A 57,671-nucleotide genomic window follows, 5' to 3' on the forward strand; every position below is an offset into this window, starting at 1 on the left:
TCAGACTGTAGACAAAGTCCACGACAAATGTCGTGGATTTTTCTCGTATTAAAGCACTGAAAAGTGCGATTTTTTAGCGACTTTTCGGTGCTTTTTTGGTATAATAGAAGTATAAAATACTAGGTGGTGATTTCATATGATGACTGAAAATGCTGATAAAAAGAGAGAACAAATTCATTTGTTATGTATGGATGAAATGGTTCCTAAGGATCATCTTCTTCGAATTATCGATAAAGCAATCGATTGGACTTTCATTTATGATTTAGTGAAAGACAAATATTCGCACGATACCGGTCGGCCCAGCATGGATCCTGTGACATTGATTAAAATACCTCTCATTCAGTATCTGTATGGAATCAAGAGCATGCGTCAGACAGTAAAAGAAATTGAAGTAAACGTTGCATATCGATGGTTTCTTGGTCTTGATATGACAGATAAAGTTCCACACTTTTCAACCTTTGGAAAGAATTATACAAGACGATTCAAAGATACCGACTTATTTGAGCAGATTTTTGCTCATATTTTAGAAGAATGCTACAAGTTTAAATTGGTTGACCCAACAGAGATTTTTGTAGATGCTACTCATGTAAAAGCCCGTGCAAACAGTAGAAAAATGCAAAAACGAATTGCTAAGGAAGAAGCTCTTTTTTATGAAGATATGTTAAAAACTGAAATTAATAAAGATCGACAAGAGCATCACAAAAAACCATTAAAAGATAAAGACGATAATAATCACCCTCCTTTGTCTGGCGGAGGAACTTCAAATGAAAAAACAATAAAATCTAGTACCACTGATCCGGAAAGTGGTTGGTTTCGTAAAGGTGAACATAAACATGTTTTTGCATACGCCGTTGAAACCGCTTGTGATAAAAATGGGTGGATTCTAGGTTATACAGTCAGCCCTGGAAACTTACATGACAGCAGAACATTTAAAGGATTATATGATAAAATTAAAAATATTGGAATAAAAACACTTGTTGCAGATGCCGGATATAAAACTCCAGCAATAGCAAAGCTTCTTATAGATGATGGAGTTACACCACTTTTTCCGTACAAGCGTCCAATGACCAAAGAGGGATTCTTTAAAAAATACGAATACGCTTATGACGAATACTATGATTGCTATATTTGCCCAAACAACCAAGTCTTGAAATATAGTACAACCAATCGTGATGGATATCGTGAATATAAAAGCTGTGGAAATGTATGCGAAAATTGTTCATATTTATCTCAATGTACAGAAAGCAAAAATCATGTGAAACTGATAACACGACATATATGGGAAAATTATATGGAGCAATGTGAAGATGTTCGTCATACTTTGGGAATGAAAAAATTATATGAGCAAAGAAAAGAAACCATTGAACGAATCTTTGGAACAGCAAAGGAGAATCATGGTTTTCGTTATACACAAATGTATGGTAAGGCTCGAATGGAAATGAAGGTCGGGCTTACCTTTGCCTGCATGAATCTAAAAAAACTAGCAATGATGCTTCAAAAAAGCGGTAGGAAAGGCTGCTTAATATCGACTTTTTTATCATTTTGGGCGAACGATTGCTGCAAACAGAGAAAAATGGTGCTAGGACAACAGTCCTAGCACCACTTTGTCTACAGTCTGAAATCCTCACCGTTTTGGTGGGGATTTTCTTTTGAGTTCCATGATAGGATTTTTTTACAGGTATCTGAAAACTTACGCAGAGTAATCAAAAAGTAATTTGAAATGTACTTGTAGAATTTATATAGTTATATTATGAAAGGGGGCATAGGTTTATGGGGGTGAAAATTAGTCTCGGAAGGTTTATTTCAACGAGACGCAAACAGAAGTTTATGACACAGGAAGAACTGGCCAATAAGATGCATGTATCAAAATCGGCAATTGCCAAATGGGAAACCGATGGTGGAGTTCCAGACCGGGATAATTTGTACCGGCTGGCGGAAATTATTGGTGTCTCCGTGGATTCCATGCATCAGATTATAGCCGGGAATGTTTGTGTGAATGAAGAACAATCAGTCAAGCCGAATATAACGCAGGATGTGATTCAATTGTTGGAATCCTATGGGTATCTAGTGGTTCGGCCGGAGGAAAATGAAGGGAACATTGTAGTGGAGATTAAGGAGGAAGAAAGATGACAGAGACAGTTCAAATGAATCAAACCGGACATAGGAGTAAAATATTTATAGGTGCATTTATAGCAATGCTGATAGGGTCAGCTATATTGTTATTAACATTATTTATGCCATTTGCATCTGCGACAGATGAGTATAAGGAGGCGTTAGAAAAATTTTCGGATTCGATGTATATAGAAGAATTGAATATGACGAATGAAGAAGCAATTAATATCTCGTTGTTTGAGTTTATAAGAATTTATTCATCTGAAACAGGGAAGGAAATATCAAATGATTTAAGTATTGTATATGTAGTTGTGATTGCAGCATTTGCTGTTTTTGCATTATTAACATTATTATTTTCAATATTAAGAAAATCAATACCGGTGATTGTTTTTAACATACTCACCTTTGCAGTATTAAGGCTCATAATATGGGATTTTGAAGATAGGGGTGTGATTTCAAACAGTAGATATGATTGGGGGATAGCACAGTACATCGGCTATATTGGTATTGCCATTGTTATGGTAGGTGCCGTGGCACTTTTAGTTGTAAAAATGAAAGATAAAAAGCAACAGAAAACATTAGCACAATAATATGGAGGACATTTCAATGAAAAAATTATTATCTTTTATACTTGTTTTTGGCATGACATTTTCCTTAACTGCATGTGGCAGTAAGACAGATTCTGGAAAGACAGCAGCTTCCGCACCTACACAGGGCAACAACACAGTAACAGAGAGTAGTACACAAGAACCGACAGAAGAACCTACGGAAGATACCAAAATAGAGATTCAGGCAGACTCTTTAGATGCACTGGAAGAAATGGTGAACAAAGATGTTGATAATACAGTAGAAGCTTTGACAAAATCGTATGAAAAGTTGAAAACTGAGATTAACACATATAACAAATACAAAGCGAATACCAAAAAAGTGAAAGCATTTTATGATGAAGTGCTTTTATCACAACAAAAGTTAACGACTAAATTAAGAGAATACGCTCTTGCATATGCGAAAATGATTCTCGCTTCAGGTGATGATATGTATGATAAAATGGATGATTTGTATGACGTTATTTACGATAAAGCCGGGGATAAGGTATATAAGAAAATCTATGATGGAATTTTAGAAGATATGTATGATGATTTCTATGATGGAATTCTGGATGACGCATATGATAATGCTAAATATTCGGAGTGGTCAGATTTGCGTTCAGATGAATATAAATGGTGGTCACATACCCGCTCTGATATTTATGATGACTGGTCCGATTTTCGCTCTGAAGTATATGATTTTTGGGATGATACAAAAAGCGACATATGGGATAGTGATATTGCAAAAGCAACAGAAAATTTAAATGATTTTGCAAAAGATATTGAAAAATATATTCCTTGAGTTTAGAATCTTTAAGAAGGGCACTTACCATCAGGTAGGTGCCCTTTGGCTGTGTTTATTACATAAAATAGTAATAAGTATTGAAAGAAAGGGGGATTAGTGGAAAAATTACATTACTAAATTTTGTGCAATGCACAAAAATAAGGAGCGAGAAGCATGGAAATTAAGAGAGACCTATATCTTGAATAGCTAAAAATAAGAAAAAATAATGGAATGATAAAGATTATTACTGGTATACGAAGATGTGGAAAATCATTCTTATTGTTTGTTTTGTAAAAGAAATATTTGTTGGAGAATGGCGTAGACAAGGATCATATTATTGAGATTGCATTAGATGGTATTGAATATGAGGAACTTAGGGATCCTAAAAAGTGTTTTCAATATATAAAAAATGAAATAAAAGATGAGCAGATGTACTATCTGCTTTTGGACGAGGTACAATTTATGCCTCGGTTTGAGGAGGTGCTGAACAGCCTGCTTCGTATTCACAACATTGACATGTATGTAACGGGAAGTAATTCAAAATTTTTATCAAGTGATATTGTAACCGAATTTAGAGGAAGGGGAGATGAAATTAGAATCTATCCTTTATCTTTTGCGGAGTTTTATGCGGCTTTTGGGGGAGATTATGATGACGCATGGAATGAGTATATGATATAAAAGGAAGAAAGTATGTGGGGGCGAATTTAAAATATTATTTTTCTGATGTTGGGCTCAGAAATGCCAGATTGAATTTTAGACAACAGGAACCGACGCATATTATGGAAAACATTGTGTATAATGAGCTGCTTGTTCGTGGATACAATGTGGATGTTGGCATTGTGGATGTAATGGCAAAAAATGTGGATAGTAAGAGAGTTCGTAAACAGTTAGAAGTTGATTTTGTGGTAAACCAAGGAAGTCAGAGATATTACATCCAAGTGGCTTACGATATGGATACTGAGGAAAAGCAAACGCAGGAACTCAATTCATTAAGGAATATTCCTGATTCATTTAAGAAAATAATTATAATAAATGGAATAAAGAAGCCTTGGAGAAATGATGAAGGATTTGTAATTATGGGAATGAAATATTTTCTTCTTAATGCAGACAGTCTGGAATTTTAAGTCGAAAGTAAGTTATGCAAGGTGGAGCTACCGCCCCACCTTGCCATTTTTTTTGAAATGAACATTAAAAGGTTTACAATAGCGATTCATTTTCGCAAGAATTCTTTTTTTTGCTTTTCCTTTTGCCGGAGTTGGCTGATAGTTATTAATGCTGTTGGTTGAAGAAACCTTGCATGGAATGATTTTTACATCATTGGATTTCTGTAATTTGTTCTTTTTGAAAGTAAAGGTCTGCTGGTAAATCATGGTGTCTTTGTCCGGTGGATTTGTGTTGCCGCCAAAGCAGAAATTTGCAAGGCTGTAAACGATATAGGCACCTTTGTATTTTTCGATTCCCTGCAGGACATGCGGGTGGTGGCCGAGGACAAGATTGGCACCTTGTTTTACGGCATAGTGGGCAATACTTTTCTGAACGGCATCCAGAGAACTTGTCTTTTCAATACCGGCGTGCATGCTGACAATAATAAGGTCCGCTTTTTTCTTTTTCAGTTTTTGAATACCGCTTTTTATGTAGTGTTTGCTGGAGGATACACCTTCGAGGCCGTTGACCGCAATCATACCAATTTTTTTACCGTTCGTTTTGTAAATCGAAACTTTACTATAGGAAGCAAAAGGCATCTTGTTTTTCTTGAAAACAGAGATTGTGTCATGGTAACTTCCATTTCCAAAGTCACGGCAGTGGTTGTTGGCAAAAGAGATAGCATCTACATTTCCCTTTTGTAAAATTTTCAGATAAGAAGGATTTCCCTTAAACGCAAATGTTTTGTCGGCACGTGTACTTCTTGTTGTTAGAGTGCCTTCAAAATTGACAAGTGTTAAATCGTCTTTTTTGAAAATGTTCTTAACATTTTTAAAGAAATAAGAAGGTGTTTTTTGTTTGTATTTTGCATAAAAATTAACGCTTGCCGGAGATTTATAATCGGAACCAAGTGTACAGTCACCGGCTGCGCTTATCGTGATTTTAGTTACTGACTTTTTCTTTTTTTGTTTCTTTTTTGGGGCAGCAGTTGGCTGATTTGTAGCTGCCGGTGTCTGCGTGGCAGAAGGTGTTGTGGTGGCAGAAGGTGTTGTGGTGGCTGACGGCATTTGTGTTGCCGTGTTTTGCGCATAAGCAGAAACCGGTGATAATATAGTTGTGAATAAAAGGGCGGCAAAAACCGTCATAACTGTTATGTTCTTGTTCATTTGGAATCCCCCTGTGTTAAAGTTATGATATAATTATAGTTCCAATTTTTTTTAGCATACAACAAAAGGGAATAAACTGTCAATTATTTATAAGGGTGTTTTCCAATTTGAAAAATAAAAAAGGTTTCGACGTTTTGCGTGCGTCAATCGTATCTATAGTGAAAGGAGGAGAGAAAAGAATGAATACTTTGGATGGTACCGGCCAAAAAAATAATTTTACACAGACTTATGAAGCCTATGTGAATGACATATATCGTTTATGCTTTTCTTTTATGAAAAATCATATGGATGCGGAGGATATTGTGCATGAGACATTTTTGAAATATTATCATCTTGACCGCACCTTTGATTCGGAACAGCATAAAAAAGCGTGGTTGATCGTTACGGCGTCAAATGCGTGCAAGGATATGTTGAAGCATTGGTGGAATCGTAGAAATCGGTTGGAGGATTTTACGGAAATAGCGGAGGATTCACATTCCGAAATAGATGGGATGATGAGTTTGATTTTGGAACTGCCGTATCAGTATAAAATGGTAGTTTACCTATATTATTATGAAGGGTATAACAGCAGGGAAATTGCGGACTTGCTACATAAGTCAGAATCAACAATCCGGACGCGCCTGCAAAAAGCAAAAAAATTATTAAGAAAGGAATTGGAAAAAGATGGATATTAGACAATCATACGAAAAAATAAATATTTCGGAACAAGCTAAGAATCAAATTAAAAATGATATTCTTGCTGGGGAAAAAACGGTCAGGAAAGAAAATGGCAGTGGTGCATATAAAAAATATGGGAAAATTGCGGTGGCTGCCGCATTGGCGTTGGTTCTTATTGTGCCTTCGGGGGTAATGGCAGCCGGAAAGTTGTACCGATATTTTACGACATCCATTCAGAAGGACAAATATTCGGTTACTGCTGAAATGAATCAGACCAAAGGGAAGAAAATGAAGTATATAAAAGTTTCAGCGGACTTTGGCGAAAGTTATCACAAGACAGAAAGAAATAAAGAATTTCAATGTTATGAGAATCGTGAGGGAGGTCAAAGGGGTAAAGATTTTTGGTATTCTTTGCAGTATTTAGAAGGAAAACAGAAGGAGATACTTTCAACTTATGATGTGAAGGAAAATGAAACGATGAAAATTAACGGCCGCTGTGCGGTTTACTGCCGTTATAATCCGGTTGTGGGAAGTAAGTATCTGAAGAGCAAAAAGACTGATTATGGACAGACACTTTATATTTTTGTGGAGGATTATGGTTATCTGATTGAGATGGCAGCACAAACAGGACTTTCAAAAAAAGATTTTGTTCATTTGGCAGAAAAAATTCAGATAACTAAAGCAGAATCAAAAGCTGAGGCGGCTGATTATATTCTTTACAGTAAGAGAAGCGGGGGTGCATGGAATGTGCAGCAAAACCTGACGGCGGATGAAAAAATTGATGCAAAGCATTACTCAACAAATGGAACGGCTCAGGTTAAAAATGCAATTTATGAAGTAAAAGATGTTAAGGTTTTGGATTCGGCAAACCAGCTGAAAACGGACGCATTTATTAAAAAACGGGCTTCATTTTTAAAGCATGTGAATAACGATGGAAAATTAAAGACGTATGAAAGAGAGCAGATTAGATATGGAAATGGAATCACGGCACCGGAGAGAAGTGTAATAGAAACAAAGACGGTTCAGCCAAAACTGGTTTATGTTACACTTGCGATTAAGAATTCGGCATCCGTTTTAAAAAGCGGCAAGTTTCCGGTTCCTTCTTTGCAGCTTGTGACGAAAAAAGGCAAGCAGATTTTTCAGAAAACATATGATGACTATGGCAGACCAAATTATATTTCAAAATCTTTTACGGATGGTATGCCATGTTATTTGGAAGAAAAATTAACCGGGAAAAGCGAGTGGTTTGTAGAAGGTTCTAAGGGAACCATTCAATTGCACTTTGCGTATCTTGTGGATGAAGATGAACTGGATGGTATGGCACTGAATTTGAATGATTGGTCAAAAGACTGTGAGTATTTGGACATCTCGCAGAGGTAAAAAACATAATTCGTATAAATCAATACTTGACAAATAAACGGATGGAGCAAAGTGATACAGAGCAGGCACAAGACCATGATATGCCGGAGGGCGAGGAAGTGGATATGCCGGAAAAATATGATGAGATATCGTTAAAGGACTTTGCAGGGTATAGTAAGTCGATGTTTTTGTACTGGACGGAAGATGATTTTGCATCTTCTTTTCGTAAGATGCTTACATTAGAGCAGTTTCGAAGTGAGGAGATGCAGCAGTTATATCAGCAGTATCTAGTGAGTGGACCATCGGAATATGTAAAAGATTTATTTGAACATATGGGGATTTCACCTGCAAAGGAATTAGCGGCACAATTTTATGCTGTCATGTTTTTCTTTTACAGTTTGTATGATGGGGCAAAGGACAAGGATGAAGTAAAGAAACAGTTTGAAACAACATTGGATGAATTTACGAAAAAATTATTAGTTGGAGAGAGGATGACGCATTTGTTCCGGAACTTGATTTTGTTATGGAGAAAGACGGGCAGCTGATTGGTCAGAATGTGTTTGTAAAGGCTGTAATCGAAGCAGATGATGGAAGAGAAATTCCGATTATGACGATGGGGCCAATCTGTATTACACCAGAGTTGAAACGGAGAGGATACGGAAAAATATTATTAGATGCGTCCATTGAAAAAGCAAAAGAACTTGGCTGTGGGGCACTTTGTTTTGAGGGAGATATTGATTTCTATGGGAAAAGCGGATTTCGACCTGCCAGTGAATTTGGTATTCGGTATCACGGGCTGGGAGAAGATGAGGATGCATCGTTCTTTTTGTGTAAAGAATTAATACCGAGCTATTTGTCGGATGTTACCGGAGAATATGCAACACCGTCGGGATATTTTGTAGACGAAGAGAAAGCCGAAGAGTTTGATAAGACATTTCCAAAGAAGGAAAAGAAAAAACTTCCGGGACAAATTTTTTAGAGATGTATCCTTTTTACTTGACAAGTTACCAGTCGGTAACTATAATAAAGGTGACCGATTGGTAACTAGTAAGTGAAAGGAAGAATTTTATGGAGGAAAAGAGCACGAAGGAACGGATTTTAGAAGAGGCATTACGGTTGTTTGCAAAAAATGGATATCTGGGGACTTCGATGAATGATATTGCCAGACAGTTAGGAGTTACGAAGGCAGCGTTATATAAACACTACACGAGTAAGCAGGAAATCCTTGACAGCATTGTGAACCGGATGGATTCGCTGGATTATGAGCGCGGGAAAAAGTATGAAATGCCACAAGGAGACAGCGAAACAGTCATAAGAGGATATCGGGAGGCGGACATAGACAAGATTAAGCAGATTACGAAGGTACAGTTTTTGCATTGGACAGAGGAAGAATTTTCAAATTGTTTTCGCAAGATGCTGATGCTTGAGCAGTACCGGGATGAAACGATGGCAGCATTGTTTCAGAAGTATCTTGTTTCCGGGCCGGTATCTTACATGGAAATAATTTTTAAGGGATTAACCGGAAAAGAAGCCGACGCAAGGCAGTTAGCACTGGATTTTTATGGTCCGATTTTTCTCATGTACAGTTTGTACGATGCAGCAGATGAGAAAGAGGAAATTATAACAATGCTCGAGCTGCATGTAGAACGTTTTGCTAAAATACTGAAAGGAGGAAGAAGAAAATGAAACTTTATTTTGGAAATACAACGCCAACGATAACTACGCTGATGATTCTATGTCTGCTTGGATTTATCGGTTATACGATTTTTCAGAGAGCAAATATTCTTTACTGGGGAAGACGGACTTTATTTGTACTCGTATTTGGCTTGGTTATCTGCTGTTTTGCGGCAGCCAGAGACGGGCTGGATAAGACAATTCAACACACAATCGATGGAAGCTGTGCACCGGGAATTTTTCCACTTCTAAGTATTCCTAATTTAATCGGGTGCATTGGTGCTGCTATCATTATTATTGCTGCCATTGCTACACCGATTGCTAAATCGCAGGCGGCACGTGAAGTTTGGTTTTATTTTATGTCGGGTGGTGCTCTTTTGAAGATTGTTGTTATGGAGGTATCAAGGATTCGGTTGTGATGTTTTTTTCTAGTTTTCCGTAATTGACCAAGAAAAGATTTGCATCTCGTGGCGCTTTCGCTCAGACAAATCCGCAGAAGTATCGGCATGTAAAAGACACATGCCTGATACTTGCGCATTTGTATCCACGAGATGCAAATCTTTTCTTGGTCAATTACTGGAATCTAGAAAAGATCACAACCGAATCCTTTACATAAGCGATAGATAGTTAGTTAGGAAGTGGAGTGGACAATGTGCATACGTTTGGAAACAAATCAGCGGAAAAGTATGCCTTGATTCCCCAATTACGTTTCAAGTAACTGGTTCAAATGCTCGGCTGCCAATTTGTTTGGTTTCCGGTAATCCGGCAGAAAGACTTGGTGATGAGTGGGTACAAACACGCGGGTATCAGGCATGTGTCGTTTACATGCCGATACCCTTACGCGTTTGTTTAGCGGGAGCGCCCACGAATTACAAAGCCTTTCTGCTGGATTACCGGAAACCAACTAAATTGCCCCCACACTATCATTGACAACAAATACATAAAATGTTTATAATCTATATGGATATATGAAAAAAAAGATGGGGTGGAGAAGAAAGATAATACTAAAGGGAAGGTTAAGGGATATTTTATGTATGAAAAGGAAAAGCAGAGGGAGAACCATCTGATTGTGTTGTTAGTGTACACATTTTTCTCACTTATTTTGACGGGAGAATCACTTTTGCTTGGCTGGGAAGTGGGAGCAATTGTGCTTTTGCTGACGGCATTGATTGGAAGCTGGGTAATTTATATTACCGATATGGTTTCAGGAGGAATGCGGCTGTGGCTGTATTTTGCGCTGACGATGATATCTTGTTTTTTTTATGGAATTCATCAGACAAGTGTGTTTGATTTGGCACCACTTATGATTTTGATTATGATTCTATTTTCAGTAACGGAAAAATCAAGTATTATCAGACTTTGTGTGATTACATATTATTTGACAATGTGTTATGATTTTATCTTTGTTCTGAAACATGCCATTGAACTTACAACACTTACAGTGACTAGGACGCTTTTGCATCTTGGTCTTGTTTTGGTGTCTGGATGTCTTGTGAATCTTGTATTGAAAAGGAGGAAATCAGAGCGTGTATATTCGGATAAAAAAATTGAAAAATTAGAAGAAACAAATCGCCGTGTCGAAGATTTTCTTGCCAATGTTTCTCATGAATTGCGTACACCGATTAATGCGGTTACAGGTATTTCTACCGTCATGCTGCAAAAAGAAGAAGAGCAAGAAAAAAGAGAGCAGTTATCCTCGGTACAAATGGCTGGAAAACGATTATTTGGTCAAATTGAAGATATTTTAGATTACACAGAAATTGATACGAACAAAATCCGGCTGAGCGAAGAAAATTATACACCGTCTCTGGTTGTAAGTGATTTGGTTTCGGAGCATTGGGAAAAAGAAGAAAAACAGCCCGAACTGCTTTTTGACTATGATACAAAAATTCCACCGGTTCTTTTGGGCGATGAGCGGAAAATAAGAAAGATATTAAAACATCTAGTGGATAATGCGATGAAATTTACGCAAGAGGGCGGTGTTTATGTCAGAATTTTTTCATTAAAAAAATCTTATGGAATCAATTTGTGTATTGAAGTAAGTGATACAGGTGTCGGCATTGCAAAAGATGAACTGGAAAGAATTACGGAGCGGTTCTACCAAACAAGTACAGGAAGAAACCGAAAGGTGGGGGGACTTGGGTTAGGTTTGTCTATTGTGTACGGAATGGTTCGTGTGATGAATGGGTTTATGCGGATTGAAAGTGAAGAGGGCAGGGGAACTACGGTTACGGTTAGTATTCCACAGCAGGTGGCAGAAGAAAATCCGGAAAAGCCTTTAATTAATAATAAAAACTTGTGTGTTGCATGTTTCTTGATGACGGAAAAATATAAAGTGCCTCAAGTAAGAGAGTATTATAATAAAATGATTGCGCATATGGTAAAACAGTTTGACATCCTATTGCACCGTGTTACGAACCGGGACGAATTGGAACAGTTATTAGAAGTGACACCGGTGACGCATTTGTTTGTGGGTGAGGAGGAGTATCGCGTAAATAAGAATTATTTGGAAATGATAGATTCAAAAGTGCGGATTGTTGTTGTGGCAGGAAAAAATATTATTCTGCCGCAGGAAAAGCGGATAGAAATAATTCGGAAGCCCCTTTGTACACAGTCTGTATTAAATATTTTAAAGGAAAAGGAAAGTGATTTGTCAAAAAGAAAGAAACGAAAAATGATATGCCCGGGAATTAAGGTGTTGGTTGTGGATGATGAGCCGATGAATCTGACCGTTGCAAAGGGGATTTTTGAAAATTATCAGATGATAGTAAAAACTGTAATCAGCGGAAAAGAGGCAATTGCGGCTTGTGAAAAGGAAAGATTTGATATTATTTTCCTTGATCATATGATGCCGGAAATGGATGGTATCGAAACGTTAAAACAACTTCGTAAAATGCAAAAAGAGAGTGGTCAGGAATATATTATTGTTGCATTTACGGCAAATGCAGTCAGTGGGGCAAAGAAAATGTTTATGGAGGAAGGTTTTGATGAGTTTGTTTCAAAACCGATTGAGACAATGACACTGGAACGAGTTCTTTGCAAGGTGCTTCCGAAATCGTCGATTACCTATGTCAGTGAGGAAAAAGAGGCTGTAAAAGCGGACGAGAGGAAAACGAATTTTGACAGGAATGCCGGGCTGCAATACTGCCGTGGAGATGAAATGTTTTACAGAGAATTGTTAGCGCAGTTTCACAGTGAGTCGGTGAAAAAGAGACAAATGATAGAAGCGGATTATGAGCAGAAAAATATGGAAGATTATCGGATTCGTGTGCACGCCTTAAAGAGTACGGCGAAGATGATAGGAGCAGAGAATTTGTCTGATCTGGCAAAAGATTTGGAAATGGCAGCGAAAGAAAAAGACTGGGATTTCATTGAGAAGAATCACAAAGAAGTTCTAGACCAGTATGCAGCGGCGGTTGTGGAAATCGGCAGCCTGCTTGGTACTGTGTTGGAAGAAGAGGAGTTTTCTGTAACGCAAATAAATAGCGAAAAATTATTGGAAGAATTAATGCTTTTGATGGAAAAATTGCGTGCTTACGAAATAGATGAGGCAGAAAAAATTATTCAAAAACTGCAGCATATAAAGTGCGCAAACTTGTTGGGGAAAGAATTGATTGAGGATATCAAACAAGATGTAACGGATTTTGAATTTGACCGGGCACTTAATAAAACAGAGAAGCTATACAAACGTGTGGAAAGAGGTGAATGCGAATGAATCCAAAACGATTGATACAAGTGTTTAACAATCATGAATTAGGGCTTCAGGAACGATTGTTCCGTCTTCTGGTCACGATTGGCTTAATGGGACTGGCAATGGGAATTCTTGTTGGTCTTGTGTTAGGAGAAAGTATGGCAAACACCCTTTCACTTCTTGTGGTATTTGCGCTTGCGGTTGCGATAACGTATTTTTCCATCCATTTTCATAAAATTCAAATAGGAGCAGTGCTGATTTCCGTTTTGCTGATTTATTTTGCGCTTCCTTTTAACTTTTTGACAAGTGGAGGGATTTATGGAGGCGGCCCGATTTGGCTGATGTTTGGCGTTGTTTTTGCCTGTCTGGTAGTTGAGAAGAAGGCAAAGTACATATTGATTGCCAGCAGTTTCTGCCTGTATGGTGTTTGTTATCTGATTGCTTATTTAAATCCTCAGATTATGGGGTCCCATACAATTCATGCTGCTTATGCGGATTCCTTTTTTACATTGGCAGCAGTGACGGTTCTTGTGTGCAGCATGATTTTATTTCAAAATGCGATGTACCGGAAAGAAAATAAGATTGCGAAGGAGCAAAAAAAAGAAATTGAAGAATTAAACCGGATGCAGAATCATTTTTTCTCAAGTATGAGCCATGAAATCAGGACACCGATAAATACTATTATTGGACTGAATGAGATGATTTTGCGAGAAGAAATTTCGGATGAAGCAGCCGGCGATGCCAAGAGTATTCAGGGGGCAAGCAAGATGCTTTTGACGCTGATTAATGATATATTGGATATGTCAAAAATTGAATCGGGCAAAATGCAGATTGTTCCAGCCGTTTACGAAACAGGAGATATGTTATCCGATGTTGTGAATATGCTCTGGATACGGGCAAAGGAAAAAGGGCTTGAATTTCATATCAATGTGGACCCTTTGCTGCCATCCCAGCTGTTTGGTGATGAAGTGAGGATCAAACAGATTCTTATTAATGTATTAAATAATGCGGTTAAATATACAAAAGAGGGGGCTGTTACTTTATCCATTCAGTGCAAAGAGCAGGAGAACGGAAATGCATTAATTTCTTATTCGGTGACGGATACCGGAATGGGAATTAAAAAAGAAAGTATTCCGTATTTATTTCAAGCATTCAAACGCATTGACGAGAGTGAAAACCGCTATATAGAAGGAACCGGACTGGGACTTTCGATTGTGAAGCAGTTAGTTGAACTTATGGGTGGTGATATTTCCGTAAACAGCGTATATACAAAAGGCTCCACATTTATCATTACAATTCCACAAAAAGTGGTAAGCAATGAAGAGATCGGTGAACTGGATTTGGAGACAAGACATGGTACAAATCAAAGAGAATCGTACAAGCAAAGTTTTGTGGCGGAAAAGGCACGCGTCTTAATTGTAGATGATAATGAAATGAACCGGATGGTGGCAAAAAAATTGCTTCGTGACACAAAAGTTATGGTGGATACGGCAGAAAGCGGAGAAAAGTGTTTAAAGAAAAGTCTTCAGACAAGATATGATGTTATTTTTATGGATCACTTGATGCCGGAAATGGATGGTATTGAATGTCTGCATGCGATTCGGATCCAGACGGGTGGCTTTAATCAAAATACGCCGGTTGTGGCACTGACAGCAAATGCCGGAAGTGAAAATAAAGCACTTTATTTTCGTGAAGGATTTGACGGGTATTTGTTAAAGCCGGTCAGTGGTGCGCAATTAGAGGAAGAACTTCTAAGACTTCTTCCTAAAAATCTTATCAGGCAATTCAATGCAGAAGGAACCGTGGGAATGATAGAGGCACCGATTTTAGAGCACAGGAAAAAAGTGCCGGTTATGATATCGACGGACACGACATCGGATTTGCCCGATCATCTCATAGATAAAAATTTAGCTGCCGTAATGCCTTATCGCGTGAAAACAGAAGGTGGTGAGTTTTTAGATGGTGTCGAAACGGAGACAGACGGAATCCTTGCTTATATGAAAGAACGCGATGAAATAGTGCAGTCAGTGGCACCAAAAGTAAGTGATTACGAAGAGTTTTTTGCCGAACAGCTTACGAAAGCGCAGTCTGTTGTCCATATTTCCATGGCAGAAAGTGTTAGTCCCGGATTTGCGAATGCACTGGAAGCGTCAAAGGCGTTTGATAATGTTATGGTTATAGATTCCGGACAATTGTCAAGCGGTATGGGACTTATGGTTTTGTATGCCCTATCTTGTGCTACCGGCGGAATGGGAGCCGGGGATATTGCGCAGAAACTTAAGGCTTATAAAAAACAGATTCAGACAAGTTTTATTGTAAGCGAGACGGGATATCTGATGCAGGCAGGAAAAATTTCGGAAAAGGTTCATAAACTATGTCAGGCATTTATGCTCCATCCTGTAGTTGTTCTAAAAAATGGCAGGATGAAAATAAAGAAAATTTATGTTGGCAGAAAAAAAACGGCATGGAAGAAATACATTACTTCCACGTTTAATAAAGAGCTTCATATGGATAAAAAGATGCTGTTTATTACCTATGCAGGACTAACGAATGATGAGTTAAAGGAAATTACAAAAGAAGTAAGAGAAAAAGATGCAATCGAGAACATTATTTATCAAAAGGCATCTCCGGCGGTTGCCATTAACTGCGGACCGGGTACCTTTGGACTGTTATTTGCAAAGATGGATGATGAATAAAACGTATGAGGTGATAGCAAGATGAAAACAATATTAGTTGTAGATGATGATAAACTAAATCTTTCGGCAGCGCGGAAAGTGTTAAGTGGCGAATATAAGGTAATCCCTGTTGTGAGGGGAACACAGGTATTGTCTTATTTGGAAAATGAGGAATGTGACATGATTCTTTTGGATATCAGTATGCCGGAAATGGATGGCTTTGAACTGCTTAGAAAAATTCGGACGATGGAGAACGGTAAGGACATTCCCGTGATTTTTCTTACGGCTGATAATGATACCGAGACGGAGACCCGCTGTTTTAAAGAGGGGGCCATTGATTTTATTGTAAAACCTTTTGTGCCGGCTGTTATGCAGTCAAGGATTGGAAGAGCACTTGAACTAGAAGAACTTCGGCGTGGTCTTGCAGATAAATTAGAGAAGAAAACTCGTGAAGTATCGGATATTAAAAGTAAATCTTATCAGGATGCCCTGACCGGGCTTTGGAATCGTGCCTATACAGAAAATGCTGTGAATGCAATGATTTCACAGGGGAAAAAAGGTGCTCTTTTTATGCTTGATATGGATAATTTTAAAGCAGTTAATGACAATTACGGTCACATTGCCGGGGATGAAACACTTAAAATATTTGCCGGCACTTTAAAGAAATTTGCAGGAGAAGGGGATGTTCTTTGTCGGATTGGCGGTGACGAGTTTATGATTTTTGTAAAGGATGTTACAGAAAAAAGTGAACTGGGCAGCCGTGCAGCAGAGATTATTTCCGGTTTTCAAAAGAAATTTGCCGAATTTGATTTTGAAACCGAGTGTTCCGTTTCGATTGGCATTGCGCAGACACCGGAAGACGGAATGGAATTTAATAAACTTTACAACTCAGCAGATAAAGCGTTATACTATGTGAAGCAGAACGGAAAAAACGCATATCATTTTTTCAGTGATAAGTTACAGAAGGAAAAAAGCCGTGCCGGAAAAATTGTTGATCTGAAGTATATTAACAGTTTAATGAGCCGTGCAGATGATGGACAGGGCGCGTATTTTCTTGATATAGACAGTTTTCATCATGTTTATAATTTTATCTGCCGTTTTGTAAAGAGAAACGAAAAGGATGTTCAAACCGTGTTATTTACGGTGAATGAGGAAAATCAGGAAATTGATGTGACAGAGATGGAACTGATTTTGGAGACCTTGGAGAAAGCAATTTATACGTCCTTGCGCAGGTCGGATGTATCGACGAGATATTCCAGTAAACAGATTGTGGTAATTCTTATGGATACGGACGAAGTAAATGGAAGTATGGTTGCGGATCGTATTTTGGATTGTTTTTATAAAATGTATTCGCATCAGGAGGTGCAGATCGATTATGACATCGCGTGCATCAGTCGATAGAACTTATATTGCAATTGATTTAAAATCGTTTTATGCTTCTGTGGAATGTAAAGAACGAAATCGCGACCCACTTACTACAAATCTTGTGGTGGCAGATCAAACAAGGACAGAAAAAACAATTTGTCTTGCTGTTTCACCTGCTCTTAAAAGTTATGGAATACCGGGGCGGCCACGGCTTTTTGAGGTCGTTCAAAAGGTGAAAGAAGCAAATTATAAACGCCGGTATCAGGCACCGAATCGAACATTTCTAGGTGCCTCGGATGACAGTGTGGAACTAAAAAAAAATAAAACTCTTGCCATTGATTATATTGTGGCACCACCCAGAATGGCATATTATATGGAGTACAGCACAAAAATTTACGATATTTATTTGAAGTACATTGCACCGGAGGATATGCATATTTACTCAGTGGATGAGGTGTTTGTGGATGTGACCGATTACCTTTCTACCTATGAAATGACGGCAAGAGAACTTGCCATGACAATGATACAGGATGTTCTCAAAACAACTGGGATTACAGCGACAGCAGGAATTGGTACCAACATGTATCTTTGTAAAATTGCGATGGATGTGGTGGCAAAACATATGGATCCGGATAAAAACGGGGTGCGGATTGCAGCGTTAAATGAGATGTCGTATCGGAAGCTCCTCTGGAATCACAGGCCGCTTACCGATTTTTGGCGTGTAGGTCCCGGCTATGCAAAAAAATTAGAAGCGAATGGGCTTTATACGATGGGCGATATTGCCAGATGTTCCATTGGAAAACCGGATGAGCTATACAATGAAGAACTTTTGTACCAGTTGTTTGGTGTGAATGCGGAACTTTTGATTGACCATGCATGGGGGTATGAGCCGTGCACAATTCAGGATGTTAAGGCGTATAAGCCGGAGACGAACAGTGTGAGTTCCGGTCAGGTTTTGCAGTGTCCCTATGATTTTGATAAAGCGAAACTGGTGGTAAAGGAAATGACGGATTTGATGGTGCTTGATTTGGTCGACAAAAGACTTGTTACAGATCAGATTGTACTCACGATAGGGTATGATATTGTAAACTTGACAGACCCATCAAGAAATCGAAGCTACAAAGGAGTTGTAACAACGGACCGTTATGGAAGAAAGGTGCCAAAACATGCACACGGGACAACTAATTTAAAAAGGCAGACATCATCCACTGCTATAATTATGGATGCAGTAATGGAATTATATGACCGGATTGTAGATAAAAAGTTATTGGTTCGCCGGATTACCATTACAGCGAATAAGTTAGTGAGTGAGGATTTGGTGCAGGAGAAAGAAAGCTATGAGCAGCTACAGCTTTTTACGGATTATGAAGAAGTAAAACGGGGGCGCGAGAAAGAAGAGGCTGCTCTTGAAAAAGAAAAACGAATCCAGCATGCGATGCTTGATATTAAGAAAAAGTTTGGAAAAAATGCAATTTTAAAAGGAATGAATCTGGAGGAAGGTGCAACTGCCAAAGATAGAAATTCACAGATTGGCGGACACAAGGCATAATCGGATCAGAAAAAGGAGGTCAGGAAATGCTGAATAATGAAATTAGTCATAAATACGATGACATTCTTTCTATGCCGCATCCCAATTCCAAAAATCATCCCCGCATGGCAAGAAGAGACCGGGCGGCGCAGTTTTCCTCATTTGCAGCACTGACCGGACATGAGGAGGCAATTTCCGAGACGGCTCGTTTGACGGATGAAAAAGCAGCACTTGGTGAAGATGTGATGGAGCGGCTTGATTGGATTTTTATGCAGATAAAAGCCAAAATGAGTGAAAATCCTGAGGTGACGATCACATATTTTCTGCCGGATGAGAAGAAGGCAGGCGGGAGATATGAAAGTTATGCCGGTGTGGTAAAGAAAATGGATGAATATAAACGCGAATTGGTTTTTAACGACCATACGGTCATACCAATGCACCAAATTGTAAATATTGAGGCCGACTGGCTGGAAAGGAGTTCAAATGAAGACATTACTTGTGATTGACATGCAGAATGATTTTATTAATGGAGCGCTGGGAACAAAAGAGGCGGAGGCAATTGTGCCATTTGTAAAGGATAAAATTAAAGAATACCGGGAGGCAGGGAATCCGGTTTTTTTCACCCGTGATACGCATGGAGAGGATTATCTGGATACGCAGGAGGGAAAAAATCTGCCGGTGAAGCATTGTATCGAAGGAACTTTTGGGTGGCAGATTTCAGATGAGATTGGTTTTAGTGAGGACGATATGGTGTTTGATAAAAATACATTTGGATATGATTGGTCGCAGGCGGTTTTGGCACAACCGGAATTGTTTTTTGGTGATGAAATCGAATTGATTGGGTTATGTACGGATATCTGTGTAATTTCAAATGCAATGGGATTAAAAACTGTATTTCCGGAAACTGTTATTTCCGTGGACGCAGCGTGCTGCGCGGGAGTGACAAAAGAGTCCCACGAAAACGCGCTGGCGTCCATGAAAATGTGTCAGATTCAGATAAAAAATTCACACTAAGTGATTATGAAAGAATCTGTTTTAAGTCTTCCTCCGGGGTTGATACTTTGGAAATGTGATACTCATCAATCAGATATTGCAGCACATTTTTTGAGAGGAAGGCTGGCAGTGTTGGTCCCAGATAAATATTTTTGATACCAAGGTGTAACAGGGTCAGCAGAATGCAGACAGCTTTTTGCTCGTACCAGGACAGAACCATCGACAAAGGAAGTTCATTGACATCACAATCGAATGCCTTTGCCAGTGCGATAGCAACCTGAATGGCAGAGTAGGCATCGTTGCATTGTCCCATGTCCATGATGCGGGGAAGTCCGCCAATTTCACCAAGGTCTAAGTCATTGAAACGGTATTTTCCACAGGCAAGTGTCAAAATAACGGTGTCTTTTGGTGTCTGTTTTACAAATTCGGTATAATAATTTCTTCCCGGTCTTGCACCGTCACATCCGCCGACTAAGAAAAAGTGTCGGATGTCGCCGTTTTTTACAGCATCAATCACCTGGTCTGCAACACCAAGGACGGTTCCGTGTCCGAATCCGGTCATGACATAGTGGCCGCCATTAATTCCGGTATTTTCTTTGTCTTTTGAATAGCCGCCAAGTGCCAGTGCTTTTTCGATAACCGGTGTAAAATCTTTGTCTTCACCAATGTGTGTGACATTTGGGTAAGAAACGACTTCGGTTGTGAAAACGCGGTCAGCGTAACCAGGTTTCACAGGCATTAAGCAGTTGGTTGTAAATAAAAAGGCTGCCGGAACATTGTCAAATTCTTTTTGCTGGTTCTGCCATGCTGTTCCAAAATTTCCTTTCAAATGAGGATATTTTTTTAATTCCGGATAAGCGTGGGCAGGGAGCATTTCTCCGTGGGTATAGATGTTAATTCCTTTTCCTTCCGTTTGTTTAAGAAGCAATTCCAAATCTTTCAAATCGTGACCGCTTACAACGATAAAAGGTCCTTTTTCAACAGTCAGAGAAACCTTTGTCGGAACCGGAGTGCCATACGAGGTTGTGTTCGCACGGTCTAACAGTGCCATACATGCGAGGTTTACCTCACCCGTTTCCATAACAACTGGGAGAAGATGCTCCATATCAAAATCATAGCTAATTACACAAAGTGCTTTATAAAAGAACTGATTGACGGTTTCATCTGTATAGCCAAGCATTTTTGCGTGGTATGCATAGGCTGACATGCCACGGATGCCAAAAAGGATAAGGGATTTTAATGAGCGGATATCTTCATCTGCTTCCCAAATTCGTTTCATGTCATAATTGTCGGTGTTTCCACATGGATTTTTGCATACGCTGCAATCCGGTACAATGATGTGTTTTTCTTCATTTACCCGCTGAATCATTTCGCGCAGCGTATCATCGTTAAAGTTTACATTTGTAATGGTTGTAAAAAGACCTTCTATAATAATCTGATCCGTATTTTCCGTTTTTTTATTGTTTTCGCAGGCACGTGCCAAGCCAATCAGTGCTCCGGTTAATTCATCCTGAAGATTGGCAGTTTCGGCAGTTTTACCACATACGCCTGCACAACCGGTGCATCCGGCACATCCTGCGGTCTGTTCACATTGAAAACAAAACATTGAATTTGTCATGCGTTTTCGCTCCTTTGATTTGTTATTGTGAGCTTATTATAAAAAAATTTAATTAAGAAATATGTTGTTATAACCACGTTTTTTTGACGCTTAACAGGAAATATTTGGTTGTATGCATTTGTTAAAACTATAAAATAAACACGTTTTTCTACAAAAGAGTAGTCGAAAGACTCTGTCTTTCCTTGCTATTGCCATTGCAAATCTTTATTTTTTAAGAAAATTAAATATTTTGATTGCACTGGCAGCTATCTTTACGATGCTCTGTAAACGTACGGCAGGAATGCTTTCAAATTTCAGCACAAACACATCGGAAATTGATGGCATGAATGAAAGCACACAAGATGGTAGCACGTATCCGTACCTTGGCAAAGCAATTGCAGGATGGGCTTGCCATGTAAGTAAGGTAAGAGGAAAAGAAACTGCCGGTTCTAAGAACAAGAATTCTAAGAATCGGCAGTTTTTTGAGGGTATTAGAAAATATCGTATTTATATTTCATCACGCGGTAGGCGTAACGTTTGGACTGGTAAGTGAAGGTACGAATCATTTTTCCATTTTTGTCATACTCGCCGTAGGTGTGGTTCATGCCGCTGCTGAATGTGATGTTTTCATCAAAATGCTGGACACTGCTGACAACACTGGAATAAGGAACAGCAAATTTTTTTACAAGCCGGTAGGTCTTTTTCTTCTCATCCACCAGATATTTGTAGTAATAAGAAGCCTTTCCTTTTTTGTAGGAGCCGACGCCTTTATAACTTTTCCAACTGAATTTTGGAAGTGTTTTTGCACTGCCGAAATTGTTGTTGTACAGGTAGAGGTAATACTGCCCATTTGGGAGGGTATCATCTTTTTCTACAGTAATCGTATGCTGACCGGCATGTCCGACAAATTTGACACCGGTCCGCTTGAGAAGATACTTTGCAAGCGATGTCTTTTTGTAGAGGGAGCCGGAGTGGATGATGTACTTGATTTTCGGCTTTTTGTAAATATTGCTGACCTTTACCAAAGAACTTTCTTCCCGGCTGCTCACAATTAGTTCTCCATCATTAATTAAATCTAAGGAATTTAAATGGAGCCAGTCAAGTTCAGTTCCTCCGTAGGTGTTTTTACCACCCTTTCGCTGAACATGTTTTTTTCTGGAAGCCGACATAAGTTTTGCAAAATCAACTAATTTTTTTGTTTTTTTAGTTTTAATATCAACAGAAATAACAACGTCTTCAATTGTTTTTTTCTTCTTATCATTTACAAGACACAGTAATTTTTTATGAGCCGCATCATACATAAAATCGTGGTGGAGTTCGTAACCTTTGAGAGAGATTTGTCTCACGATATGCCCTAAGCGGTTCATGACGGCAAGTTTGTCAATATCATAAGAGAAAATCCAGTTGCCGTCTACGGTGAGAATTCGGTCGGTGCGGTAGCCATTCAGTGGTGTCAAGCCGCGGCTTGCACCGTTGTTATCGTAATAGTAAATGTTGGTGGCATCTGATTTATCGTGTCCAAACATGGCATAGAAGCCGAGCGAGACGGCAGTTTTGCTTTTTCCGTTTTTCACTTTTTTGATTTTCGGAATCGCTTTTTCCTTTTTTGGTGTCGTTGAAAAGCGAACAGTCTTTTTCCGCTCATTTGCTGCATTATAGAAATTAATTTCTACTGTATTTTTTCTGCCGGCAGCGAGTCCCGGAATCAGATATTCGTGAGTTAGGCGCACATTTGCTTCCGATCCGCCTGCTAAAGTGCCAGAAACCGTTTCCGCACCTTTGGCTGTAATGGTGTACTTGGCGTAAAGTGGTTCTGTAGAAACCGCATAAAAGTAAATAGAGGTACTCAGTGTGCCATATGGATTTTTTACTAACAGAGGGGCATCCAAAGTTCTTTTCCCCTTTTTCCATTTGGTCAGATAAGAAGTTGCTTCTCTTTGGTATTTGGTTGTATAAACGTTTTTCGTACTGTGTTTGATAGTAAGTATTTTTGCCTGAGATTTTGTGGCACAAACGAGGGTGCCGCAAAACAGAAGGAAAAACATACTTACCAGTAGTTTCTTTTGTTTCATTGGATGGTCTCCTTTTCATAGTATACATCAGTAAAATCATATTTTATTACGCGGTAAGCGTATCGTTTTGCGGCATAAGTATATGTACAAATCATGTTTCCTTGTTTATCGTATTCGCCATAAGTGTGATCCATGCCGCTGCTGAATGTGATGTTATTTCCAATATAATTCACTCCGCTGACCACACTGGAATACGGAACAGAGAACTGCTGAACCAATTCGTATGTTTTTTGGTTTTCATCGACTAAATATTTGCAAAAATAGGAGGCAGTTCCTTTGCGGTAAGTGCCGACGCCCGGATAGAGGCTCCAGTCAAATTGAGGGAGTGTTTTGGCACTGCCAAAGTTATTATTGTACATAAACAAATAATATTGTCCGTTTGGCAGTGAAGCATCGTGTTCTACTGTAATCGTGTGCTGACCGGCATGTCCGACAAAGTTCCCTTTTTGTTTTAATAGCAGTTTTTCATATTTGGTTCCTTTATAAAGAGAGCCGCTGTGGATTAAGTAGTCAATGGAAGGATTCTCGTAAATATTATTGATTTTAATAATTACGCTTTCTTCCCGGCTGCTGAATACGGCATCTTTATCATTAATCATATCCAGAGAATTCAAATGAAGCCAGTCAAGCTCGGTTCCGCCATATGTATTTTTTCCGCCTTTGCGTTGTACGGAGCGCTTTCTCATGGACTTCATCATTTTCTCAAAATCGACCAGTTTTTTTATTTTTCCGGTTTCAATATTGACAGAAATCAAAACATCTTCAATTGTGTCTTTGTCGGTATCGTTGACAAGACATAAAAGCTCATTTCGTTTTTCATCGTACATAAAGTCATGATGAAGTTCGTATTTGCCAAGAGAAAGTGTCTTTTCGACTTTTCCCAGTCGGTTGACAAATGCAATGTCTGTGAGGCTGTAGGAGTAGACAAGTTTACCATCAATCGTTAAAATACGGTCGGTGCGGTAGTCATTCAATGGTGTTTTTCCCCGGCAGATACCGTTATTGTCATAATAATAAATATTTTTTGCCTTAGATTTATCATGTCCCAAAACAGCAAAAAGTCCATCGGTCAAAGAAGATTTGCTATTCCCCTTTTCCACTTTGGTAATGGCAGGAATCTGTTTATCCTTTTTGAGTGTGACAGTATATTGATAGGTATGAATCAAATTGTTTCCTGCGTCATAAAAAGCAAGGGAAAAATGATTTTCAAGTCCCGGTGCCAGTCCGGTAATTAAGTATTCATGTGTTTTTGTTACGCCAGAATCGGAATCATTTTTCAAGCGGTGTTTTATCACGCTGCCATTGTTACAGGTCACTTCACAGACGACATAACTATCCTGTTCCGATACGCCGTAATAATAAAAGGAACCGGTATTTGTCCCATATGGATTCCAGACAACAAGTGGATCTTCGATTGTGTAGGAATTATTGTTTCTCATATTTTGAAGCTGGTTGTCTGCTTCTGTCTGGTAAGCATCCTCATAAATATTTTTGCTTTGGTGTTTGATATCCTGAATCGGAAAATCTTCACTGACTAAACCGGTATGTTTTTTTTGCTCGATTTGTTTTTGTCTTATATAATGCCGATAGCAGAATAGGCAGACAAAACCGATTAAAAGAATACCAATGATGCTTATCCAAAGTGCTTTTCTTTTCATGCGTGTACTCCTTTTTATGTAATGATAGATTTAGTGTAAAAAATAATTATGTCAAAACAATTTCAGGTAGGTGTTAGGGGGGACTTTATTAGTTTCCGTAATTCTGCCGAATTACTGGAATCAAAATAGAGTACCAGCGAACACTTGACACAAATCAATTGCGTCATATTGTATAAAACAACGGAGAACAACATTAAGGAGTAAAAATTTTGTATTGAATGTTTACTTTTCTTTATTAGAATTCCAGAAATTTAAGTAGAAAAACTTTGTGACTCGCGGGTTTTGAGTACGTTGGTATGTGGCACTGGTAGTTTCAGTGTCCATACCGCTACGCACTCAACGAGCGGGAGCGCCTGCGAGACGCAAAGTTTTTCTACTTAAATTACGGAAACTAAAAATACCAGCAACCACTTGATACAAACTTTTTCATTAAATATCTTGCATGTCACCCATTTTTTGTCTACAATTAGTTCTATTACAAAAAAGATAGAAAGAAGGAAATATAACAATATGAAACAGGACAAAACTTTTCTTGGAACGGAGCCGGTGGGAAAACTGCTTTTTAAACTGGCAGTGCCAACGGTTATTGCACAGCTTGTGAATATGCTCTATAACATTGTTGACCGCATTTATATTGGACATATGCCGGGAGACGGAAGCCTTGCACTGACCGGGGTTGGTGTGTGCATGCCATTGATTATGATTGTGTCAGCGTTTGCAGCGTTAATCAGTTCCGGTGGTGCACCGCGTGCTTCGATTGCGATGGGAAAGGGAGAGCATGAGTCGGCAGAGAAGATTCTTGGCGGCTGCGTTACGGTGCAGGTAGTGATTTCTCTTATTTTGACGGTAGTTATTCTGGTTTGGAATAAAGATTTGCTTCTTGCTTTTGGAGCAAGTGAAAATACAATTTCGTATGCAAATTCATATATGAGTTTGTATGCATTTGGCACACTTTTTGTACAGCTGACCTTGGGAATGAATGCATTTATTACGGCACAGGGATTTGCAAAGACCGGTATGTTTACGGTAATGATAGGTGCAGTGGCTAATATTATATTGGATCCTGTTTTTATTTATGGGTTTCATATGGGAGTAAGAGGAGCTGCACTTGCTACTATTTTATCGCAGGGAATTTCCTGTGTGTGGGTAATTCATTTTCTATGTGGTGAGAAAACGATTCTCCGCCTCAAAAGAAAAAATCTTCGAGTGGATTTTGGTTTGGTGCTTCCGTGCCTGGCATTGGGACTTTCTGCGTTTATCATGCAGGCAAGTGAGAGTGTCATTTCGGTCTGTTTTAATTCGTCGTTACTTGCTTACGGAGGGGATTTGGCGGTCGGCGCGATGACAATTTTAACAAGTGTGATGCAGTTTGCGATGCTTCCGCTGCAAGGGCTTGGCCAAGGGGCACAGCCAATTACCAGTTATAATTACGGAGCGAAAAATCGTGAGCGTGTGAAAAAAAGTTTTTGTTTGCTGTTAACAATTAGTTTGGTATACTCTGTTGTTTTGTGGGCATTTATTTTAATCATTCCGCGTCTTTTTGTGGGCATGTTTACAAGCGATGCCACTTTGCTTGATTTTACTTCCCAGGCATTACGTGTATACTGTGGGGCACTGTTTATTTTCGGTATCCAGATTGCCTGCCAGATGACATTTGTCTCAATTGGAAGTGCTGTTTGTTCAATTATTGTAGCGGTGTTGAGAAAATTTGTTTTGTTAATTCCACTCATTTATATTCTGCCGCAGTTACTTGTGGACCAGACCTTTGCGGTGTATCTGGCAGAACCGGTTGCGGACGTGTTTGCCGTTACCTTTACGGCTATTTTGTTTACGATTCAATTTAAGAAAATACTTGCAAAGTTAAATTAAAGGATTTTACAAAAGGAAAGCCTCGGATTGCCTTGAAAAAGAATTTTTAGGCAGTTTAGGGGCTTTTTTTGATGTACTTTTTTTGCGTTGGCAGCATTGATTCCGGTAAAATTGTATTGACACCGGGTGCAACAGAGAAAGATTTGAATTTTTGCTGGTATTCCAAAACAAAAGGATTAGCAAAAGTAAAATTAGGAAAGAAAGAAGACTTATCCGACGCCAAAGTATATGACGGCACAGTTACCGAATCAACCGTTCCAATAGTGTGGAGACTTACAAAGCTTCCAACAAAGTATCCATAAAAGGCGCATTGGAGAAAAACACTACTTATTACTACAGCTATTCCAATGATGGAACGACATGGAGTAAGGCTGAAAAATATCAGACAAAAGATTTTTCTTCTTACAAAATCTGGCTGGTAGGTGACCAGATTGATTATGCTGCAGCAGATGAAGCAGATACAAAGAATGTAAGAGAGAGCGAGTATGCCGGTTTCTTATATCCGTCGGTACTTCGTAATCTGCCGCTTGCTTCTTCCATCGGAAACCATGAGAGCAAAGGAACGGATTACAAGTATCATTATAACAACCCAAATACAGAGGATAATTTGTAATTTGGGAGCAACGAACTCCGGAAGTGATTACTACTTCAGCTATGGCGATGTACTATACATTGTTTTGAATAGTAATAACCGTAATGCGGCAGAGCACAGCAAACTGATGGAAAAGGCAATTAAAAGCGCACCAAATGCGAAATGGAAAGTGGTAGCCTTCCACCATGATATTTATGGTTCCGGACAGCCACACTCCGATTTTGATGGAGCAAATTTGCGAACAATTTTTGCACCGCTTATGGATAAGTGTGATATTGATGTCTGCCTGACCGGTCATGACCATAGTTATGCAAGAACCTAAAGTAGACGCTGCTGCATTGCGAAAAAAAGTCGGTATGGTGTTCCAAAAAGCAAACCCGTTTCCAGCAAGCATTTATGATAATATTGCTTATGCGCCAAAATACCACGGAGTGCACGGACGCAGAAAACGGAAGAACTTATGGTAGAACTGAAAAAGAATTATACGGTAATTATTGTGACACATAATATGCAGCAGGCTGCGCGTGTGGCAGATAAAACAGCATTCTTTTTCATGGGTGATTTGATTGAATATGGACAGACGGAGCAGATTTTGAATAATCCGCAGAGGGAGAAAACAAAAGCATATGTCAGCGGACAGTTTGGTTGACATCAAAAAAATACCTGTGTAAAAAAATGAAATATTTGTTGCTATAATAGGGGAAATATGGTAATATTATGTTATTAAATTTTATGGGAGGTAAAATTATGATGAAGATGAAAAAAAGGGTAGCTATTGTTTTATTATTTGCGTTATGTCTGGCGCAGATTCCTGTTGCTCCGAAAGCAAAAACGAAAAAAGTTAAGTTAAATCTAACAAAGGTTTCTCTTTTGCAGGGGGCAACTGTACAACTTAAACTGTTAAACAAAAAGGCAGGGGCTGTAAAGTGGTATTCAAAAAATAAGAAAAAAGCAACGGTTAACAAAAAGGGAAAAGTGACCGCAAAGAAAACAGGCAGTGTAGTTGTTTATGCAAAATATAAGAAAAAACAATACAAATGCAAGGTGACAGTGAAAGCACCGGTAAAGGTTGCAAACATGAAAGAAAATAACGCAATATTTACGAGGAATGTATATCAAAAGATAAGCAAAATTCAGAGACTTGTGGTGAAGCAGGAGGTCATCTCGCCAAAGGGAATTTATGAGATTTATCAGTTGCTGGCAGCGATGGATGTTCAGAAAATAACGGATGGAAGCCAGCCATTTGTGGGAGGAATTACTCTTAAACTATTATTTAATGATGGAACGAATATGGAATTTACGATTGGAAAGAATCTTGTGATTGATGGAAAACAATATAAGATTTCATCGGATATTTCAGAAAAGCTGGGACAGTTATTAAAACAGTATCAATGATAAGGAGTTGTGATACGCTTAAAAAAGTTGGAAAACGCCCGACATTTGCAAGAAAATATATTGACATTTGAAAGACGGTGTGCTAGTCTTTGGTAAAAGAATCGATTCTTTCCTATACAGAAAAAGGGAGAGGATACTATGGGAAAAGCAGATTTGACAGAAAAGAATCTTTTGCGTTATAAGGATGTTTTTTCGGATGTTGCAAATGTTAATTTGTTTCATGGTGAGAAGGTACTTGCAGAAGAAGATATTGTGGAAGAACAGACTGAACTTATTTTTAAATCACCGGTAGATGGAAATTTAGGACAGTTGTTCCTTGATGTACCAATGAAATGTAAAAAAGCAGGTACGGATTTTGTATTTATATGTATGGAAAACCAAAGTGATATATGTAATATTATGCCGGTTAGAGACATGGGGTATCAGTATGTGAAATATACGGATCAGATAAAGTTGTGGCAGAAGAAAAATAAAAAGAACAATAATTATCCAAGTCCTATTACAAAAGTAATTCACGATAATCAGAAGCTAAAGCCAGTAATTACACTTGTTTTAAACTATGGAAATGAATCATGGAGTAATCCGATATGCTTATATGACTTATTGGATATTCCAAATGAATATAAAAAATATTTAGAACCGTGGATAACAAATCATCAAATTAATGTTATTAATTTGGCTGAACAGGGAGAAGAAGAATGTAAACAATATTGTTCTGATTTTCGGTATATTGTGAAATATTTGGCATGTAAAGGTGACAAGGTTAAATTAGACCGTTTTTTTCATGAAACAGAGTTCAAGTTAAATCATCCTAATGCTTTTTTAGATTGGATGTCAGTCATGACGCATGATACTGGTTATAAAATGGCAAAAAAACTGATAAAATGGGATGAAGAAGATGAAGGAGGTACGATTTCTATGTGTGTATTATTGGATATGTATGAAGAACGAGGTATGGAAAAGGGAATGGAACATGGACTGGACGTAGCATTCAATATTCTAAAATTATCCAGAATAGGGATGACAGAAAATGAAATCGCAGAAGAACTATGTGTTTCTGAAGAGGTTGTACACAAGTTTTCACATATTTATTCTTAATTAAAGAAATGAGGCTAAAGATTTTGAAAGAAAAGGAGGAATATGTTATGGTGAAGCATATTATTTTATGGACACTTAAAGATGAATTCTCAGATGAGGAGAAGAACACAATCAAACAGGGAATTAAGGAAGGACTAGAGAGCCTTTCCGGACAAATACCGGGGCTTATGGAAATTTCAGTCCGCACGGATTGCTTGGCAAGCTCAACGGTAGATGTTATGCTGGATTCAACTTTTGAAAGTGTTGAGGCACTGAAAAATTATAGTACACATCCGAAACATGTGGCGGTAGCGGATGGCAAAGTGAGACCTTATACAGCGACAAGGGCATGTATGGATTTCGAAGTGTAACAAGGTAATGCAAAATGGATGGAAGAGGGATTGACACCGTGTCAGTTTTGATTTATAGTAATCATTGTGACACGGTGTCAGTTTATATATTTGATTGGCTGAAAATCCAGGAGGTGATCTTACGATGGAGTATGTAAAGGTAGGGGATACCGATATTCGGGTATCAAAACTTTGTGTAGGGTGTATGAGTTTTGGCAAGGCAGGTACGATGCATGATTGGACTTTAGATGAGAAGCAGAGTGAGAAGCTGGTGAATAAAGCATTAGAGCTTGGTATCAACTTTTTTGATACAGCGAACTGCTATTCTTTGGGAACTAGTGAAGAGTATCTTGGACGTGCGATTCGAAAGTACGCAAAAAGAGAGGAAGTTGTACTTGCATCGAAGGTTTATTTTAATGAAGGAAGATTGTCGAAGCAGGCAATCCGGCGTGAAATTGATGGAACATTAAAGCGACTGGGAACAGATTATTTGGATTTATATATTATTCATCGGTTTGACTATGAGACTCCTGTGGAAGAAACGATGGAAGCTTTGGATTCTTTGGTAAAAGACGGAAAGGTTCGAGCGCTTGGCGCTTCTGCTATGTATGGATATCAATTTTATAATATGCAAATGGCGGCAGAGAAAAATGGATTTACCAAGTTTTCGGCAATGGAAAATCATTATAATTTATTATACCGGGAAGATGAGCGTGAATTGATTCCGATTTGCAAGCAGATGAATGTTATGCTTATGCCATACAGTCCGCTTGCTGCCGGGCATTTGACACGGGCAACATGGCAGTCGGATTCTCTGCGTGGACGTACAGACTGCGTGGCAAAAGGAAAATACGATCGGATGGAAGAGACAGATATTAAAATTGTCAAGAAAGTGTCTGAACTAGCCGAAAGACATCATTGTAAAATGTCTCAGATAGCCATTGCATGGGAATGGGAAAAAGGCATTTCGTCACCAATCATTGGAGCGACAAAAGAGCAGTATTTAGAAGATGCGGCGGAGGCTTTATCTATTTCATTGTCGGCAGATGAGATGCAATATTTGGAAGAAGCATATATGCCACATCCGATTGTTGGTGCAATTGATAAAAATCCAGAGGCAGATGTTGTGCTGCTTGCTGAGAAAAAGTAAAGGAAGGACTTTGTTTATGCCGGCAGGATCGGAAAAAAGAACGAATGCTCGAAGAGAAGAAATCATAAACGCATGTGAAAAATTATACCAAACGATGAGTTTTAAAGAAATAACCATCAAGCAGATTGGAGAGGTTACCTCTTTTTCAAGGACATCAATTTATAATTATTTTGAGACAAAAGAAGAAATTTTTCTTGCTCTATTAACGAGAGAGTACAAAATGTGGGTAGAGCAATTAAAAGATGTGCTGGAGAAGTATGAAAAATTGACGGTGGAGGAACTTGCAGGGATTATTGCAGATTCACTTGAAAAAAGATGGCAGCTTTTAAAAATTTTATCTATGAATCATTACGATTTAGAAGAAAACAGCCGTACAGAGATGTTAGTTGAATTTAAGCTCATGTATGGGGAAGCGCTGAATGCGATGGAACAGTTATTAATTAAATTTCGCAAAGAATTTGATGAGAATAAAAGACAGGATTTTATCTACGCTTTTTTTCCGTTTATGTTTGGCATTTACCCATATTCTGTTGTTACGGATAAGCAAAAAAAAGCTATGGAAGAAGCAAAAGTGAATTGCATGCCACATACGGTCTATGAGCTGACTTTTGCAATGACGAAAAAATTGTTGGAGTAAAGGAGAAAAGTAATATGTATTTAGAGAAGATTAATGGACCAGAGGATGTAAAGAAATTATCAATGGAACAATTAAATGTGCTTGCAGGTGAGATGAGAGAAGCATTGTTTCATCGTTTGACGAAGACAGGTGGGCATTTTGGACCAAACTTCGGTGTGGTGGAAATGACAATTGCGATGCATTATGTATTTGATTCACCAAAAGATAAATTTGTTTTTGATGTGTCGCACCAGACCTATCCGCATAAGATGCTTACCGGCAGAGCATATGGTTATCTGGATGAAAATCGTTTTCACGAAATTTCCGGGTATTCGGAACCATCGGAGAGCGAACATGACATTTTTACTATTGGACACACTTCAACGTCTGTCAGCCTTGCGACCGGACTTGCGAAAGGAAGAGATGCCGTTGGTGGCAAAGAAAATATTATTGCTGTAATTGGTGATGGTTCTTTGAGTGGCGGAGAGGCTTTGGAAGGATTGGATTTTGCCGGTGAAATGACCTCGAATTTGATTGTGGTTGTCAACGATAACGAGCAGTCGATTGCAGAAATTCACGGCGGTCTTTATAAAAATCTTACGGAACTTAGAGAGTCAAACGGCGAGGCTCCAAATAATTTGTTCCGTGCAATGGGACTTGACTATATTTTCGAAGAAGAGGGAAATAATATCGAGAAATTGATTGCGCTCTTTCAGAAAGTAAAAGACATTAACCATCCGATTGCTGTGCATATTCATACGCAGAAAGGAAAAGGGTATGAGCCGGCAGAGGAGAATAAAGAAGCTTGGCACTGGTGTATGCCGTTTGACCGCACGACCGGAAAGCCATTGCAGAATTTTGAAGGAGAAGATTACAGTGTGTTAACCGGTGAACTTCTTTTAAATAAAATGAAAAAAGATAAATCGGTTGTATTTGTGACTGCGGCAGTTCCAAGTAATGTTGGTTTTCCAAAAGAAAATCGTGAGAAAGCGGGAAACCAGTATATTGATGTAGGAATTGCGGAAGAGCAGGCGGTAGCAATGTGTTCCGGAATTGCAAAAAATGGCGGAAAACCAATCTTTGGTACCAACGCAACTTTTATCCAGAGAACGTATGACCAGTTTTCACAGGATGTATGTATCAATCAAAGTCCGGTTACTACAATTTTGAATTATTCGTCTGTACTTGGGCTGAATGATGTGACACATCTTGGATTTTACACGATATCTATGCTTAGTAATATTCCAAACCTTGTTTATCTTGCACCAACGTGTAAGGAGGAATATTTAGCAATGCTTGATTGGAGTGTGGAGCAGGATAAATATCCGGTTGTAATCAGCATGCCGGGAAATGGTGTTCATCCGGCTAAATATCCGGTGGCTTCATCCTATGATCCATTGAATGAGTATCAGGTATGTGAAAAAGGAGAAGAAGTTGCGGTTCTTGCTTTGGGCGATTTCTTCCAGCTGGGTGAAGAGGCTGCACGAAGTATTGAAAAAGAAACCGGCAAAAAAGTCACATTGATTAATCCACGTTTTGCATCTGGTCTGGATGAAAAACTGCTCTCGGATTTGAAAGAAAATCATCGTGTGGTTGTGACATTGGAAGATGGTATTTTGGAGGGCGGCTTTGGACATAAAGTTGCCGGTTATTATAGCACTTCCGATATGAAAGTATTGAATTTTGGCTTGAAAAAAGAGTTCTACGACCGTTACGATGCAGAACAGCTTTTGAAAGAAAATCATTTAACCAAAGAGCTGATTATGAAAGATGTTATGAAACTATTACATGCATAAAATGCTAGATATGTCAATTGTTTATCCGCATAATGCAGTGATTTTGATTATGCCTTGTTGTATAATACAGATATATTCAAAAATAATATAATTAGGAGGAAAACGACAATGACAAGGACTAAGAAAAAAACATTGGCCGTGTTGATGGCACTTTCCGTTGTAATTCCGGGAAGTATTGCACCTACGTCAGAAGCAGCGGCTAAAAAGGTCAAATTAAGCAAGACAAAAGTCAGCATACAAGTTGGCAAAACGAAAAAGATTACAATCAAAAACGCAAAAAAAGGTGCCAAAGTAACATGGAAGACATCAAATAAGAAAGTGGTTAAGATTGTAAAATCAAAGAAAAAGGGCAAAAAGGCGTATGCTGTAATTAAGGGTGCAAAAAAGGGTACCGCTACGTTGCGTGCCATTTATAAGGTTGGGAAGAAAAAGAAAACGATGAAGTGTAAAGTGAAAGTTACGAAAAATACGGCAAACAAAATTGCAACCAAGCAGCCGACTGCTCCAACTAAGAAACCGGTTTCTCCTTCCGGTCAGCCAACTGCAGTGCCGACGCAAAGTGTCGTAAGCGCAACACCTGCAGTAGAGAGTAAGAGCAACTACAGTTTCTTTGATGACTATACGTTAGGCTATGATAAAGATAATAAGAAGATTGTTGCTTATAAAGATGGTAAGCAGATGTCATTGGAAGAAGCAGGGGCCAAAGTGTATAACAATTATGGAGATAATATTTTTGCAAGCCAAATTGCAGATAATAAATGGAATGCAGATAATATTAAATTGACTGCACCTTTACAGTATACAACAGAAGACGGTAAGGTACATGATATTAACAGCATGCTTACCAATTATGATTTTATTGCTGATCCGACTGCATTAGATAATTCGGATAACGATGGAAAACTTTATGTATACGGAACAAATGAAGGATTTGATTATGCGGACGGTAAATTGGCTGCAAACTCTTATTCCAATAATTCACTCAGTATCCTTTCTACTTCTGATATGGTGAACTGGACCGATGAAGGGACGATGGATAATACGAATTTGAATAATTTGCCAAGTACAGCTTCTGCTAAGAAAAAGGAAAAGAATGGCTGGACAACAAAGGCATGGGCTCCATCAGCTCTCAAAATCGATGGCGATGGAGATGGTGAGGATGAATATTATATCTTTTATACCGATGGCGGAGGAGTAGGATATGTTCGTGGTGATTCACCGGTTGGCCCATGGCATGATGATTTAGGACAGAAAATGTTTACCTCAAAGTCAGAAGGATGCGAGGGAGTAAAATGGTGTTTTGACCCGGCAGTTCTTGCAGATGACAAGGGGAATGCATATATTTATTTTGGTGGTGGAAATGACGAAGAAAAATATGTTCAGACCGGTCGTGTGTGCAAATTAAAATTTGAAAAAGGCACAGGAATTGTTTCTCCGGATGGTATACCAAAGACCTTGGATACATTCTGCTTCTTTGAAGATGGAGAAATTAACCAGATTGACGGTAAATACATTTATTCCTACTGTACGAACTGGGATGTAAAAGAAGATACGCCATATGTTGGAGCCGTTCAGATTGCGGCATACGTATCTTCGGACCCTATGAATATCTGCTTTTTCCCAGATAAAATTGGAAAAACCAAGTTTACGGATGAAGAAAATGTAGAACATAATTATCTTGGTACTATTTTAGATAATCCAAGTAAATTGTATGGTGAGACTTATAACAATCATCATCATATGCAGAATTTCAAAGGACATAATTACATCTTTTATCATTCAACTGTGCTTAGTAATACATTATATCGTGATAGCAAACAATATCGAAATTTACATGTAAATGAAATTGATATTGATACAAAGAATGATAAGATTACGATTGAGCCTTCCTATGAGGGTGCAAAACAGATTGAAAATGTGAATCCATATAAGAATGCGGATGGCACGGTTAAATATATTAATGCAACAACAAGTGCGAAGAGTGCAGGAGTGAAATCTTTGCGAGATGATCGTACTGTTGTAAAATCATATAATGGATCACCGATGGTACTAGATCAGATTGATACCGGTGACTGGACTAAGATTAGTGGCGTTGATTTTGGAACCAATGGATTGAAAACAATTAGCGCAGAAATTGCAGCAACATCAGGAGAAGGCCAGATTGAGGTATATTTGGATGCTCCTACAGCTGCAAAAAACAGAATTGCAACCATTACATTGGGAGATACCAAGGGCTTGTATGCATTCAGCACGGCAAATGTTGATCGTGAAGTGAAAGGTGTTCATGATGTGTATTTTGTGTTCCGAGGAACAGGCTATAATGTGGCTTCTTGGGCATTTTCAGAAAAAACAAATCCAGAACTTCCGGACCTTTCTGCAAGACCAACGGTAGAACCAGTTCCAACAATGAATCCAAATGTAAAAGTAGGATGGAATGCGGATAAAACGGAATACGCTGTTCCGATTACAGAGGAAAATATTGTTGCAGAAGGCGGTGCAGTAGCAGAAGTAGACCAATATAATGGAACAGCTTCTCTGGTATATAATGGTCAGTATCCAGGTGTTTGGGTAAACTTGCCGGCAGAAATTACGGATAATCAATTCCAGACAGTAGAGATAACCTATGAGAATCAGGCCACAGATGCTGATTTTGGTGCAGCGATTCGATATGCAACATCGAAAGGTGATGAGGGAATCGTATGGCCGGGTTCAAGTCCATTTGCATCAGGTGAGACAACAAAGACATTTACATTAGATTTCACAAAGAAATTTGCGAAAATAAAGATTTTTGCAGCTGAGAATTTAAAAGATGCCAAATTAATTATTAAGGCGGTTGTGTTAAAACGCGAGGCAGGGGCAACTGCACCGACAGCGACACCAAAACCGACAGCACTTCCTACCACAGCACCAATTGATGTAACTTACGGATGGAATGCGGATGAAACAGAATATACACTTCCATTGACTGAAGAAACGGTTGTAAAGGGAAATGGCACGGAGGTGTCTGTAGACACGAATGCCAAGACGGCTACCATAACATATGATGGTGCATATCCGGATGCATTCCTAAATATGCCAGGGGATTTGTCCGATACGAAGTTTTCATCTATCATTATTAAATACGATCGTCTGACTGAGCAGGACAGCTTTGGTTACGCATCTCGTTACACGGATAACAAGTCAAAGGATGTGAATATTAAATGGGCAACTGTGAGTGGTGCATTTGCACCGGATGCTCACGAAGCGGAGATACCGTTAGACAAGACAAAAGATTTATATCAATTTAAAATATTTGGAAATGCGTGTGACAGTGCAGGATTTATTATTAAAGCGGTGGTACTAAAAAAATAGATTAATTTGACTTAGAATGAAGAAGGATTTTGACAAACTTTTGAAAGAATGTCAAAATCCTTCTTTTCTATTTGATAAGAAAAAATTGAAATTTGCAATTTAATGCGTAGTATGGTACCATTTTCCTTACAATTAGGCTCACAAAGGAGAATGATATATGATTCGCTTGATTGCTTTTGATATGGATGGAACTGTCTTAAATGATGAGAAAAAGATTTTAAAAGAAACAAAAGAAGCTCTTGAACAGGCGGCTCGTGCCGGTATTGAAATTGTGCCGGCGACCGGGCGGCCATTTTGTGGTATTTCTGATGAAATTTATCATTTAGAGGGTGTACAGTATGTTCTTACGACAAATGGTGCCGGTATTTATGAAAGGGATTCAAAAACTTGTCTTTATGAGGATGCAATTCCGTTATCTGCCTATCTGCCAATGCTTGCCGAAGTGGAGGCTTACGATGTGATGGCAGATACCTTTTTAAAGGGCGGTGCGCTTATGACAAAGAGAAAACGTGACCTTTTGCCAAGAATGCGTTTGACGAAAGAAATCCGTGATTATATTTTGTCGTCACGGCAGGTGGTAGAAAGCCAAGTGGACTACTTGCGTGAGCGAGGTGAAGATGTTGAGAAACTGACAATTAACTTTGCTTATGATGAGGACGGTCACCGCATTGATTATGATGCGGTCTGGGAGGTTCTTAAAAAGTATCCGGATGTGAATGCTGTATCCGGTGGTATGAAAAATATTGAGGTTACCAAAAAGGGCGTTTCGAAAGCAAGTGGTCTTTTGTATCTGGGGAAAAAACTTGGAATTGCTCCAGAAGAAATGATGGTGTTTGGCGACAGCGGCAATGATTTGGACATGATAAAAATGGCAGGAATTGGTGTCGCCATGGCAAATGCAGAGCCGGAGGTTTTGAAAGCCGCAGATTTTGTCACAAAGAGTAATAATGAAAATGGGGTAGGGGGATTTTTGGCTTCAGCAACTTATTAAAAAATTGTATTTTATGCGCCGCTCTCGCTTGACAAATGCGCAGGGGTATCGGCAGGTCAAAAACACCTGCCGGATACCCGCGTGTTTGTAGCGCCTGCAATACAATTTTTTTAATAATTTGTCTGAACTCCAAAAATATTTAGCGCGCTTGACTGTCAGTTTCTTTGGAATCCAATAAATTAAAGAAGAATATTTGTTGTATATGATTCATTGAAAACTAAATTTTTTTAGAAACAAAAAACTCATGGAGCGTCGGTGAGGCTTTTCAGGATTCCAGTAATTTGTGTTTTAATTGTTTGTTTTTTGTGTGCTACTAATACGCGGGTATCTGGCAGGTGTTTTCTACCTGTCGATACCCCTGCGTATTTGTTAAGCGAAAGCGGCACACAAAGGGCAAACAATTAAAACACAAATTACGGAAACTGAAAAAACAAGAGAACAAAACCCATTGAAGGAGGAAAAAAATATGTTGACATCATTAGCACTGATTTTTTTAGTAGGACTTTGTATGGCGGCGATATGCCAGAAATTAAAACTTCCACGCATTATTGGAATGCTTGTAACAGGAATGGTGCTGGGGCCATATGTGCTGGATTTTCTGGATTCATCTATTTTGTCAATTTCTGCAGAACTTCGCAAGATGGCATTGATTATCATTTTGCTTAAGGCAGGCTTATCGTTAAATTTAAATGACTTAAAAAAGGTGGGAAGACCGGCGATTTTACTGGCTTTTGTGCCGGCATCATTTGAGATTGTTGGATATGTGCTGTTTGCACCAGTCTTTTTGGAAATTTCACGGATTGATGCTGCGGTGATGGGGGCGGTACTTGCTGCGGTTTCACCGGCGGTTGTTGTACCCCGCATGGTGCAGCTGATGGAAGAAAAGTATGGAACAAAACAGTCCATTCCGCAGATGATTATGGCGGGGGCATCGTGTGATGATATTTTTGTCATTGTTTTGTTTACAACCTTTTTGGGAATGGCGCAGGGGGCAAAAGTAAGTTTGTTAAGGTTTGTAAATGTACCGGTTTCGATTTTTCTTGGAATCCTTTTGGGAGCGGTAATTGGCTATGTTTTGTATCGTTTTTTTGAAACGTCATATCAACATCAAAATTACGTGAGAAATAGTACAAAAGTTATTCTCGTACTTGGTGTATCGTTTCTTCTGACAGCAGTGGAGGGATGGCTTGATGGAAAAGTTGCCGTGTCAGGACTTTTAGCAGTTGTCAGTATGGCGTGTGTGCTTAAGGCAAAATGTATTCCTGCGGTATCTAAGCGGCTGTCGGAGAAATTTGGAAAACTGTGGATTGCGGCAGAAGTTATTTTATTTGTGTTAGTTGGAGCAGCGGTCGATTTACGCTACACGGCGGCTGCCGGTGGATTTGCTGTGCTGGTAATTTTCCTTTCACTGATATTTCGTATGGCAGGTGTGTTTGTTTGCGTTTTGGGTACCGGGCTGTCATGGAAAGAAAGACTGTTTTGTGCCATTTCATATTTGCCAAAAGCGACGGTTCAGGCGGCGATTGGTTCGGTGCCGCTTGCTGCAGGATTAGGCTGTGGAAAGATGATTTTATCGGTGGCGGTTTTGGCGATTTTAATAACCGCACCGCTTGGCGCACTGGGGATGGATTTGACGTATAAAAAATTGTTAGCACGTGAGGAAAATGACTGAAAACGTCTTGAAAATGTCAACTTTGTGTGCTTAAATGAATAAGAGAATATGAGAAAAGAAGGGAACAACATGAAGAGTGTTTATTTCGTGCGCCATGGACAGACCGTATGGAATGTAGAAAATAAAATTTGCGGCGCAACAGATATAGAACTTACTGCTCTTGGACATGAGCAGGCGATTGAGACAGGAAAGAAGATTTTAGAGAAAAAGATAGAGGCGGATGTGATTTTATATTCTCCGCTGGTGCGGGCGAAAGATACCGCATTACATATTTCAGAAATAACCGGGATTCCGGCAAAAGAGGAAATCCGCTTAAAGGAGCAGAATTTCGGAAAGTACGAATCGACCGCAAGAGATGGTGCCAAGTTTCGTGAGGCAAAAAAGCAGTTTGTCGAACGATATGAAGGCGGTGAGTCGATGCTTCAGCTGGCACAGCGAGTGTATAACCTGTTAGATGAGGTAAAAGCGTCCGGCAAGACCTGTATTTTAGTGGCGCACAACGGAATTGCGAGAGTGGTGCAGTCCTATTTTTATGAAATGACAAATGAAGAATATGCGGCGTTTGGTGTGGATAACTGTGCGATTTTGCAGTACGAATTTTCGGGTGAGGAAAATGGGGGCGCTAAGGCATGAGTGCAGGAAAAAAAGCCGGCATGGATATGACGCAGGGGACTATCTGGAATAAAATTTTATTGTTTGCACTTCCGTTAGCAGCAAGCAGTATGTTGCAGCAGTTATTTAACTCGGTGGATACAGCCGTTGTCGGTCGATTTGCGAGCAGTGAAGCGCTGGCGGCAGTGGGAAGCAACGGTTCATTGATTTCTTTGATGATAAATTTATTTATTGGAATTTCTTTGGGAGCCAATGTTGTCATTGCAAAATATATCGGTCAGAAGTCGGAGGAAAATGTACAGGCGGCTGTTCATACAGCGATTGTCGTGGCACTTATCAGTGGTGTTTTTGTTATGATATTCGGACAACTAATTGCAAAGCCCGTACTTACGCTGATGGGAACACCGGACGATGTGATTGATTTGGCGGTACAGTATTTGCGGATTTATTTACTGGGAATGCCATTTATCATGCTTTACGATTTTGGCTCATCGATTCTGCGAAGTATTGGTGACAGTAAGAGACCGCTGTACAGTTTGATTGCGGCAGGAATTATTAATACCGGATTGAATTTGTTGCTTGTGATTGTGTTTCAGATGAGCGTTGCCGGGGTTGCAATTGCAACCGTGATATCCAATCTGACGAGTGCCAGCATAGTAATGTACATTTTGATGCATGAAACATCGGTTATCCGCATTGATAGAAAACAGTTAAAAATTGTACCAAAAGAATTGAAAAAAATATTAGTTATCGGGATTCCGGCAGGGCTTCAGGGAATGATGTTTTCCATTGCCAATGTGTGTATCCAGAGTGCAATTAACAGTTTTGGGTCGGATGCCATTGCAGGTTCTGCGGCGGCATTGAATTACGAATTTTTTGCTTACTTTGTTGTCAATGCATTTGCACAGGCAACTGTGACCTTTACAAGCCAGAACTTTGGTGCCGGTGAGCCGAAACGGTGTCGGAAAATTTTCCATACGTCGATGGTATTATCCCTTGTGTGTTGTGGCCTGCTGTCACTGGTGTTTGTCGTGTGGCGAAACTTTTTTCTGCAGATTTATACAACAGATCCGGCAGTTCTTTTGTATGCCAAACAGCGAATTGTCATTGCGACAACGTTAGAGTGCTTAACATCCGTGTATGAAATCAGCGCGGGAGCAATGAGAGGGCTTGGACGTTCTTTGACGCCTGCGTTAATTACATTTTTAGGTTCCTGCGTGCTGCGGCTGATTTGGATTGCGACAGCGTGTAAGATGGTTCATGAATTTTGGGTTCTGCTTATTATTTACCCGATTTCGTGGGTTGTTACAGGATTGATTATGATGATTGCATACGAAATTGTGAAAAAACGCGTGCTTGAAAGGAAATGGGCGTAAAATGATGTGGCTGTTATTTGCTTTTTTATCTGCTCTCTTTGCAGGGCTTACAGCAATTCTTGCAAAGTGCGGAATAGAAAATATGGATTCGAATGTGGCAACTGCCATCCGAACGATTGTGGTATTAATATTTTCGTGGGTATTGGTTTTTGTCATGGGAGTGCAGAATGGAATTTTTCATTTATTCGGAAAAACCATTACGTTTCTTGTGTTATCCGGCGTAGCAACAGGAGCATCGTGGCTCTGCTATTTTCATGCACTTCAGATTGGAGATGTGAACCGGGTTACACCGATTGATAAATCCAGTACCATTTTGACGATGATTCTTGCGTTCTTATTTTTTGGGGAGACGGTTGGAGCGGTTCAAATTTGTGCAATGGTTTTGATGGGAGCCGGAACGTATCTGATGATTCAAAAGAGGGAAGCAGAAACAGGTAAGAAAACCAAAAAGACATGGCTTTTATATGCCCTGCTGTCGGCAGTGTTTGCCAGTCTGACTTCGATTTTGGCAAAGGTTGGCATGCAGGATGTCGATTCAAATTTGGGAACAGCTATCCGCACCGCCGTTGTTCTTGTAATGGCGTGGGTTGTTGTGTTTGCAACCGGAAAACAGAAAACAATTCATGGAATTGGCAAAAAAAATGGGGTATTTCTTGTGCTGTCCGGTGTGGCAACCGGAGCGTCGTGGCTCTGTTATTTCCGTGCGCTGCAAACAGGACCGGCAAGTGTCGTTGTGCCGATTGATAAATTAAGTATTCTGGTTACGATTTTCTTCTCGTATTTTGTGTTTGGCGAGAAACTTACCAAAAAATCAGGAGTGGGGCTGGTGCTTTTGGTAGCAGGAACGTTATTGCTTTTGAAGAAGTAGGGTGAATCTGTCAAAAATAAATTTATTTAAAAATAAAAAGATTGACAATTTTATAATAAAAAGGTAAAATGAATTTAATATTTGGCAAAGCATAAAAGGAGGAGAAAGCGATTAAGGTTTGGGGAGATTCAAAAGACAGGAAAACCGCATTGATGGATGATTCCATGCAGCGGGTTACTTATGGGGAACTAAAGCAAAAAATAATCGACGTGGGAAGACATTTAAGCGTTAGACAACTGGTCGTGATAGAGATGGGAAATAACATGGATTCTGTTATCTTTTATCTTGGATGTTTGTTTCGAGGAACTGTAGCTATTCTTGTACATGAGAATCTTTCAGAGTTTGAATTATCCGAGTATATTGTAAAATTTGAACCGGAGTATTTGTTTTTGTCAATGGATTACAAATGACTGGAAAGAGGAGGTGGAAGCATTTTTTAACTGTAAAGTTGCCAGCCAATATGGGTGTTATGAAGTAAACTCGATTGCTTATGAATGTCCTTTTCATAAGCTGCATGTGATGACAGAAAATGTTTATGTAGAAATTGTGGAGGATAATCAAATCTGTATTACATCAAAGCATAACCGGGTGATGCCATTTGTGCGATACAAAGTTGGAGATAGAGGACGTCTTTGCACAGATAAGAATTGTTCTTGCGGAAGTCAGGAACCGATTTTGGAATTGGAGATGGCAAGAGATAATGACCTAATACAAAAGGCAGATGGAAGTGTGGCACATTATGATTGCCTTTTTGGAGTAATTGAGCGAATCAATTTGATGCTCGAAATGGCGATATTACAATTTCAAATTATTCAGACAGATTATGAAAAATTTGATGTTTATATGGTGGTAGATGACGAGGAAGATATTCCTGAGGTTCAGATGTTATTTAAGAAACTGTGTGATAAAGATCAGATAAGGGGAGAGTTTACTTTTTCCTTTGTTGATTATTTGTATCCAAGCGAAAAAACCGGGGTTTTTGCGAAGGAGGATTACAATTAAGATGAAAAACTTATTCTAAAAACTGCAACTTTTTTGTCTCCCAAATCGTTAGATAAGTAAAGGGTGTAAATTACACAAAAAAAGGAGGTATTCTTATGAAGAAAGTATTGTTGTTTAGTGCAGCATTGTTTGTTATTGCGTTAGGCATGGGGGTCTCAGCATCTGCTGAGACAAAGAAAATTGGGAACTTCAAATATGAATATGACAGTGCTCCAAATGGAAACGATGTATGGATTACCAAAATTACGCCGGTTACGGGCAGTGATATATCCACACTAAAGATTCCGTCCAAAATCGATGGAAACAAAGTGATAAAATTGGGAGCAAAAGACGATACAGATGACTATTTTCATGATAATATTTTCGGTATGTATATTTTAGAAGAAGATTCCAGTCTCGTACCGGAACAAATTGTTTCAGATGTTGCAAAAATAAAGAAAATAATTCTTCCGTCAGGATTAAAGGAACTGACGCCAGATTGTTTTCATAATATTCAAAAGGGAAAGACGATTTCTGTTCCTAAAACCTTAAAAAAGAATATAAGAGCACTTTGCAATTTGCAATGGAAAAAGGTTACAATCAATAAAAGCAATAAAAAATACAAAATGAAGAACGGATGCCTTATATCAAAAAGTGGAAAGACATTTTACGGTAATTTGGAAAAGAAAAAAAGCATAAAAATTCCAAATGGAGTAAAGACAATTGCAGAGGGTGCGCTTTTTTTAAACGATAATCTTAAGGTGGTTTATATTCCTAAAACGGTTTCGAAAATTAAGGGAAAAGCATTTGGAACATCGAAGTCGCTCCGAATTAAAATTGCATCCAAAAATCAATATTATTATGTTTCAAAGGGATGTGTGGTTAGCCGGAGGAGTGGACGTCTTGTCGTTGCAGGCATTAAAAAAGGAGTAATAACAATTCCGGAAAAAGTAACAGTGCTGAAAGAGGGTACTTCCTTTGTGGGAGGAGAGTGTGAAAAAATAGTATTTCCTAAATCATTAAAACAGATTGAGGAACACTGGGCAGGAACGCTTGGAAATTCTAGTAAAATAGAATATATTTTTCAATCGAAGGAACCTCCAAAAAGAAAGGGGGCTGCATTTTTGCTATTAGGTGGAAGCGTTGTATATGTTCCAAAGGGCACAAAACAAGTGTATGAAAAAGCTTTGAAAAGATTTTCCTATGATTTGAAAATCGTAGAAAAGTAGTGGGAAGGAGGTTCATATGAAAAAAATAATATATGCTGCCATGTTTTTTCTCGCGATTACAATGATGTGTGGAAATGCTGAGAAAGCAGAGGCAAAGTCCTATAAGGCAGGAAAATTTAAATACCAGTATAAGAATACAAAAAAAGGTGTGTGGATTACTAAGATTACACCGCTATCTTCCAAGGGAATCAGTAAACTTAATATCCCTGCTAAGGTAAAGGGAAAGAAAGTGGTCAAACTGGGAAATACGAATGACAAAGATACTACTGATCATACTACTTTAAATCTTTTTGGTGTTAGAATTGGATATTATGAGGAAGGTGGTATTTATACCCCATCAAATCCTAAAGTACACAAAAGAGTTGCTAAGATAAAGAAGATTCGGATTCCGGACTCGGTTGTATCAATAACACCAAGTTGTTTCTTTGATGTGCAGGAAGGAAAGGAGATTAATATTCCAAAGGGTGTGAAGAAAGAGGTTGTAAATCAGTTTACGAGGGTGAAGTGGAAGAAAGTAAAAATATCGTCAAAGAACAAAACGTATAAAGTAAAGAATGGCTGCCTACTTTCTAAAAATGGAAAGGTGATGTATGGTCTTGTATATAAGAAGAAAAGGGTAGTTGTGCCGAAAACGGTAACAGCGATTAAAACAATGGGTACCGGAGATGCAGCACGTAGTGAAACAATTCACGGATTGGCTTTTTTTGGATGTGAGACATTGGTGCTTCCAAAGAGCGTAAAAAATGTCTGTATTTTTAGTTATTCAATGATGAAAGTGGAGGTGGATTCTGGCAGTCAGTATTTTGCATCAAAGGATGGATCGTTATACGATAAAAAAGACGGCAGACTGGTATGGCTGTATCAGACCGATGGAATATTTAATATCCCGGATGGAGTCAGAGAGATACCGTACCACTTTGGCCCATATGGATGGGCAAAAAAAATCATTATTCCGGCAAGCGTTAAAAAGGTGGCAAATATAGTGCAGTATTGTTATGTTAAAGATCCGGTAATTGTATGCAAAGGAAAAGAACCACCGACTTTGTCAAAAGAACAAACTAATTCGGTAGTAAGCCTTAGAGACGAAGTTATTAATATTACGGTATATGTACCTAAAGGATGCAAAGATGCTTATGAAAAAACATGGGTAATTGATAAAAGTAATGTAAGCTCAAAAAGAATTAATTTTACATTTATTGAGCAATAAGCCGGTTAAATAAAGCAATTGCAAAGGAGACTCATATGAAAAAAATATTATATGTGACCATGTTTTTTCTCACGCTTACAATGATGTTTGCAAATGCCGAGAAAGCAGAAGCAAAGTGTTACAAATCAGGAGCCTTTTCCTATCAGTATAAAATAGAGAAAGGTAGTGTTTGGATTACAAAAATTGAGATAATTTCTAATAAGGGAGTTACTACGCTTAAAATACCGTCCCATATAAATGGAAAGGAAGTTACTGCGATAGGGAGTTCAAAAGAGGACTTCAAGGATGGGGATGAGCATAAAATGAATATTTTTGGTGTGTTTGTAAATCCAGATATTGAATCCTATGAACTTATACCATCTGAGGTTCATAAGAAAGTAGGTAAAATAAAGAAGATTATTCTTCCGTCAACACTTAAGAAAATTTCAAAAAATTGTTTTATAAATGTGCAGGATGGAAAGACAATTAATATTCCTAAAAATGTAACGTGGAATGTTATTACTCAGTTTACGCGGGTGAAATGGAGAAAATTAGAAATATCTCCGAAGAATTCGAAGTATAAAATAAAAAATGGATGTTTATTATCCAAAAATGGAAAGAGCGTTTATGGAATTGTACAAAAGAAGAAAAAAATTTGTATTCCGAATTCGGTAAAGATAATTGATGTTGGCATTTTGAAGGATGGCACAGCAGACGGTGATTACAATGGAGCAGATACAATTGTGATACCAAAAAGTGTAAATCAAATAGGGTTTTCTGTTTTAGATACAAAAAAACCGGTAATAATTAAAATTGATAAAAATAACAAAAGATATGCTGTGAAAGATGGTTCTGTGTATAGCAGGAAAACCGGACGACTTGTTGCAGGATATATTAAAAATGGTGTGCTGTCAATCCCTAATACTGTATCTAAGATAACAGATGCAACCAGCTATCTTGGAGGTCAGAATATTAAAAAAGTAATAGTTCCTTCGAGTGTGAAGAAAATGGCAGGAATATTTTTAAGACCGAATAAAATTACATTTGTTTTTAAAGGTAAAAAACCACCTAAACTTACAAACAGAGAATTGATCGCTTTTAACATTCCGATAATTGTATATGTTCCTGCGAAATACAGGAAGGTGTATGAAGATTGGCTAGATACCTCTCTTGAAGAGTACCAAAGAAGAGATACAAAGATTTGTAGTAGATAAAACAGAGTTATAATTTAATTTGGAAGGGGAAAACAAAATGATAGAATTAGAAAAAACATATATATCTTCATCCATGGAGGCGCAGATTGCTGAAATGATAGGGAGAGATGAGAAGAGTAATGACTATCGATTCTATCATTTGTTTTCCTCTCTTGTTTTTGACAAAACAAAGAAGGAACTGAGGTTTCCAATTCTTCGAGAGATTTGGGAAAGTGGTGTTGCAAAAAAAGTTCAAAGTTATTCCTATAGTGGATCTTCAAAGTAAGGCAAAGGAGGAATACGCATGAAAGTAAAATATAAAACGATATTAATGATTGCATTTGTTGGTATTTTAGTATGTGGAATTGAAATCTCAGCAAAAGAAAAAAGAGTTGGTGCATTTCAATTTAGTTATGTTACGTTAGATGGGGACAATGTACAAATAACAAAAATTATACCTACACAGGAAACGATTCCTGATAAGTTAATCATACCGGATAAAATCGATGGGAAAAGCGTTGTAAAACTGGGGGATTTATATGATGACGATGATGGCGGCCGGGGTATTAATTTATTTGGTATTTATCTTTCAGAAGAATCAAAAAAACTGAAGTTATTGCCGACAGAAAGATACAAACAGATGGGTAAAATTAAACGTATTGTTTTGCCTTCATCTTTAATTGGGATTACTCCCAATTGTTTTGAACATATGCAAGACGGAAAGGAAATAAATATCCCTGGTGTTTTTGAAAAGAATGTTATTTCGTTATGTCAAATTGAATGGAAAAAGGTGGTTGCTCATTCGACAAATAAGAAATTCAAGGTAAAAAATCATCTTTTGCTATCGAAAAGCGGTAAAAAAGTTTATGGATGTATAGAGAAAAGCAAAAAGATTAAAGTGCCTAATGGAGTAGAAACTATAATAAACGATGCGTTTAGTGGGAGGAGAATTAAGAAAATAGTTTTACCTAAAACAATGAAAAAAATTGGAAGTGAAGCTTTTTCCGGAAGTAGAATCACAAAGTTTTGTATAAATCCGAAGAATAAATATTACGCTTCGAATAATGGATGTCTATATAACAGAAAGAGCCGAGAATTGGTTGCGGTGCGCGTAAAGGGAGGTGTTGCTCGGATTTCATCCAGAGTTAAAGTGATACCTAAAGGCGTGTCATTTTATCCGGGATATGTGAAAAAAATAGTGTTTCCGAATGAAATCAAAAAACTTTCAGCTTATTGGAGACATTCCATCCCATATTTAAATAAAATTAAATTGGTATTTACAGGTGAGTCTTTGCCAAAGCTGGCGAGTGCCAATGCAGATTTCCCAATGGATTCTGTAGTTTATGTTCCAAAAGGAAGGATAAAAACATATAAAAAGGCTTATCAGAGAAAATACGACGATATGGATTTGAAATGGGAGAAATTGAAGTAAGAGATAAATAAAATGCCCGACGGCACACTGTGGTAGGTGCTAACTGTACTTTACATGAGCCATGGTCAGTGCATTTGTCTTGAGATTGTCGATGAGACGAGGGTTGCCCTGGGTGAAACTGTGCTGCTTCAGCGTTATGTTTCATTGTTTCATTTGTTTTGCTCATAATCGGGCGATCAGCCCATAAAAAGGAATCGGTCATGAATTGTGTGCGAGCACACATTCGTGACCGGTTCCTTTTTATGGGCTGAACTTTTTCAAAAAAACTTTACAAATCCTATTGACTTAGTAGGGAATAGGTGATATGATAGGCACAGTTAAATTATATAAACCCTACATGAATAGTAGGAAAAAGGATGGTGAAAGCGATGGCTAAGATTGCAAAACAGTTGACAGAATTAATCGGAAATACTCCATTGCTGGAGTTGACAAATTATGAAAAGGAAAATGAGTTAGAGGCAAATCTGATTGTAAAATTGGAGTATTTTAACCCATTAGGAAGTGTAAAAGACCGTGTGGCTTATGCGATGATTGAGCAGGGAATTGCGGATGGGAAAATTAATTCAGATACCGTGATTATCGAGCCAACAAGCGGTAATACAGGAATTGGACTTGCATTTGTGACAGCGGCAAAGGGATTACACCTGATTCTTACGATGCCGGACACCATGAGTGTAGAGAGACGCAAGATTGTATCAGCGTTAGGTGCTGAAATTGTTCTTACACCGGGACGCGATGGTATGAAAGGTGCGATTAAAAAGGCGGAAGAGCTGAAAGAGGAATATGGAAATGCATTTATTCCACAGCAGTTTGAAAATGAAGCGAATCCGGCAATTCATAAAAAGACAACCGCACAGGAAATTTTGAAAGACACCGATGGCAAAGTTGATATTTTTGTATCGGCAGTTGGAACCGGCGGAACGGTTACCGGAACCGGACAGGGATTAAAAGAAGCAAATCCGGATGTAAAAGTTGTGGCTGTTGAGCCTGCCGGCTCACCGGTATTATCCGGAGGAAAGCCTGGACCACATAAAATTCAGGGAATTGGGGCCGGATTTGTGCCGGATGTTTTGGATAAAGAAATTTTGGATGAAATTATTCCGGTTGAGAATGATGATGCTTTTGAAACATCAAGAAAAGTAGCAAAGAGTGATGGATTGTTAGTTGGAATTTCTTCCGGTGCAGCACTTTATGCAGCTACACAGTTAGCAAAACGCAAAGAAAATGCAGGAAAAAATATTGTTGTTTTACTGCCGGATACCGGTGAGAGATATTTGTCCACTTCTTTGTTTGTAGTAGAGGAGTAAAGGAGCAGGCGATGAGAAAAAGAAAGAAGAGTGTCCTTCTTTTTCTGGTACTTGTGCTTATCCTTAGCGGCTGTGGAACGAAGTCAGATGTTATCACGATAACGAATGTTTCGTATGACCCGACAAGAGAATTTTATGAATCTTATAATACGATGTTTGAAGAATATTATAAGAAGACTTATAACAAGGAAGTTCAGGTGATACAGTCGCACGGCGGCTCCGGCAGTCAGGCGAGGTCGGTTGTGGAAGGGTGTAACGCGGATGTTGTTACACTTGCATTAGAGCATGACATTTCTCTGATTGAGAAGACGGGGCTTGTTGATGCCGGATGGATTAAAGAATTTCCAAAATTCTCTGCCCCTTATACATCGACCATTGTGCTGTTAGTGCGAAAAGGAAATCCAAAGCAGATTCACGACTGGGATGACTTAACGCGAAAAGGTGTGGAGGTCATTACACCGGATCCGAAAAGCAGCGGAGGTGCCTGCTGGAACTTCTTAGCAGCTCTTGGTTATGCAAAGACCAAATGGAGCGATGAGAACAAGCAGAAAGAATTTATGAGGCGGTTGTATCACAATGTATCAGTTATGGACTCCGGTGCCAGGGGTGCGACAACGACGTTTGTGGAAAATGGTAAAGGCGATGTGCTGATTGCATGGGAAAATGAAGCACTTGTAACTATGAAATCCTATGCCGGCAAGTATGAAATCGTAAATCCGTCTGTCAGTATTTTAGCACAGCCAAGTGTTGCAATTGTGGATGATAATGCAAAAGCAAATGGCTCAGAAGAAGTGAGTAAACGGTATTTGGATTTTCTTTATACGAAACAGGCACAGCGGTTAATTGGAAAAAGCGGTTACCGCCCAACCGACAAGGAAATTTTGCAGGAATTTGGAAATGAGTTTGATTTGTCTATAAGGTTATGGACGATTGACGATTTTGGCGGCTGGGAGAAAGCATATCAGAAATATTTTGATGATGATGCCATGTTTGATGAGATTTATAACTATTAGAAGAGGAGTTTTTCGGATGAGGAATACGGTAAGACAAAAGAGAGTGAAAAAAGCAAGAGTGATTCCCGGATTTCGCTGCACATTTGGAATTGTTGTGTTAATGCTTTCCCTGATTGTGCTGATTCCGCTGGCTTCAGTGCTTGTGTATTCCTTGAAAATTTCACCGGGAGAATTTTTCTCTCTTCTTTGGAAATCAAATGTAAGAAATGCTTTTTTAACAAGTATTGGCTGTTCACTTGTGGCGGCAGGAATCAATACGGTGTTTGGCGTTATCGTGGCATGGACTTTAGTAAAATATGATTTTCCGGGCAAGCGGATTGTGGACGGACTGATAGAACTTCCCTTTGCACTGCCGACAGCCGTAGCCGGAATTACACTTTCCAAATTATATTCGGAAACCGGATTTTTTGGAAAAATGTTAGCAGGTATTGGAATTAAGGTGACTTATACGAAAACCGGATTGGTTATCGCACTTGTGTTTGTCGGACTTCCTTTTGTAATCCGGGCGGTTCAGCCGGTCCTTGAAAAACTGGATGGACAGTATGAAGAAGCGGCTTATATGTTAGGTGCAAGCCCATCGAAAACATTTCGACGTGTGATTTTACCGGAATTAAGACCTGCGATTTTAACCGGATTTGGTCTGGCACTTGCCAGAGGAATTGGTGAATACGGCAGTGTCATTTACATATCAGGCAACAGTGCAAAAGAAAAGACACAGGTTGTTTCCTATGTAATTATGCAGAAATTAAGTTACATTGATTATGAGAGTGCGACGGCAATTGCCCTTGTGATGTTAGTGCTGTCATTCGTGTTATTATTGTTTGTCAATATCGTACAGGCACGGCAGGCGGCAAGAACAAATCTGTTATGAGGAGGAAAAAAGGATGGAACGACGAAAGAAAATAACAAAAATTATTTTAATCACGATTACCCTTTTATTTCTTCTGCTCATGCTTGCAGCACCACTTCTTTCGGTTCTTGTTAATTCGCTGAAAGAGGGAATCGGATTTTATGTGCAGGCGATTTCAACACCGTATGTGGTAAGTGCTTTGCTTGTTACTTTGTTAGCAACGGTGATTGCGGTTGTCGTAAATACCTTTTTTGGAATTTGTGCGGCATGGCTCTTGACGAAGTTTTCGTTCCGGGGCAAACAGATTTTAGCTACACTGATTGATATACCATTTTCCATTTCTCCGGTTATTGTAGGTCTTTCCTATTTGATGACATTTGGAAGACTGGGATGGTTTTATCCGGCGATTCGGGCGTTTAACCAGTTCTTTGGTACGAATATACGAATTACATTTGCAATACCGGGTGTTGTGCTCGCAACCATTTTTGTTACCTTCCCGTTTGTATCAAGAGAGATTCTTCCGGTGCTGAATGCACAGGGCAAAGATGAGGAAGAAGCGGCGGCTCTGATGGGTGCCAAAGGTTTTACGATTTTTCGTAAAATTACACTTCCACAGATGAAATGGGGACTGATTTATGGTATTATTTTATGTGCGGCGAGAGCACTTGGTGAGTTTGGCGCGGTAAACGCTTTGTCGAAAACGAGGGGTGAAACCTTTACCCTTCCGCTTGAAATCGATGCGTTATATATGTCGGGAACCGACACATCCGTAACAGCATCGTTTGCGGTATCGTCACTGCTAGTGATTATCGCAATCGTCATATTGTTTGTGAGAAATGTATTAGAACACCGAGATGGCAAGGAGAAAAAAGTATGTATGTAGAAATGAAAAACATTGTAAAAAAATATGGTGATTTTCTTGCTTCTGACCATGTAAGTCTTGGTGTAGAAAAAGGAAAGTTAGTTGCCTTGTTAGGACCATCCGGCAGCGGAAAGACGACCTTGTTGCGGATGATTGCAGGACTTGAGAATCCGAATGAAGGAGATATTTACATCGATGGCAAGCGGGTGAATGATGTACCGGCTGCTAAGCGTGGGATTGGTTTTGTCTTTCAGAATTATGCATTGTTTCGTTATATGACGGTATACGATAATGTGGCATTTGGACTGGTACTTCAGAAGATGCCGAAAAAGCAGATTAAGGAACGGGTTACGGAATTGTTGGCGATGACCGGTTTGTCAGGGATGGAAAAACGGTATCCGAATCAGTTGTCCGGCGGACAGAGACAAAGAGTTGCGTTTGCGAGAGCGCTAGCACCAAATCCAAGAGTTCTCTTACTGGATGAGCCGTTTGCTGCGATTGATGCGAAAGTGCGTACCGAACTTCGCTCGTGGTTGAAGGAGATGGTCGTAAAACTTGGTATTACAAGTATTTTTGTCACCCATGACCAGGAGGAAGCGGTCGAGGTTGCAGACGAAATCATTATTACCAATCATGGAACGATTGAGCAGATGGGAACGCCGGTTGAAATTTATAAAAGTCCGGCAACTCCGTTTGTGGCGAGATTTATCGGCAGGTCTTCGGTTGTTGAGGATTACGATAAATTAAAAGGTTTCGAGCGGATTGAACATGCCAATCAGGCGGTCATTCGTCCGGAATTTGTGAAAATCTCAAAGAGTGGAAAACTGGACCAATATATCAGTGCCGCTGAAACCGGTGTGGTAACGGATGTCGTGTTCCGAGGAAACCGAATGGATGTTACCGTGGACATCAATGGTATTTTGGTTGTTGGAGAACGTTCTTTGGAAAAAGATTTTGTTTTGGTTGGCGAGACGGTTCATGTATTGATTTACCGATTATATATCTTTGATTCGACGCAGACTTATTTGATGGAAAATAAAGAGATGCAGGAAAGAGAAGATGTATTTTACATTTAACGGGGAGGATACACCATGCAGATTGAGAACAAAAAGATATTGCATACGGACATTCTTATCATTGGCGGCGGAACGGCAGGGTGCTATGCGGCACTTACGATTCGTGAACAGTCCGATTATTCGATTGTCATTGCGGAAAAAGCAAATATCAAACGAAGCGGCTGTTTAGCGGCCGGCGTTAATGCCATTAATGCTTACATTGTGGATGGAAGAAAACCGGAAGATTATGTGGAGTATGCGAAAAAAGATGCGGACGGCATTGTAAGAGAAGATTTGCTGATGACGATGTCCGAAGGATTAAACCGTGTGACACATAAAATGGAAAACTTAGGACTTGTTATTTTAAAAGATGAAAATGGAAACTATGTTGCCAGAGGAAACCGCAACATAAAAATAAATGGAGAAAATATGAAGCCGCTTTTGGCAAAGGCGGTAGAAAAGTTAGAGGATGTCACAATTTTAAACCGGATTAATATTACCGATTACATTGTGGAGGAGAATGAAATCAAAGGAGCTTTCGGCTTTTCGATTGAAGAAGGTACCGCCTATGAGATAAGGGCAAAGAAGGTGCTCTGTGCGACCGGCGGTGCGGCAGGTTTGTACCGGCCGAATAATCTGGGATTTTCCCGCCACAAAATGTGGTATCCGCCGTTTAATACCGGAGCCGGTTATGCGATGGGGATTCGTGCCGGAGCAGAAATGACAACATTTGAAATGCGTTTTATCGCACTTCGCTGTAAAGATACAATTGCACCGACCGGAACGATTGCTCAGGGCGTTGGTGCGAAGCAGGTGAATGCCAAAGGAGAAGTATACGAAGATAAATACGGTCTGACAACATCGGAGCGTGTCTACGGCACGGTGATGGAAAATTTAGAGGGGCGCGGACCTTGTTATCTGAGAACAGAGGGCATTACCGCAGAGCAGGATGAGTCGCTGAAAAAAGCGTACTTAAACATGGCACCAAGCCAGACACTCAAATGGCTTGAATCGGGTAAAAATCCGAGTGAGCAGAATGTCGAAATCGAGGGCACTGAGCCTTATATCGTCGGTGGCCATACAGCGAGCGGCTACTGGGTTGATACCGACAGAGAGACTACGATTCATGGTTTGTTTGCCGCAGGAGATGTGGCAGGCGGATGTCCGCAGAAATATGTGACCGGTGCGATGGTTGAAGGTGAAATCGCAGCCAAGAAAATAGTTTCTCAATTGAATGAGGAAAGAGATAAAGAGAAGGCATCTGATGAGAGTGCAGAGAAAAAAGCTCTCGATGCAAAGATTACGGAGTACAACCGCTATTTATCAAATGAAGGCGGTATGTATGAGACGGAAGCACTGGAAGAGGCAATGCAGAAGGTAATGGATGAGTATGCCGGAGGTATTTCTACTCATTATCAATTCAATGAAAAACAGCTTGCGCTTGCGAAAGAAAAGATTGAAAAGATAGAAAAACTTGCTGAAAATGTAAACGCCGGTGATATGCATGAGTTGATGTTTGTGTATGAATTGAAAGAACGTCTTACCGTGTGCAAATCGGTAATTGCTCATCTTTTTGCAAGAAAAGAGACAAGATGGCACAGTTTTGATGAAAATTTAGATTATCCTAAAAAGAGCGGTGACTGGTTAAAGTATGTTAATTCCAAAATGGAAGATGGCAAAATCACCGTATTTACCCGTAAATTAGTTGGAAGGGAGGAGCATTATGAGCATCACGATGAATCAGGCGCTCTGTAAAGGCTGTAAAGCCTGCGAGCAGGTATGTCCGGGAAGCCTTATTAAAATGAATGAGGCAGGGAAAGCCTATATCAAGTACCCGAAGGACTGCTGGGGATGTTCCTCTTGTGTGAAAGAATGTCACTTCGGTGCGATTTCCCTCTACTTAGGAGCCGATATCGGCGGTATGGGAAGCAAAATGACAGTCGACAAAAAAGGAGACAAGCTGTACTGGCAGATACACAGACAGGATGGCGAAACCGAGCAGATTGTTCTAAATACGAAAGAGTCCAACAAATATTAACGAGGAGAGAAGAAAGGAAGGAAAACGATATGAGTGAATTATCACATCTGGATGAACTGGAGGCAGAGGCAATTTATATCATTCGCGAAGTTGCGGCGGAATGTGAAAAACCGGTTATGCTGTATTCGATTGGAAAAGACAGTTCGGTTATGTTACACCTGGCAATGAAAGCTTTTTATCCGGAGAAACCGCCATTTCCGTTTTTGCACGTAAACACGACATGGAAATTTAAAGAAATGATTGAGTTCCGTGACAGAAGAGCGAAAGAACTTGGCATTGAAATGATTGAATATATCAATGAGGAAGGAGTAAAGCAGGGCATTAATCCATTTGATCATGGTTCTGCTTACACCGATATCATGAAGACACAGGCATTGAAACAGGCGCTTGATAAATATGGTTTTACCGCAGCATTTGGCGGCGGACGAAGAGATGAAGAAAAGTCCCGTGCGAAAGAGAGAATCTTTTCTTTTAGAAATGAGCATCATGCCTGGGATCCGAAAAACCAGCGTCCGGAGATGTGGAAATTATATAATTCCCAGATTCAGAAACATCAGGAAGTGAGAGTGTTCCCACTTTCCAACTGGACAGAGACGGATATCTGGCAGTACATAAGACGGGAAAAAATTGAGATTCCTTCTTTGTATTTTGCAAAAGTCCGCCCGGTTGTTTACCGCGATGGCAACATTATTATGGTGGATGATGACCGCATGAAATTACGTCCGGGTGAAAAAATTGAGCATAAGAGTGTACGTTTCCGTACATTGGGATGCTATCCTCTGACCGGAGGATGCGAGTCAACGGCGACTACATTGGATGAAATTATTGATGAGACACTTAGTGCCGTATCGTCAGAGAGAACAACACGAGTAATAGATAATGAGGCAGCAGGAAGTATGGAAAGAAGAAAGAGAGAGGGGTATTTCTAAGATGAGCGGATTATTAAAATTTATTACATGCGGAAGCGTGGACGACGGAAAATCAACCTTGATCGGTCATATCCTGTATGATTCAAAACTTCTTTATGCCGATCAGGAAAAAGCGTTGGAACTTGACAGTAAAGTCGGAAGCCGCGGCGGTGCGATTGATTATTCGCTCTTGCTTGACGGATTGATGGCAGAGAGAGAGCAGGGAATTACGATTGACGTGGCATACCGCTATTTTACGACAGATAAGAGAAGTTTTATTGTAGCAGATACGCCGGGTCATGAAGAGTATACAAGAAACATGGCAGTAGGTGCTTCCTTTGCGGATTTGGCAGTTATTTTGATTGATGCCACACAGGGTGTTTTGATTCAGACAAGACGTCATGCGAGAATTTGTGCGTTGATGGGAATCAATTCGTTTGTATTTGCTGTTAATAAAATGGATTTGGTTGATTACAGTAAAGAGCGTTTTGATGAAATCGAAAAACAGATTCAAGAACTTGCCGGTGAACTGAATCTTCAGACAATTCAGATTATTCCGGTTTCCGCAACGGAAGGAGATAATGTAACAAAGAAATCCGATGCGATTGACTGGTATGAAGGACCGACTCTTCTTTCTTATTTGGAAGATGTGGATGTGGCAGAGGATTCTCATGAAAAAGGATTTTATATGCCGGTACAGCGTGTGTGCCGTCCAGACCATACCTTCCGTGGTTTTCAGGGACAGGTAGAAAATGGAAATATCCATGTGGGAGACGAGCTGACAACGCTGCCAAGCAATGAAAAGGCAAAAGTAAAAAGTATTTATGTTGGTGATAAGGAT

52 protein-coding genes and 2 pseudogenes (1 of these 54 running past the window's edge) are annotated in these 57,671 nt (G+C 39.2%); 50 read left to right on the forward strand and 4 right to left on the reverse strand.

Annotated elements, in window-relative coordinates:
- Positions 1–136 precede the first annotated feature (136 nt).
- From DW019_RS00005 to DW019_RS00025, 5 genes and pseudogenes are all read left to right on the forward strand, one after another.
- Positions 137–1,597 (forward strand): IS1182 family transposase, encoded by a 1,461-nt coding sequence (locus DW019_RS00005; protein ID WP_243024079.1) that lies wholly within the window; start codon positions 137–139, stop codon positions 1,595–1,597.
- Positions 1,598–1,770: 173 nt separating this feature from the next.
- The gene (locus DW019_RS00010; protein WP_118442104.1) at positions 1,771–2,130 is read left to right on the forward strand and encodes a helix-turn-helix transcriptional regulator; all 360 of its coding nucleotides are present in this window, start codon (positions 1,771–1,773) and stop codon (positions 2,128–2,130) included.
- Positions 2,127–2,702, forward strand: coding sequence for a hypothetical protein (locus tag DW019_RS00015; protein WP_118442105.1), 576 nt, complete (start codon positions 2,127–2,129; stop codon positions 2,700–2,702). The genes DW019_RS00010 and DW019_RS00015 overlap by 4 nt, the downstream gene beginning before the upstream one ends.
- A 16-nt stretch (positions 2,703–2,718) precedes the next feature.
- Positions 2,719–3,501 (forward strand): hypothetical protein, encoded by a 783-nt coding sequence (locus tag DW019_RS00020; protein ID WP_118442106.1) that lies wholly within the window; start codon positions 2,719–2,721, stop codon positions 3,499–3,501.
- 213 nt (positions 3,502–3,714) lie between these two features.
- Positions 3,715–4,607: pseudogene (locus DW019_RS00025) on the forward strand (ATP-binding protein).
- Positions 4,608–4,634: 27 nt separating this feature from the next.
- Here DW019_RS00025 and DW019_RS00030 read toward each other — a convergent pair.
- On the reverse strand, positions 4,635–5,792 hold the full coding sequence (locus tag DW019_RS00030; protein ID WP_022378199.1) for a CapA family protein: 1,158 nt from the start codon (positions 5,790–5,792) through the stop codon (positions 4,635–4,637).
- 179 nt (positions 5,793–5,971) lie between these two features.
- On the opposite strand from DW019_RS00030, the gene DW019_RS00035 reads away from it, so the two are divergent.
- The 12 genes from DW019_RS00035 to DW019_RS00090 all read left to right on the forward strand — a co-directional run bounded on the left by DW019_RS00035 (position 5,972) and on the right by DW019_RS00090 (position 19,755).
- The gene (locus DW019_RS00035; protein ID WP_118442107.1) at positions 5,972–6,466 is read left to right on the forward strand and encodes an RNA polymerase sigma factor; all 495 of its coding nucleotides are present in this window, start codon (positions 5,972–5,974) and stop codon (positions 6,464–6,466) included.
- A complete protein-coding gene (locus DW019_RS00040; RefSeq protein WP_118442108.1) occupies positions 6,456–7,829 on the forward strand; it encodes a hypothetical protein in 1,374 nt (457 codons plus the stop codon). The genes DW019_RS00035 and DW019_RS00040 overlap by 11 nt, the downstream gene beginning before the upstream one ends.
- Positions 7,830–7,870: 41 nt before the next feature.
- The gene (locus tag DW019_RS00045) at positions 7,871–8,353 is read left to right on the forward strand and encodes a TetR/AcrR family transcriptional regulator (protein WP_147352997.1); all 483 of its coding nucleotides are present in this window, start codon (positions 7,871–7,873) and stop codon (positions 8,351–8,353) included.
- The gene (locus DW019_RS00050) at positions 8,332–8,787 is read left to right on the forward strand and encodes a GNAT family N-acetyltransferase (protein ID WP_118442110.1); all 456 of its coding nucleotides are present in this window, start codon (positions 8,332–8,334) and stop codon (positions 8,785–8,787) included. Before DW019_RS00045 ends, DW019_RS00050 begins: the two co-directional genes overlap by 22 nt.
- A gap of 89 nt (positions 8,788–8,876) precedes the next feature.
- Entirely contained in the window at positions 8,877–9,494 is a 618-nt protein-coding gene (locus DW019_RS00055) for a TetR/AcrR family transcriptional regulator (RefSeq protein ID WP_117478412.1), read from the forward strand.
- Positions 9,491–9,901, forward strand: a complete 411-nt coding sequence (locus tag DW019_RS00060) for a hypothetical protein (protein WP_118442111.1) — start codon at positions 9,491–9,493, stop codon at positions 9,899–9,901. Before DW019_RS00055 ends, DW019_RS00060 begins: the two co-directional genes overlap by 4 nt.
- Positions 9,902–10,512: 611 nt before the next feature.
- Positions 10,513–13,197, forward strand: coding sequence for a hybrid sensor histidine kinase/response regulator (locus tag DW019_RS00065; RefSeq protein WP_118442112.1), 2,685 nt, complete (start codon positions 10,513–10,515; stop codon positions 13,195–13,197).
- Positions 13,194–15,869 carry a DegV family protein gene (locus DW019_RS00070; RefSeq protein ID WP_118442113.1) on the forward strand — a complete coding sequence of 892 codons (2,676 nt, stop codon included), beginning with the start codon at positions 13,194–13,196 and terminating at the stop codon, positions 15,867–15,869. Before DW019_RS00065 ends, DW019_RS00070 begins: the two co-directional genes overlap by 4 nt.
- 21 nt (positions 15,870–15,890) lie before the next feature.
- A complete protein-coding gene (locus DW019_RS00075; RefSeq protein WP_118442114.1) occupies positions 15,891–17,249 on the forward strand; it encodes a diguanylate cyclase in 1,359 nt (452 codons plus the stop codon).
- Positions 17,224–18,762, forward strand: coding sequence for an impB/mucB/samB family protein (locus DW019_RS00080; protein WP_022378191.1), 1,539 nt, complete (start codon positions 17,224–17,226; stop codon positions 18,760–18,762). Before DW019_RS00075 ends, DW019_RS00080 begins: the two co-directional genes overlap by 26 nt.
- Before the next feature lie 26 nt (positions 18,763–18,788).
- Complete coding sequence (locus DW019_RS00085; protein ID WP_117478407.1) at positions 18,789–19,247, forward strand: hypothetical protein; 459 nt, start codon at positions 18,789–18,791, stop codon at positions 19,245–19,247.
- Positions 19,225–19,755 (forward strand): isochorismatase family cysteine hydrolase, encoded by a 531-nt coding sequence (locus tag DW019_RS00090; protein ID WP_022378189.1) that lies wholly within the window; start codon positions 19,225–19,227, stop codon positions 19,753–19,755. The genes DW019_RS00085 and DW019_RS00090 overlap by 23 nt, the downstream gene beginning before the upstream one ends.
- Positions 19,756–19,759: 4 nt before the next feature.
- Here DW019_RS00090 and hcp read toward each other — a convergent pair whose 3' ends face one another.
- The 3 genes from hcp to DW019_RS00105 form a co-directional block, all read right to left on the reverse strand.
- The gene (gene hcp / locus DW019_RS00095; RefSeq protein ID WP_181974949.1) at positions 19,760–21,352 is read right to left on the reverse strand and encodes a hydroxylamine reductase; all 1,593 of its coding nucleotides are present in this window, start codon (positions 21,350–21,352) and stop codon (positions 19,760–19,762) included.
- 470 nt (positions 21,353–21,822) lie between these two features.
- Entirely contained in the window at positions 21,823–23,403 is a 1,581-nt protein-coding gene (locus DW019_RS00100) for an aryl-sulfate sulfotransferase (RefSeq protein WP_117478406.1), read from the reverse strand.
- Positions 23,400–25,061, reverse strand: a complete 1,662-nt coding sequence (locus DW019_RS00105) for an aryl-sulfate sulfotransferase (RefSeq protein WP_118442115.1) — start codon at positions 25,059–25,061, stop codon at positions 23,400–23,402. Before DW019_RS00105 ends, DW019_RS00100 begins: the two co-directional genes overlap by 4 nt.
- Before the next feature lie 510 nt (positions 25,062–25,571).
- Here DW019_RS00105 and DW019_RS00110 point away from each other — a divergent pair.
- From DW019_RS00110 to DW019_RS00260, 33 genes and pseudogenes are all read left to right on the forward strand, one after another.
- The gene (locus tag DW019_RS00110; protein WP_118442116.1) at positions 25,572–26,930 is read left to right on the forward strand and encodes an MATE family efflux transporter; all 1,359 of its coding nucleotides are present in this window, start codon (positions 25,572–25,574) and stop codon (positions 26,928–26,930) included.
- Positions 26,931–27,001: 71 nt separating this feature from the next.
- Positions 27,002–27,232: a hypothetical protein gene (locus DW019_RS15245; RefSeq protein WP_207663911.1), complete on the forward strand. Its 231-nt coding sequence runs from the start codon at positions 27,002–27,004 to the stop codon at positions 27,230–27,232.
- 8 nt (positions 27,233–27,240) lie between these two features.
- The gene (locus DW019_RS15250) at positions 27,241–27,543 is read left to right on the forward strand and encodes a hypothetical protein (protein ID WP_207663912.1); all 303 of its coding nucleotides are present in this window, start codon (positions 27,241–27,243) and stop codon (positions 27,541–27,543) included.
- 1 nt (position 27,544) lies between these two features.
- Positions 27,545–27,844, forward strand: coding sequence for a metallophosphoesterase (locus tag DW019_RS15255; RefSeq protein WP_207663913.1), 300 nt, complete (start codon positions 27,545–27,547; stop codon positions 27,842–27,844).
- Positions 27,845–27,860: 16 nt separating this feature from the next.
- Positions 27,861–28,171: pseudogene (locus DW019_RS15350) on the forward strand (hypothetical protein); the annotation flags it as partial.
- 98 nt (positions 28,172–28,269) lie between these two features.
- The gene (locus DW019_RS00125) at positions 28,270–28,917 is read left to right on the forward strand and encodes an Ig-like domain-containing protein (RefSeq protein WP_182430984.1); all 648 of its coding nucleotides are present in this window, start codon (positions 28,270–28,272) and stop codon (positions 28,915–28,917) included.
- A 138-nt stretch (positions 28,918–29,055) separates the two neighbouring features.
- Entirely contained in the window at positions 29,056–30,015 is a 960-nt protein-coding gene (locus tag DW019_RS00130) for an Rpn family recombination-promoting nuclease/putative transposase (RefSeq protein ID WP_117478401.1), read from the forward strand.
- Between the two features lie 47 nt (positions 30,016–30,062).
- The gene (locus DW019_RS00135; protein WP_117478400.1) at positions 30,063–30,365 is read left to right on the forward strand and encodes a Dabb family protein; all 303 of its coding nucleotides are present in this window, start codon (positions 30,063–30,065) and stop codon (positions 30,363–30,365) included.
- A gap of 124 nt (positions 30,366–30,489) precedes the next feature.
- Positions 30,490–31,494: an aldo/keto reductase gene (locus DW019_RS00140; protein WP_117478399.1), complete on the forward strand. Its 1,005-nt coding sequence runs from the start codon at positions 30,490–30,492 to the stop codon at positions 31,492–31,494.
- A 16-nt stretch (positions 31,495–31,510) separates the two neighbouring features.
- Complete coding sequence (locus tag DW019_RS00145) at positions 31,511–32,131, forward strand: TetR family transcriptional regulator (protein ID WP_117478398.1); 621 nt, start codon at positions 31,511–31,513, stop codon at positions 32,129–32,131.
- A 14-nt stretch (positions 32,132–32,145) separates the two neighbouring features.
- On the forward strand, positions 32,146–33,906 hold the full coding sequence (locus tag DW019_RS00150; RefSeq protein WP_117478397.1) for a 1-deoxy-D-xylulose-5-phosphate synthase: 1,761 nt from the start codon (positions 32,146–32,148) through the stop codon (positions 33,904–33,906).
- Between the two features lie 108 nt (positions 33,907–34,014).
- Positions 34,015–37,257: a glycoside hydrolase family 43 protein gene (locus tag DW019_RS00155; protein ID WP_118442119.1), complete on the forward strand. Its 3,243-nt coding sequence runs from the start codon at positions 34,015–34,017 to the stop codon at positions 37,255–37,257.
- Between the two features lie 157 nt (positions 37,258–37,414).
- Positions 37,415–38,248, forward strand: a complete 834-nt coding sequence (locus tag DW019_RS00160; RefSeq protein ID WP_118442120.1) for a Cof-type HAD-IIB family hydrolase — start codon at positions 37,415–37,417, stop codon at positions 38,246–38,248.
- Between the two features lie 466 nt (positions 38,249–38,714).
- Positions 38,715–39,920, forward strand: coding sequence for a cation:proton antiporter (locus DW019_RS00165; protein ID WP_118442121.1), 1,206 nt, complete (start codon positions 38,715–38,717; stop codon positions 39,918–39,920).
- A gap of 69 nt (positions 39,921–39,989) precedes the next feature.
- Positions 39,990–40,553, forward strand: coding sequence for a histidine phosphatase family protein (locus DW019_RS00170; protein ID WP_118442122.1), 564 nt, complete (start codon positions 39,990–39,992; stop codon positions 40,551–40,553).
- Complete coding sequence (locus DW019_RS00175; protein WP_118442123.1) at positions 40,550–41,908, forward strand: MATE family efflux transporter; 1,359 nt, start codon at positions 40,550–40,552, stop codon at positions 41,906–41,908. The genes DW019_RS00170 and DW019_RS00175 overlap by 4 nt, the downstream gene beginning before the upstream one ends.
- Before the next feature lie 4 nt (positions 41,909–41,912).
- Positions 41,913–42,776 (forward strand): EamA family transporter, encoded by an 864-nt coding sequence (locus DW019_RS00180; protein ID WP_118442228.1) that lies wholly within the window; start codon positions 41,913–41,915, stop codon positions 42,774–42,776.
- A gap of 110 nt (positions 42,777–42,886) precedes the next feature.
- On the forward strand, positions 42,887–43,186 hold the full coding sequence (locus DW019_RS00185; RefSeq protein ID WP_279217631.1) for an AMP-binding protein: 300 nt from the start codon (positions 42,887–42,889) through the stop codon (positions 43,184–43,186).
- 13 nt (positions 43,187–43,199) lie between these two features.
- A complete protein-coding gene (locus tag DW019_RS00190; RefSeq protein ID WP_118442125.1) occupies positions 43,200–43,778 on the forward strand; it encodes a hypothetical protein in 579 nt (192 codons plus the stop codon).
- Between the two features lie 95 nt (positions 43,779–43,873).
- On the forward strand, positions 43,874–44,986 hold the full coding sequence (locus tag DW019_RS00195; RefSeq protein WP_118442126.1) for a leucine-rich repeat protein: 1,113 nt from the start codon (positions 43,874–43,876) through the stop codon (positions 44,984–44,986).
- Between the two features lie 16 nt (positions 44,987–45,002).
- Positions 45,003–46,193, forward strand: a complete 1,191-nt coding sequence (locus tag DW019_RS00200) for a leucine-rich repeat protein (protein WP_118442127.1) — start codon at positions 45,003–45,005, stop codon at positions 46,191–46,193.
- Positions 46,194–46,228: 35 nt separating this feature from the next.
- Entirely contained in the window at positions 46,229–47,386 is a 1,158-nt protein-coding gene (locus DW019_RS00205; protein ID WP_022378163.1) for a leucine-rich repeat protein, read from the forward strand.
- A 37-nt stretch (positions 47,387–47,423) separates the two neighbouring features.
- Positions 47,424–47,651, forward strand: coding sequence for a hypothetical protein (locus tag DW019_RS00210; protein ID WP_118442128.1), 228 nt, complete (start codon positions 47,424–47,426; stop codon positions 47,649–47,651).
- A gap of 18 nt (positions 47,652–47,669) precedes the next feature.
- On the forward strand, positions 47,670–48,797 hold the full coding sequence (locus tag DW019_RS00215) for a leucine-rich repeat protein (protein ID WP_118442129.1): 1,128 nt from the start codon (positions 47,670–47,672) through the stop codon (positions 48,795–48,797).
- A gap of 368 nt (positions 48,798–49,165) precedes the next feature.
- Positions 49,166–50,104: a cysteine synthase A gene (gene cysK / locus DW019_RS00220; RefSeq protein ID WP_118442229.1), complete on the forward strand. Its 939-nt coding sequence runs from the start codon at positions 49,166–49,168 to the stop codon at positions 50,102–50,104.
- Between the two features lie 11 nt (positions 50,105–50,115).
- Positions 50,116–51,117, forward strand: a complete 1,002-nt coding sequence (locus tag DW019_RS00225) for a sulfate ABC transporter substrate-binding protein (RefSeq protein ID WP_118442130.1) — start codon at positions 50,116–50,118, stop codon at positions 51,115–51,117.
- Between the two features lie 16 nt (positions 51,118–51,133).
- Positions 51,134–51,988, forward strand: coding sequence for a sulfate ABC transporter permease subunit CysT (gene cysT / locus DW019_RS00230; RefSeq protein WP_118442131.1), 855 nt, complete (start codon positions 51,134–51,136; stop codon positions 51,986–51,988).
- A 13-nt stretch (positions 51,989–52,001) separates the two neighbouring features.
- Positions 52,002–52,850, forward strand: a complete 849-nt coding sequence (locus tag DW019_RS00235) for a sulfate ABC transporter permease subunit (RefSeq protein ID WP_022378157.1) — start codon at positions 52,002–52,004, stop codon at positions 52,848–52,850.
- On the forward strand, positions 52,841–53,905 hold the full coding sequence (locus DW019_RS00240; RefSeq protein ID WP_118442132.1) for an ABC transporter ATP-binding protein: 1,065 nt from the start codon (positions 52,841–52,843) through the stop codon (positions 53,903–53,905). The genes DW019_RS00235 and DW019_RS00240 overlap by 10 nt, the downstream gene beginning before the upstream one ends.
- A 15-nt stretch (positions 53,906–53,920) precedes the next feature.
- Positions 53,921–55,639, forward strand: coding sequence for an adenylyl-sulfate reductase subunit alpha (locus DW019_RS00245; RefSeq protein ID WP_118442133.1), 1,719 nt, complete (start codon positions 53,921–53,923; stop codon positions 55,637–55,639).
- Positions 55,608–55,922, forward strand: a complete 315-nt coding sequence (locus tag DW019_RS00250; RefSeq protein WP_022378154.1) for a ferredoxin family protein — start codon at positions 55,608–55,610, stop codon at positions 55,920–55,922. Before DW019_RS00245 ends, DW019_RS00250 begins: the two co-directional genes overlap by 32 nt.
- Positions 55,923–55,951: 29 nt before the next feature.
- Entirely contained in the window at positions 55,952–56,851 is a 900-nt protein-coding gene (gene cysD, locus DW019_RS00255) for a sulfate adenylyltransferase subunit CysD (RefSeq protein WP_022378153.1), read from the forward strand.
- A gap of 1 nt (position 56,852) precedes the next feature.
- On the forward strand, positions 56,853–57,671 hold the start of the coding sequence (locus tag DW019_RS00260) for a GTP-binding protein (RefSeq protein ID WP_117478374.1). 822 nt of this gene lie beyond the right edge of the window; the window shows 819 of its 1,641 coding nt (coding positions 1–819); its start codon is at positions 56,853–56,855; the stop codon falls past the right edge of the window.

The organism is Clostridium sp. AF37-5, assembly GCF_003477605.1.
In the GTDB taxonomy this organism is placed as follows: Bacteria; Bacillota; Clostridia; order Lachnospirales; family Lachnospiraceae; genus Eubacterium_F.

Coding starts and splice junctions, on each gene's coding strand:
- DW019_RS00005 (WP_243024079.1), top strand. CDS start 137: ATGATGACTGAAAATGCTGATAAAAAGAGAGAACAAATTCATTTGTTA.
- DW019_RS00010 (WP_118442104.1), top strand. CDS start 1,771: ATGGGGGTGAAAATTAGTCTCGGAAGGTTTATTTCAACGAGACGCAAA.
- DW019_RS00015 (WP_118442105.1), top strand. CDS start 2,127: ATGACAGAGACAGTTCAAATGAATCAAACCGGACATAGGAGTAAAATA.
- DW019_RS00020 (WP_118442106.1), top strand. CDS start 2,719: ATGAAAAAATTATTATCTTTTATACTTGTTTTTGGCATGACATTTTCC.
- DW019_RS00030 (WP_022378199.1), bottom strand. CDS start 5,792: ATGAACAAGAACATAACAGTTATGACGGTTTTTGCCGCCCTTTTATTC.
- DW019_RS00035 (WP_118442107.1), top strand. CDS start 5,972: ATGAATACTTTGGATGGTACCGGCCAAAAAAATAATTTTACACAGACT.
- DW019_RS00040 (WP_118442108.1), top strand. CDS start 6,456: ATGGATATTAGACAATCATACGAAAAAATAAATATTTCGGAACAAGCT.
- DW019_RS00045 (WP_147352997.1), top strand. CDS start 7,871: ATGGAGCAAAGTGATACAGAGCAGGCACAAGACCATGATATGCCGGAG.
- DW019_RS00050 (WP_118442110.1), top strand. CDS start 8,332: ATGGAGAAAGACGGGCAGCTGATTGGTCAGAATGTGTTTGTAAAGGCT.
- DW019_RS00055 (WP_117478412.1), top strand. CDS start 8,877: ATGGAGGAAAAGAGCACGAAGGAACGGATTTTAGAAGAGGCATTACGG.
- DW019_RS00060 (WP_118442111.1), top strand. CDS start 9,491: ATGAAACTTTATTTTGGAAATACAACGCCAACGATAACTACGCTGATG.
- DW019_RS00065 (WP_118442112.1), top strand. CDS start 10,513: ATGTATGAAAAGGAAAAGCAGAGGGAGAACCATCTGATTGTGTTGTTA.
- DW019_RS00070 (WP_118442113.1), top strand. CDS start 13,194: ATGAATCCAAAACGATTGATACAAGTGTTTAACAATCATGAATTAGGG.
- DW019_RS00075 (WP_118442114.1), top strand. CDS start 15,891: ATGAAAACAATATTAGTTGTAGATGATGATAAACTAAATCTTTCGGCA.
- DW019_RS00080 (WP_022378191.1), top strand. CDS start 17,224: ATGACATCGCGTGCATCAGTCGATAGAACTTATATTGCAATTGATTTA.
- DW019_RS00085 (WP_117478407.1), top strand. CDS start 18,789: ATGCTGAATAATGAAATTAGTCATAAATACGATGACATTCTTTCTATG.
- DW019_RS00090 (WP_022378189.1), top strand. CDS start 19,225: ATGAAGACATTACTTGTGATTGACATGCAGAATGATTTTATTAATGGA.
- hcp (WP_181974949.1), bottom strand. CDS start 21,352: ATGACAAATTCAATGTTTTGTTTTCAATGTGAACAGACCGCAGGATGT.
- DW019_RS00100 (WP_117478406.1), bottom strand. CDS start 23,403: ATGAAACAAAAGAAACTACTGGTAAGTATGTTTTTCCTTCTGTTTTGC.
- DW019_RS00105 (WP_118442115.1), bottom strand. CDS start 25,061: ATGAAAAGAAAAGCACTTTGGATAAGCATCATTGGTATTCTTTTAATC.
- DW019_RS00110 (WP_118442116.1), top strand. CDS start 25,572: ATGAAACAGGACAAAACTTTTCTTGGAACGGAGCCGGTGGGAAAACTG.
- DW019_RS15245 (WP_207663911.1), top strand. CDS start 27,002: ATGTACTTTTTTTGCGTTGGCAGCATTGATTCCGGTAAAATTGTATTG.
- DW019_RS00125 (WP_182430984.1), top strand. CDS start 28,270: ATGATGAAGATGAAAAAAAGGGTAGCTATTGTTTTATTATTTGCGTTA.
- DW019_RS00130 (WP_117478401.1), top strand. CDS start 29,056: ATGGGAAAAGCAGATTTGACAGAAAAGAATCTTTTGCGTTATAAGGAT.
- DW019_RS00135 (WP_117478400.1), top strand. CDS start 30,063: ATGGTGAAGCATATTATTTTATGGACACTTAAAGATGAATTCTCAGAT.
- DW019_RS00140 (WP_117478399.1), top strand. CDS start 30,490: ATGGAGTATGTAAAGGTAGGGGATACCGATATTCGGGTATCAAAACTT.
- DW019_RS00145 (WP_117478398.1), top strand. CDS start 31,511: ATGCCGGCAGGATCGGAAAAAAGAACGAATGCTCGAAGAGAAGAAATC.
- DW019_RS00150 (WP_117478397.1), top strand. CDS start 32,146: ATGTATTTAGAGAAGATTAATGGACCAGAGGATGTAAAGAAATTATCA.
- DW019_RS00155 (WP_118442119.1), top strand. CDS start 34,015: ATGACAAGGACTAAGAAAAAAACATTGGCCGTGTTGATGGCACTTTCC.
- DW019_RS00160 (WP_118442120.1), top strand. CDS start 37,415: ATGATTCGCTTGATTGCTTTTGATATGGATGGAACTGTCTTAAATGAT.
- DW019_RS00165 (WP_118442121.1), top strand. CDS start 38,715: ATGTTGACATCATTAGCACTGATTTTTTTAGTAGGACTTTGTATGGCG.
- DW019_RS00170 (WP_118442122.1), top strand. CDS start 39,990: ATGAAGAGTGTTTATTTCGTGCGCCATGGACAGACCGTATGGAATGTA.
- DW019_RS00175 (WP_118442123.1), top strand. CDS start 40,550: ATGAGTGCAGGAAAAAAAGCCGGCATGGATATGACGCAGGGGACTATC.
- DW019_RS00180 (WP_118442228.1), top strand. CDS start 41,913: ATGTGGCTGTTATTTGCTTTTTTATCTGCTCTCTTTGCAGGGCTTACA.
- DW019_RS00195 (WP_118442126.1), top strand. CDS start 43,874: ATGAAGAAAGTATTGTTGTTTAGTGCAGCATTGTTTGTTATTGCGTTA.
- DW019_RS00200 (WP_118442127.1), top strand. CDS start 45,003: ATGAAAAAAATAATATATGCTGCCATGTTTTTTCTCGCGATTACAATG.
- DW019_RS00205 (WP_022378163.1), top strand. CDS start 46,229: ATGAAAAAAATATTATATGTGACCATGTTTTTTCTCACGCTTACAATG.
- DW019_RS00210 (WP_118442128.1), top strand. CDS start 47,424: ATGATAGAATTAGAAAAAACATATATATCTTCATCCATGGAGGCGCAG.
- DW019_RS00215 (WP_118442129.1), top strand. CDS start 47,670: ATGAAAGTAAAATATAAAACGATATTAATGATTGCATTTGTTGGTATT.
- cysK (WP_118442229.1), top strand. CDS start 49,166: ATGGCTAAGATTGCAAAACAGTTGACAGAATTAATCGGAAATACTCCA.
- DW019_RS00225 (WP_118442130.1), top strand. CDS start 50,116: ATGAGAAAAAGAAAGAAGAGTGTCCTTCTTTTTCTGGTACTTGTGCTT.
- cysT (WP_118442131.1), top strand. CDS start 51,134: ATGAGGAATACGGTAAGACAAAAGAGAGTGAAAAAAGCAAGAGTGATT.
- DW019_RS00235 (WP_022378157.1), top strand. CDS start 52,002: ATGGAACGACGAAAGAAAATAACAAAAATTATTTTAATCACGATTACC.
- DW019_RS00240 (WP_118442132.1), top strand. CDS start 52,841: ATGTATGTAGAAATGAAAAACATTGTAAAAAAATATGGTGATTTTCTT.
- DW019_RS00245 (WP_118442133.1), top strand. CDS start 53,921: ATGCAGATTGAGAACAAAAAGATATTGCATACGGACATTCTTATCATT.
- DW019_RS00250 (WP_022378154.1), top strand. CDS start 55,608: ATGAGCATCACGATGAATCAGGCGCTCTGTAAAGGCTGTAAAGCCTGC.
- cysD (WP_022378153.1), top strand. CDS start 55,952: ATGAGTGAATTATCACATCTGGATGAACTGGAGGCAGAGGCAATTTAT.